General features: G+C 50.3%; 55 protein-coding genes (2 of these 55 running past the window's edge). 16 read left to right on the top strand and 39 right to left on the bottom strand.

Going from position 1 to position 57,671, the window contains the following annotated elements:
• From bamA to rpsB, 9 genes are all read right to left on the bottom strand, one after another.
• Positions 1-2,248, bottom strand: partial view of an outer membrane protein assembly factor BamA gene (gene bamA, locus BCM14_RS01890; RefSeq protein WP_106226307.1) — the 5' portion only. 110 nt of this gene lie to the left of the window's left edge; 2,248 of the gene's 2,358 nt are visible here — the first part of the coding sequence; its start codon is at positions 2,246-2,248; the stop codon falls past the left edge of the window.
• 73 nt (positions 2,249-2,321) lie between these two features.
• A complete protein-coding gene (gene rseP / locus BCM14_RS01895) occupies positions 2,322-3,653 on the bottom strand; it encodes an RIP metalloprotease RseP (RefSeq protein WP_106226308.1) in 1,332 nt (443 codons plus the stop codon).
• A gap of 58 nt (positions 3,654-3,711) precedes the next feature.
• Positions 3,712-4,923, bottom strand: a complete 1,212-nt coding sequence (gene ispC / locus BCM14_RS01900; RefSeq protein WP_106226309.1) for a 1-deoxy-D-xylulose-5-phosphate reductoisomerase — start codon at positions 4,921-4,923, stop codon at positions 3,712-3,714.
• Positions 4,920-5,756, bottom strand: coding sequence for a phosphatidate cytidylyltransferase (locus BCM14_RS01905; protein ID WP_106226310.1), 837 nt, complete (start codon positions 5,754-5,756; stop codon positions 4,920-4,922). Before BCM14_RS01905 ends, ispC begins: the two co-directional genes overlap by 4 nt.
• A 9-nt stretch (positions 5,757-5,765) precedes the next feature.
• Positions 5,766-6,524 (bottom strand): polyprenyl diphosphate synthase, encoded by a 759-nt coding sequence (uppS, locus tag BCM14_RS01910; protein WP_106226311.1) that lies wholly within the window; start codon positions 6,522-6,524, stop codon positions 5,766-5,768.
• A gap of 14 nt (positions 6,525-6,538) precedes the next feature.
• Positions 6,539-7,099 (bottom strand): ribosome recycling factor, encoded by a 561-nt coding sequence (frr, locus tag BCM14_RS01915; RefSeq protein WP_106226312.1) that lies wholly within the window; start codon positions 7,097-7,099, stop codon positions 6,539-6,541.
• Positions 7,100-7,108: 9 nt separating this feature from the next.
• Entirely contained in the window at positions 7,109-7,825 is a 717-nt protein-coding gene (gene pyrH, locus BCM14_RS01920) for a UMP kinase (protein ID WP_106226313.1), read from the bottom strand.
• An 84-nt stretch (positions 7,826-7,909) separates the two neighbouring features.
• Positions 7,910-8,788, bottom strand: a complete 879-nt coding sequence (gene tsf, locus BCM14_RS01925; RefSeq protein WP_106226314.1) for a translation elongation factor Ts — start codon at positions 8,786-8,788, stop codon at positions 7,910-7,912.
• Positions 8,789-8,885: 97 nt separating this feature from the next.
• Positions 8,886-9,632, bottom strand: a complete 747-nt coding sequence (rpsB, locus tag BCM14_RS01930; protein WP_106226315.1) for a 30S ribosomal protein S2 — start codon at positions 9,630-9,632, stop codon at positions 8,886-8,888.
• A gap of 199 nt (positions 9,633-9,831) precedes the next feature.
• On the opposite strand from rpsB, the gene map reads away from it, so the two are divergent.
• From map to BCM14_RS01945, 3 genes are read left to right on the top strand one after another with little or no spacing between them, the layout of a single operon-like run.
• Positions 9,832-10,632 carry a type I methionyl aminopeptidase gene (gene map, locus BCM14_RS01935; RefSeq protein ID WP_106226316.1) on the top strand — a complete coding sequence of 267 codons (801 nt, stop codon included), beginning with the start codon at positions 9,832-9,834 and terminating at the stop codon, positions 10,630-10,632.
• A gap of 9 nt (positions 10,633-10,641) precedes the next feature.
• Positions 10,642-13,230, top strand: a complete 2,589-nt coding sequence (locus tag BCM14_RS01940; RefSeq protein ID WP_106226317.1) for a [protein-PII] uridylyltransferase — start codon at positions 10,642-10,644, stop codon at positions 13,228-13,230.
• Positions 13,220-13,705 carry a disulfide bond formation protein B gene (locus BCM14_RS01945; RefSeq protein WP_106226318.1) on the top strand — a complete coding sequence of 162 codons (486 nt, stop codon included), beginning with the start codon at positions 13,220-13,222 and terminating at the stop codon, positions 13,703-13,705. Before BCM14_RS01940 ends, BCM14_RS01945 begins: the two co-directional genes overlap by 11 nt.
• A 5-nt stretch (positions 13,706-13,710) precedes the next feature.
• Here BCM14_RS01945 and purF read toward each other — a convergent pair whose 3' ends face one another.
• Genes purF through folC form a run of 4 tightly spaced genes read right to left on the bottom strand, consistent with a single transcriptional unit; the run spans position 13,711 to position 17,951 of the window.
• Positions 13,711-15,225, bottom strand: a complete 1,515-nt coding sequence (gene purF, locus BCM14_RS01950; protein WP_106226319.1) for an amidophosphoribosyltransferase — start codon at positions 15,223-15,225, stop codon at positions 13,711-13,713.
• Positions 15,226-15,260: 35 nt separating this feature from the next.
• Positions 15,261-15,749, bottom strand: coding sequence for a CvpA family protein (locus BCM14_RS01955; RefSeq protein ID WP_106226320.1), 489 nt, complete (start codon positions 15,747-15,749; stop codon positions 15,261-15,263).
• Positions 15,746-16,642: an SPOR domain-containing protein gene (locus tag BCM14_RS01960; protein ID WP_106226321.1), complete on the bottom strand. Its 897-nt coding sequence runs from the start codon at positions 16,640-16,642 to the stop codon at positions 15,746-15,748. The genes BCM14_RS01955 and BCM14_RS01960 overlap by 4 nt, the downstream gene beginning before the upstream one ends.
• A 4-nt stretch (positions 16,643-16,646) precedes the next feature.
• Positions 16,647-17,951 (bottom strand): bifunctional tetrahydrofolate synthase/dihydrofolate synthase, encoded by a 1,305-nt coding sequence (gene folC / locus BCM14_RS01965; protein ID WP_106226322.1) that lies wholly within the window; start codon positions 17,949-17,951, stop codon positions 16,647-16,649.
• Between the two features lie 137 nt (positions 17,952-18,088).
• On the opposite strand from folC, the gene BCM14_RS01970 reads away from it, so the two are divergent.
• From BCM14_RS01970 to BCM14_RS02015, 10 genes are all read left to right on the top strand, one after another.
• Positions 18,089-18,499 carry a cupin domain-containing protein gene (locus BCM14_RS01970; protein WP_106226323.1) on the top strand — a complete coding sequence of 137 codons (411 nt, stop codon included), beginning with the start codon at positions 18,089-18,091 and terminating at the stop codon, positions 18,497-18,499.
• A gap of 3 nt (positions 18,500-18,502) precedes the next feature.
• A complete protein-coding gene (locus BCM14_RS01975) occupies positions 18,503-19,510 on the top strand; it encodes a Bug family tripartite tricarboxylate transporter substrate binding protein (RefSeq protein ID WP_106226324.1) in 1,008 nt (335 codons plus the stop codon).
• Positions 19,510-20,334: an NRDE family protein gene (locus BCM14_RS01980; protein ID WP_106226325.1), complete on the top strand. Its 825-nt coding sequence runs from the start codon at positions 19,510-19,512 to the stop codon at positions 20,332-20,334. Before BCM14_RS01975 ends, BCM14_RS01980 begins: the two co-directional genes overlap by 1 nt.
• A gap of 66 nt (positions 20,335-20,400) precedes the next feature.
• The gene (locus tag BCM14_RS01985; RefSeq protein WP_106226326.1) at positions 20,401-20,727 is read left to right on the top strand and encodes an ArsR/SmtB family transcription factor; all 327 of its coding nucleotides are present in this window, start codon (positions 20,401-20,403) and stop codon (positions 20,725-20,727) included.
• Positions 20,724-21,389, top strand: coding sequence for an aquaporin (locus tag BCM14_RS01990; RefSeq protein WP_106226327.1), 666 nt, complete (start codon positions 20,724-20,726; stop codon positions 21,387-21,389). Before BCM14_RS01985 ends, BCM14_RS01990 begins: the two co-directional genes overlap by 4 nt.
• Before the next feature lie 5 nt (positions 21,390-21,394).
• Entirely contained in the window at positions 21,395-21,820 is a 426-nt protein-coding gene (gene arsC, locus BCM14_RS01995) for an arsenate reductase (glutaredoxin) (protein WP_106226328.1), read from the top strand.
• 105 nt (positions 21,821-21,925) lie between these two features.
• A complete protein-coding gene (gene imuA / locus BCM14_RS02000; protein WP_106226329.1) occupies positions 21,926-22,648 on the top strand; it encodes a translesion DNA synthesis-associated protein ImuA in 723 nt (240 codons plus the stop codon).
• Entirely contained in the window at positions 22,569-24,044 is a 1,476-nt protein-coding gene (locus BCM14_RS02005) for a Y-family DNA polymerase (RefSeq protein WP_259673377.1), read from the top strand. The genes imuA and BCM14_RS02005 overlap by 80 nt, the downstream gene beginning before the upstream one ends.
• A gap of 26 nt (positions 24,045-24,070) precedes the next feature.
• A complete protein-coding gene (locus tag BCM14_RS02010) occupies positions 24,071-27,196 on the top strand; it encodes an error-prone DNA polymerase (RefSeq protein ID WP_106226994.1) in 3,126 nt (1,041 codons plus the stop codon).
• A gap of 98 nt (positions 27,197-27,294) precedes the next feature.
• Positions 27,295-27,750, top strand: coding sequence for a GatB/YqeY domain-containing protein (locus BCM14_RS02015; RefSeq protein WP_106226331.1), 456 nt, complete (start codon positions 27,295-27,297; stop codon positions 27,748-27,750).
• A gap of 33 nt (positions 27,751-27,783) precedes the next feature.
• Here BCM14_RS02015 and BCM14_RS02020 read toward each other — a convergent pair whose 3' ends face one another.
• The 13 genes from BCM14_RS02020 to BCM14_RS02080 form a co-directional block, all read right to left on the bottom strand.
• Entirely contained in the window at positions 27,784-28,209 is a 426-nt protein-coding gene (locus BCM14_RS02020) for a PaaI family thioesterase (RefSeq protein ID WP_106226332.1), read from the bottom strand.
• On the bottom strand, positions 28,206-29,303 hold the full coding sequence (locus BCM14_RS02025; protein ID WP_106226333.1) for a tartrate dehydrogenase: 1,098 nt from the start codon (positions 29,301-29,303) through the stop codon (positions 28,206-28,208). Before BCM14_RS02025 ends, BCM14_RS02020 begins: the two co-directional genes overlap by 4 nt.
• 86 nt (positions 29,304-29,389) lie before the next feature.
• Positions 29,390-30,226, bottom strand: coding sequence for a pyrroline-5-carboxylate reductase (gene proC / locus BCM14_RS02030; RefSeq protein WP_106226334.1), 837 nt, complete (start codon positions 30,224-30,226; stop codon positions 29,390-29,392).
• A 6-nt stretch (positions 30,227-30,232) separates the two neighbouring features.
• On the bottom strand, positions 30,233-31,111 hold the full coding sequence (ubiA, locus tag BCM14_RS02035) for a 4-hydroxybenzoate octaprenyltransferase (protein ID WP_106226335.1): 879 nt from the start codon (positions 31,109-31,111) through the stop codon (positions 30,233-30,235).
• Between the two features lie 4 nt (positions 31,112-31,115).
• Positions 31,116-32,060: a LysR substrate-binding domain-containing protein gene (locus BCM14_RS02040; RefSeq protein WP_106226336.1), complete on the bottom strand. Its 945-nt coding sequence runs from the start codon at positions 32,058-32,060 to the stop codon at positions 31,116-31,118.
• Between the two features lie 21 nt (positions 32,061-32,081).
• On the bottom strand, positions 32,082-34,172 hold the full coding sequence (gene recG, locus BCM14_RS02045; protein WP_106226337.1) for an ATP-dependent DNA helicase RecG: 2,091 nt from the start codon (positions 34,170-34,172) through the stop codon (positions 32,082-32,084).
• 22 nt (positions 34,173-34,194) lie between these two features.
• Positions 34,195-34,581 carry a Rid family detoxifying hydrolase gene (locus tag BCM14_RS02050; protein WP_106226338.1) on the bottom strand — a complete coding sequence of 129 codons (387 nt, stop codon included), beginning with the start codon at positions 34,579-34,581 and terminating at the stop codon, positions 34,195-34,197.
• A gap of 73 nt (positions 34,582-34,654) precedes the next feature.
• Positions 34,655-36,121, bottom strand: a complete 1,467-nt coding sequence (gene ntrC, locus BCM14_RS02055) for a nitrogen regulation protein NR(I) (protein ID WP_106226339.1) — start codon at positions 36,119-36,121, stop codon at positions 34,655-34,657.
• 3 nt (positions 36,122-36,124) lie between these two features.
• The gene (glnL, locus tag BCM14_RS02060; RefSeq protein ID WP_106226340.1) at positions 36,125-37,174 is read right to left on the bottom strand and encodes a nitrogen regulation protein NR(II); all 1,050 of its coding nucleotides are present in this window, start codon (positions 37,172-37,174) and stop codon (positions 36,125-36,127) included.
• A 49-nt stretch (positions 37,175-37,223) separates the two neighbouring features.
• Positions 37,224-38,636 (bottom strand): type I glutamate--ammonia ligase, encoded by a 1,413-nt coding sequence (glnA, locus tag BCM14_RS02065; RefSeq protein WP_106226341.1) that lies wholly within the window; start codon positions 38,634-38,636, stop codon positions 37,224-37,226.
• A 194-nt stretch (positions 38,637-38,830) separates the two neighbouring features.
• A complete protein-coding gene (hemW, locus tag BCM14_RS02070) occupies positions 38,831-40,072 on the bottom strand; it encodes a radical SAM family heme chaperone HemW (protein WP_106226342.1) in 1,242 nt (413 codons plus the stop codon).
• An 8-nt stretch (positions 40,073-40,080) separates the two neighbouring features.
• Entirely contained in the window at positions 40,081-40,716 is a 636-nt protein-coding gene (gene rdgB / locus BCM14_RS02075) for an RdgB/HAM1 family non-canonical purine NTP pyrophosphatase (RefSeq protein ID WP_106226343.1), read from the bottom strand.
• Between the two features lie 9 nt (positions 40,717-40,725).
• The gene (locus tag BCM14_RS02080; protein WP_106226344.1) at positions 40,726-41,628 is read right to left on the bottom strand and encodes a LysR family transcriptional regulator; all 903 of its coding nucleotides are present in this window, start codon (positions 41,626-41,628) and stop codon (positions 40,726-40,728) included.
• A 113-nt stretch (positions 41,629-41,741) separates the two neighbouring features.
• Between BCM14_RS02080 and BCM14_RS02085 the strand changes: the two genes are divergently transcribed.
• Both BCM14_RS02085 and BCM14_RS02090 read left to right on the top strand, forming a co-directional pair.
• Positions 41,742-42,902, top strand: a complete 1,161-nt coding sequence (locus tag BCM14_RS02085) for an acyl-CoA dehydrogenase family protein (RefSeq protein WP_106226345.1) — start codon at positions 41,742-41,744, stop codon at positions 42,900-42,902.
• 28 nt (positions 42,903-42,930) lie between these two features.
• Complete coding sequence (locus BCM14_RS02090; RefSeq protein ID WP_106226346.1) at positions 42,931-44,313, top strand: MmgE/PrpD family protein; 1,383 nt, start codon at positions 42,931-42,933, stop codon at positions 44,311-44,313.
• Between the two features lie 36 nt (positions 44,314-44,349).
• Here BCM14_RS02090 and BCM14_RS02095 read toward each other — a convergent pair whose 3' ends face one another.
• The 10 genes from BCM14_RS02095 to BCM14_RS02140 form a co-directional block, all read right to left on the bottom strand.
• Positions 44,350-45,642 (bottom strand): NAD(P)/FAD-dependent oxidoreductase, encoded by a 1,293-nt coding sequence (locus tag BCM14_RS02095; protein WP_106226347.1) that lies wholly within the window; start codon positions 45,640-45,642, stop codon positions 44,350-44,352.
• Positions 45,643-45,651: 9 nt separating this feature from the next.
• Positions 45,652-45,933, bottom strand: coding sequence for a c-type cytochrome (locus tag BCM14_RS02100; protein ID WP_259673378.1), 282 nt, complete (start codon positions 45,931-45,933; stop codon positions 45,652-45,654).
• A gap of 124 nt (positions 45,934-46,057) precedes the next feature.
• Positions 46,058-46,843: a sulfur oxidation c-type cytochrome SoxA gene (gene soxA, locus BCM14_RS02105; protein ID WP_106226348.1), complete on the bottom strand. Its 786-nt coding sequence runs from the start codon at positions 46,841-46,843 to the stop codon at positions 46,058-46,060.
• Positions 46,843-47,172: a thiosulfate oxidation carrier complex protein SoxZ gene (locus BCM14_RS02110; protein ID WP_106226349.1), complete on the bottom strand. Its 330-nt coding sequence runs from the start codon at positions 47,170-47,172 to the stop codon at positions 46,843-46,845. Before BCM14_RS02110 ends, soxA begins: the two co-directional genes overlap by 1 nt.
• The gene (locus BCM14_RS02115) at positions 47,172-47,612 is read right to left on the bottom strand and encodes a SoxY-related AACIE arm protein (RefSeq protein ID WP_106226350.1); all 441 of its coding nucleotides are present in this window, start codon (positions 47,610-47,612) and stop codon (positions 47,172-47,174) included. Before BCM14_RS02115 ends, BCM14_RS02110 begins: the two co-directional genes overlap by 1 nt.
• Positions 47,609-48,055, bottom strand: coding sequence for a sulfur oxidation c-type cytochrome SoxX (soxX, locus tag BCM14_RS02120; protein WP_259673379.1), 447 nt, complete (start codon positions 48,053-48,055; stop codon positions 47,609-47,611). Before soxX ends, BCM14_RS02115 begins: the two co-directional genes overlap by 4 nt.
• A gap of 2 nt (positions 48,056-48,057) precedes the next feature.
• Positions 48,058-50,259 (bottom strand): xanthine dehydrogenase family protein molybdopterin-binding subunit, encoded by a 2,202-nt coding sequence (locus tag BCM14_RS02125; RefSeq protein WP_106226352.1) that lies wholly within the window; start codon positions 50,257-50,259, stop codon positions 48,058-48,060.
• A gap of 11 nt (positions 50,260-50,270) precedes the next feature.
• Positions 50,271-50,720: a (2Fe-2S)-binding protein gene (locus BCM14_RS02130; RefSeq protein ID WP_106226353.1), complete on the bottom strand. Its 450-nt coding sequence runs from the start codon at positions 50,718-50,720 to the stop codon at positions 50,271-50,273.
• A 40-nt stretch (positions 50,721-50,760) separates the two neighbouring features.
• Positions 50,761-52,974, bottom strand: coding sequence for a xanthine dehydrogenase family protein molybdopterin-binding subunit (locus BCM14_RS02135; RefSeq protein ID WP_106226354.1), 2,214 nt, complete (start codon positions 52,972-52,974; stop codon positions 50,761-50,763).
• Between the two features lie 13 nt (positions 52,975-52,987).
• Complete coding sequence (locus BCM14_RS02140; protein ID WP_106226355.1) at positions 52,988-53,485, bottom strand: (2Fe-2S)-binding protein; 498 nt, start codon at positions 53,483-53,485, stop codon at positions 52,988-52,990.
• Positions 53,486-53,650: 165 nt separating this feature from the next.
• Between BCM14_RS02140 and BCM14_RS02145 the strand changes: the two genes are divergently transcribed.
• A complete protein-coding gene (locus BCM14_RS02145) occupies positions 53,651-54,658 on the top strand; it encodes an NADP-dependent oxidoreductase (RefSeq protein WP_106226356.1) in 1,008 nt (335 codons plus the stop codon).
• Positions 54,659-54,721: 63 nt separating this feature from the next.
• Here the strand turns inward: BCM14_RS02145 and BCM14_RS02150 are convergent, their stop codons facing one another.
• The 3 genes from BCM14_RS02150 to rph all read right to left on the bottom strand — a co-directional run.
• Positions 54,722-55,966: a surface lipoprotein assembly modifier gene (locus BCM14_RS02150; RefSeq protein WP_259673380.1), complete on the bottom strand. Its 1,245-nt coding sequence runs from the start codon at positions 55,964-55,966 to the stop codon at positions 54,722-54,724.
• Between the two features lie 14 nt (positions 55,967-55,980).
• Positions 55,981-56,919, bottom strand: a complete 939-nt coding sequence (locus tag BCM14_RS02155; RefSeq protein WP_106226358.1) for a transferrin-binding protein-like solute binding protein — start codon at positions 56,917-56,919, stop codon at positions 55,981-55,983.
• Positions 56,920-57,038: 119 nt separating this feature from the next.
• On the bottom strand, positions 57,039-57,671 hold the 3' portion of the coding sequence (gene rph / locus BCM14_RS02160) for a ribonuclease PH (RefSeq protein ID WP_106226359.1). 114 nt of this gene lie beyond the right edge of the window; the window shows 633 of its 747 coding nt (coding positions 115-747); the start codon falls outside the window, past its right edge; it ends in the stop codon at positions 57,039-57,041.

Here is a 57,671-nt window from a genome sequence, read left to right on the forward strand (position 1 = left end):
ACAAGCCAACCCCGACTGAGTATCTTAGTTGACTTAGATCGATACCCTGATCAATCCCGTAGCCATTGTTACCATAAACTTGCCCAGCATCCGCAAAGGCATACCACCTAAGGGATCTATCTTTCTGGCTACCCGGGAACGGAAAATAGAACTGTGCATTACCGACAACGCGCTTAGAACCGCCCAAATACGTGCCTGAAACAGGGTCGATCGGACCGAGCGTGTTCGGGGAGTAACCCCGGACAGTACCAATGCCGCCTGCATAAATATCCTTAATGATTGGATAGGGATTGCTGCTATAGCTTTTGCCATAGTCAAACAAAGCGTTGAAGGCGAGCGTATAGTCGCGTCCGATCGGCATGTAATACTGCTGCTGAGCAGAAAGCATGTAGTACTGAAGATTCATCGTACCAATGTCCATCTTTAGACGCGTAAACGAGCCTTTAGTCGGTGCTACAGCGCTGTCACGTGTGTCCTTTGCCCAACCAGTATTGAGGATCACCGCGTTCGTCGATTGGCCATAGTTTGCGACGTAAGAATAATACGTCGCGGGTGAATTTTCGGACAAAGAAATCTGGCTGTTCTCAAGGTTTGCACCAACAAATATCCGGTCAAACTCGGTGATTGGCACGCCGAAACTCAACCCCGTGCCGATCGTACGAACTTGATACGTACCTGGATTGTTGGAGTAAGGGACCATATTGCGGTAATAAACAGACGTGGTCCGGCTGATCCCATCGTTGGTGAAGTAAGGATCGGTGTGAGAAAGCACAGCAGACGAGTTACCCCCAGTGGTTGTAACGTTAGCACTGGTAGACAGTTGCAAAGTCAGGTTTGTGCCGCTACCAAAAGCATTTTGTTCAGAAATACCAGCAGTTAGCAATACACCTTGCACTTGACCGTATCCGACACCTAGATTGAGCATACCAGTTGGCTTTTCGACAACATCCATGACCAGATCCACTTGATCAGGTGATCCGGGGACTGGCTCTGTCGCCACTTTGACTTCTTTGAAATAAGCTGTGCGCTCTAAGCGATCTTTTGAGAGTTTGATACTGTTTGAGTCGTACCAGGCAGCTTCAGCTTGCCTGATCTCTCGACGAACGACCGAATCCTTGGTGCGTTGATTACCAGCCACTTGCACGCGTCTGACGTAGACTCGACGGCTAGGATCCACATAAAAGGTTAAATCTGCAGTGTGTTTCTCTTTGTTGAGAATCGGGTTGGGATTAACGTTAGCAAAGGCATAACCCAAGCTCGCGAGATAATCAGTGATTGCCTTGGAAGTGGCATTAGTTTTTGCACCATTGAAAACATCATCGGCCTTGACTTGGACCAACTGCTCAATCTCTTGATCCAAGCCCATCAAGTTACCAGCCAGCTTCACCTTGGTAATTGTGTAGGGCTCGCCTTCATTTATGGTGACGGTAATAAAGATGTCGAGACGATCGGGTGAAATCGTGACTTGTGGTGGTTCAGCTTTAAATTCGAGATAGCCACGATCAAGGTAATAAGACTTCAACGCTTCAATATCTTTATCGAGTTTTTCGCGAGAGTATTGATCCGTATTGGTATACCAAGTCAGCCAACCAGGTGTCGTCAAGGTAAAAAGCTTCAACAAATCAGACTCGTCAAAAGCTTTGTTGCCGACGATCTTGATTTCGTGAATCTTGGCGACTTTACCTTCAAAAATATCAAAATTGATACCTACACGATTGCGCGGCAACGGAGTGATGGTCTCTGAGATCTCAACACCATATTTACCTTTGGATAAATATTGTTGTTTCAGCTCGAATTTAGCCTGCTCAAGCATGGCTTTATCAAACACACGCCCCTCGCCGAACCCCACTTGACGCAAGGTATCAATGATTGTTTTTGATTCGAATTCACGCATGCCGGTAAAAGCCAGTGAAGCAATGGTGGGGCGCTCTTGTACGATAATCACAGCTACCGTGCCATTGGTCTCAACGCGAACATCACTAAAAAGCCCCATCGCATACAAACGGCGAATTGATTCGGTCGCCAGCGCATCGTCGAACTTTTGACCCACTTTAAAGGGCAACTGGGAAAAAACTGTACCGGCATCAGTCCTTTGTACGCCTTCGACTCGAATGTCGCTTGCGACAAAAGGAGTAAATGCCGAGGCAAGCAGTGGCATCACGCACAGCAGTGCCAGGATCAGCTGACGACCGCGACGGGCAAGTGGGGCAAAGCAATTTGAGCTGGAACACTTACGGCGTGCGAACATCCTGGATAACCTTTGAGTGCGTGTAAAGAAAAATTTAACTAAGCGCAAATACGGATTTTAAGCTAGAAAAGTGTCAACTTAAAAGCCGCACAAAATCATTGAAAAGAGCGAGTACCATCAGGCAGGCCAACAGCCCCATCCCGGCTTTTTGAGCAAGATCAAGCCACTTCTCAGCAGGCGGTTTGCCAGTGACAATCTCGATGAGATAGTACAGCAGATATCCGCCATCAAGCATGGGGATTGGCAATAGATTAAGAACCCCCAAACTAATGCTGATCAATGCCAAAAAGCTAATGTACGCGGACAGCCCAAGCTTTACCGTTTGACCAGCATAATCTGCAATCGTCAGTGGCCCGCTTACATTGCGCCACGACACCTCGCCGACAATCATCTTGCCCATCATTTTTATAGAAAAAACCGAAGTATCCACCGTGCGCACTAAGGCCTGCCAAACGCTGTCTAGCAAATCGTACTGGACCAGCACCTGACTCGCCTCACCACTAAGCTGCACGCCTATGCGACCTAGCCGTGCGCCGTTTTCCAGGGTTTCCAGCCTCGGGCGTACGTCAATGACAATCTTTTGGTCTCCGCGCTCGACTTTCAATTGAACTAATTTTTCGGGGTTGGCCTGGATGAAATCGATAAGCTGAGCAACGTCCGGATCAGCTAGATCACCTACTGCCTGCACAACATCCCCAGATTGCAAGCCTGCGGATTCAGCAACGCCGCCCGCTACGACTTGATTGATAATGGGTCTGCCTTGGCTAAGACGCAAGCCAGCTAGCTTTAACGGATCAACGTTAGACGATGCCGTTGTGACTGGTGCATCAAAATTAATGCGCTTGGTCAAAATAAGACCTCGCCGATCAACTGTCACATCAGCACTACCGCCTTCCGTCACCTCGCGCAATAATTGATAGCGCACTTGGCCCCAGGATAACGTCGTCACATCACCCACTGAGGTAATACGATCGCCCGCTTGGAATCCAGCCAACGCTGCTGCTGTATTTTCTGGGACGGCTGAGATAACGGGTATGGGTTCTTTAACACCAACTAAATTCAAAGCCGCGTACAACACCACCGCCAACACGAGGTTAAAAACTGGGCCTGCCGCGACAATGGCAAAACGGGCCGCCACTGGCTTTGATTTAAACGAACAATGCTGTTCGTCAACCGATCCACCAGGTGTCGGCTCTTCAAGCATTTTGACGTAACCACCTAAGGGGATCAGCGAAATCGCCCACTCTGTGCCGTGCTTGTCTGTACGCTTGATTAGTACCTTACCAAATCCAATGGAAAATCTCAGGACACGCACACCGCAGGCGCGCGCGACAGAATAGTGACCAAGCTCGTGAAACGTAATAAGTACGCCAAGCGTGACGAAAAAAGCAAGGACAGTCATCATAGAGAAACCAATCGGCGCATAGCCTGAAGTGTTGTTCGCGTCATCGCTCGCAGTATTGTCATCTTACCAGTGCGCGTTTAACCAACTTCATTGCAGTTAATCTTGCTTCTCGATCCAGTGCCAGAATGTCATCCAGACTATTCAATGATGCTTCAGTATGAGATTCAAGCCAGTTTAATGACTCTGAAATGATCGTTGGGATATCGATATATCGCAGTCCTTCCTCAAGAAAAGCGGCAACGGCCACTTCGTTTGCCGCATTCAAAACGACGCACGCTGCCTGCCCTGCCTTGAGTGCTGAGAAAGCCAGTTGAAGACATTCGAACTTGCGGAAATTAGGTGCCTCGAAATCGAGTCTACCGTGGGCAACCAAATCCAAAGCGCTTACCCCGGATTGAATTCGCTCAGGAAAACCCAACCCATAGGCAATGGGTGTTCGCATATCGGGTTGACCAAGTTGGGCAATAACAGAGCCATCTTCATACTCAACCATAGAGTGAACAATACTCTGCGGATGTATCACAACATTTATTTGGTCCGCCGCCATCCCAAACAGCCAGTGCGCCTCGATCACTTCAAGACCTTTATTGGCCATCGTCGCAGAGTCGACTGATATTTTTCTGCCCATTGACCAATTGGGATGCGCGCAGGCTTGCGCTGGCGTGACGTGGGCTAACTCTTCAATCGACGACTTCCGAAATGGTCCGCCTGAAGCCGTCAAAATCAAACGCCTAACGCCGGCTGAAGCTAGGTTTGACCCCTGAGTACCGCTTCGGTGAGGAAGGCATTGAAAAATCGCATTATGCTCACTATCGATTGGCAATAGTTCGGCACCCGAGGCATGCACCGCGTTCATGAATAGGTGCCCCGCCGCAACAAGCGCTTCTTTATTGGCTAAAAGGATTCGCTTGCCAGCGTGTGCGGCAGCCAGGGCTGAAGGTAAGCCGGCAGCGCCGACAATTGCAGCCATAACGATTTGACTCTCTGCCTCGGCAGCTGTCTCTGTCAGAGCCTTGGCACCCACGCGTATCTCAGGTTTGCGGACACGGCTGGGCCAGACCTCATTGAATCTTGCTCGGGCCGCTTCATCGGGCACGATGGCTATTTTTGCACCCGTTCTTTCACATTGGATCGCCAAGGCATCAATTCGGTTGTGAGCCGACAACGCATAAACACCATACCGATCTGGATGCCTTGCAATCACATCAAGTGTGCTTTCGCCAATGGATCCGGTTGAACCCAGTACGGTGACAAGCTGTGTTGCGTTCATCGAAACTCGGTCAACATAAAAGCCAAAGGTACGACAGCAATCACGGCATCAATTCGATCCAGGACGCCACCATGTCCAGGTAATAAGTTACTTGAGTCTTTTACGGCTGCTCGCCGTTTAAGCAAGGACTCAAATAAATCACCAACAATCGACATAACCGCCAGTGCAATAGCGATAAACACCGTAGACCAAAGCCCCCAAATCCGGACAAGCTCTGCGGCAAATGTGTTAGCCCATTGGGCCGACACAAGTATCCATGTCAGCACACCGACAATCCCGAACAGAGCACCTTCAAGCGTTTTCCCAGGACTGATTCGGATCGCAAGTTTGCGTCGACCATAAGCTTTACCGCCAAAATAGGCTGCAATATCAGCAATCCAGATAACAACGAGCAAAGAAAATAAGTACAACGCCCCACGCTGTAGAAACAATAGGGTAAGACAGCACCAGGCCGTCGCCAACGTGATCACCCCAAATATGGACCAAGTAACTGATGAGGCCGGCACATCGGTGTCCCCCTTGATAACACTAGCCAGGGCCAGGGTACACCAAGCAAGCGACGTGAGTAATACGAGCGTTTTGACAGCGACCGCGGCTTCGTGAGAGGCGGTTACCCAGATATTGGATTGATAGGCACTTAAGAAAAACAGTATTGAGCCAACGAGCGCCGCCAACCATGATGGAGCCCTTGTTGTCAGTCGCAACCACTCCCAGCAGGCACAAGCACAAGTGAGCGATAAAAACAATAACAACGGCCAAGCACTCGGTGCAGCAAGCGCCCCAGCAAGTATGGCAAGTAAAACAATTGCCGTAATGACTCTTTGTCTGAGCATGGCTTGGATCTAAACCGGAGACTTCAGTTGCGCACTCGTTCGGCCGAACCGACGCTCGCGGTTACGATACCACTCAAAAGCTTGTAGGATTTCATCTTCACCGAAGTCAGGCCAATAACAATCTGTGAAGTAAAGCTCCGTGTATGCCATCTGCCAGATCATAAAGTTAGAAATACGTTGCTCGCCGCCGGTACGGATAAACAAATCAGGTTCCGGAGCCCACGATAAGGCGAGGTGTTTAGCTATCGTTGCCTCGTCTATGCGCTCGGGGTGATCCGCCAGCGACGGATCGGCCGCCAGCATTTTTTTGGTGGCGTTCAGCACGTCCCAACGACCACCGTAGTTGGCAGCAATACTCAAATGCAGGGTGTCGTTATGGGCAGTGGCGGACTCGGCCTGCGCGATCAGGTCTTGCAATCTTGGTTCGAAAGCCGATATATCGCCAATCACGTGCAGTCGGATACCCTGTTCTTCTAGTTTTTTGACCTCACGCTCGAGCGCCTGAATAAACAGACGCATCAAGATTGACACTTCATCTGCCGGCCGACGCCAGTTTTCAGAACTAAAGGCGAAAAGTGTCAGATGGCGAACCCCTAATCTGCCGCAAGCTTGTACAGTTCGAGTGACTGCTTGAACGCCTTTCGCGTGACCAACAGTTCGCGGTAGCATCCGCTGAGTGGCCCAGCGCCCATTGCCATCCATAATGATCGCCACATGCTGCGGAATCGCGGATGTAATCGGTACTTCTTGGGTTGAGCTGATCGCCATATCAATCGACAGTTTTAAACCGTCATGATCTCAGCTTCTTTTTGAGAGATTAATTTATCAATATCAACGACACAACGATCAGTCATCTTTTGCACGACGTCTTGCGACCGACGCTCATCATCTTCGGATATTTCTTTATCTTTCACGAGTTTCTTTAATGCTTCGTTGGCATCGCGACGAAGATTGCGCACAGCGATTTTGGCATCTTCACCTTCTGACTTGACGACTTTGGCCAGATCACGACGACGCTCTTCCGTCAACGCTGGCATGGGCACACGAATATTGTCGCCCATACCAATTGGATTCAAACCAAGATCTGAGTCACGAATCGCTTTTTCGACCACAGAGCCCATGTGTTTTTCCCAGACCTGAACACTCAGGGTTCTGGCGTCGAGCAAATTGACACTCGCCACTTGGCTAAGCGGTACTGGCGAACCGTAGTATTCAACTTGAATATGATCCAAAATACCTGCATGGGCACGGCCTGTGCGGATTTTGGCGAGATTGGTCCTCAGGGTGTCGATCGACTTACCCATGCGGGATTCCGCAGACTGTTGAATATCAGAGACACTCATGGGGTTCCTTTAAACGTGTACTAACGTGCCTTCATCTTCACCACTGACTGCTCGTTTGAGTGCGCCAGGCTTATTGATTGAGAACACGCGAATGGGAAGTTTTTGATCTCGGCACAAAGCAAAGGCAGTGGCATCCATAATTTCAAGGCGCTTACCAATTGCTTCATCAAATGATATTTTGTGATAACGCGTGGCTGACGGATCCTTTTTAGGATCAGCCGTGTAAATACCATCAACTTTGGTTGCTTTTAAAACGATCTCAGCACCAATCTCAGCGCCACGAAGTGCAGCTGCCGTATCAGTTGTAAAAAATGGGTTACCCGTACCGGCAGCAAAAATAACCACTTTGCCTTCTTCGAGGTAGCGCAATGCTTTGGGCCGAATATAGGGCTCGACGACCTGCTCGATATTCAAGGCAGACTGCACGCGGGCGTCGACACCGCGGTGTTTGAGTGCATCTTGCAGCGCAAGCGAGTTCATCACTGTTGCCATCATGCCCATGTAATCGGCCGTTGCTCGGTCCATGCCTTGAGCACCAGGAGCAACACCTCTAAAAATATTGCCACCACCAATAACAATGGCCAGTTGCACGCCCATTGCCACCACTTCAGCTACCTCTTCTGTCATCCGAACGATTGTGCTTCGATTGATACCAAAAGCATCATCCCCCATGAGCGCTTCACCAGACAATTTCAATAATGTTCTTTTGTGCTGCTTGCTGGTCATGGTGGCTCTCTCGCAAGAAATTTGGGTAATGAAGTTTAGACGATTGCGACCCGAATTTCGCTCACCCGGGTCGCTTCATACAGCTTAAGCTGTACCCGCAGCGGCTGCAGCCACTTCAGCAGCGAAATCGCTCGTCTTTTTCTCGATACCCTCACCGACCACAAACAAGGCAAAGCTTGCGATGGAGGCGTTTTTCTCTTTCAACATCTGTGCAATAGTCTGTTTATCATTTTTGACAAAAGGCTGCGAGGTCAAAGCAACTTCTTTCAAAAACTTCTGCACAGAACCTTCGACCATTTTTTCAACGATCTCAGCGGGCTTGCCAGACTCAGCAGCTTTTAGACGGGCCACCGAGCGCTCGGCTTCTTTATCAGCCTCTGACACCCCATGCTCGTCAACCGCACGAGGCTTGGTTGCGGCAATGTGCATCGCTAGATCTTTGCCCACTTCATCAGCGCCAGCATAGTCAACCAGCACGCCAATTTTGCCGCTATGCACATAGCTCGAAAGCTTGTTCGCTGTGGCAAAACGCTGAAAGCGACGAATTGATATGTTTTCGCCAATTTTGCCGATCAATGCTGCGCGGATAGTATCGACGGTGCCTTCAGCCATCGGTGCTCCGGACAAAGCAGCAACGTCTGCGACTTCGGTTGTGGCAACCAGTTTGGCCAACTCGTTGACGAAAGCGACGAAGTCATCATTTTTGGCGACGAAGTCTGTTTCGCAATTCACTTCGATTACCGCACCTTGTTTGGCATCGGTTGAAATGAACAAGCCGATTAGGCCTTCAGCGGTCACGCGGCTAGACGCCTTACTAGCCTTGCTGCCCAGCTTGACGCGCAGAATTTCTTCAGCTTTTGCCATGTCGCCGGCAGCTTCTGTTAGGGCTTTCTTGCACTCCATCATGGGTGCATCTGTTTTCTCGCGCAGTTCTTTAACCATTGCTGCGGTAATTTCGGCCATGTTTGCTCCTGGAATTTACAAAAAGCACCCCGAACAAATGCCGGGGTGACGGTTACTTCAAGCCGATACATGGATCGGCGAGTACGACACAAGCAGCTTAAGCTTGCTCGTCGTCTACTTCTACAAACTCTTCGTCTACTGACAGCTCTTCAACCAGCCCGTTCAGATTTTGTGCACGCCCTTCGAGCACGGCATCAGCCACGCCTTTGGCGTACAGCGCGATCGCCTTTGCCGAGTCATCGTTACCGGGGATAACAAAATCAATGCCATCTGGTGAGTGGTTGGTATCAACAACTGCGACAACTGGGATACCCAAAGTCTTCGCTTCAGCCACCGCAATCTTGTGGTAACCGACGTCGATAATGAAGATAACGTCAGGCAGGCCGTTCATATCCTTGATGCCGCCGATCGACTTGTTCAGCTTGTCGAGTTCACGTTGAAACATCAAGCCTTCTTTTTTGGTCAGGCGCTCGGTGCTACCTTCAGCGGCCATGATTTCCATGTCTTTGAGGCGTTTGATCGAGCTCTTAACCGTTTTGAAGTTGGTGAGCATGCCACCCAACCAACGGCTGTCTACGAAAGGCATACCAGCGCGTGCTGCTTCGGCAGCAATGAGCTCGCGAGCGGCGCGTTTGGTGCTGACAAACAGGACTGTGCCGCCTTTCGCAGCTGTCTGTTTGACGAATTTGATGGCGTCTTGGTAATTGGCAACCGTTTTTTCAAGGTTGATAATGTGAATCTTGTTGCGATGACCAAAAATGAAAGGAGCCATTTTTGGGTTCCAGTAGCGGGTCTGATGACCAAAGTGCACACCGGCTTCAAGCATTTCGCGCATTAACGACATAGTGATATTACTCCGAGGGTTGGGTCTGGTATTGAGTCTGCACTTGTCTAAACTAGATAAGCACCCTGGCGACCCAACACGCGATTAGGGTTTTTGAAAAACGAGTGGCACAAACCGGCAACTCAATGACCAAAAACCAATAAAAAAACTAGGTAAGCCTATAATTCTACTATCTTTCACCATTAGTGTTCAAGTGGCCATGGGTTTAGTAACAAATAACGACGATCTCGACAAAATGAGAGCAGCCTGTCGCGATGCAGCAAAAGTTCTCGATTACATCACCCCTTTCGTCAAGGCGGGGGTCACAACAGGTGAGCTTGATCAGCTTTGCCTAAAATATCTGACAGAGGTGCTTCAGGTCACTTCCGCGACGGTCGGCTATGCGCCTCCCGGCTATCCGCCGTTTCCCGGTGCAATCTGCACGTCAATCAATCACCAAGTTTGCCACGGGGTACCCGGCGACCGGGTTTTGAAAAACAGCGATGTCCTCAATATTGACGTCACGATTATCAAGGATGGCTGGTTCGGCGACACAAGTCGTATGTATTACATAGGCGAACCGTCGATTTTGGCTAGGCGGCTGACTGAAACAACCTACGAGTGTATGTGGCTGGGCATCAATCAAGTCAAACCAGGAAATACCCTGGGCGACATCGGCAATGCTATACAGAAACATGCCGAAAAAGCAGGCTTTTCGGTCGTTCGTGAGTTCTGCGGTCACGGTATCGGGAAAAAATTCCACCAAGAGCCGCAAGTCCTCCATTACGGTAAACCCGGCACGGGGACCAAACTAGAACCAGGTCTTATTTTCACCATTGAGCCAATGATTAACGCTGGCCGTCGCGAAATCCGGCAACTGGCAGATGGCTGGACGGTCGTCACCCGGGATCACAGCCTCTCGGCACAATGGGAACACACCATACTTGTCACTGAAACTGGTTTTGAAGTGATGACAGTTTCAGACGGAATGCCAGCGCTACCCTCGTTCATTCTGCAGTAAATACTGAAAATGGATCATCAGGCAATCAAAGATATCGCTCTGGTCGTTCAACAAGAAAGAGAACGCGCCATCACTGCTTACCGGGCCAAGCCGTCAGCAGATCGCCTGCTCGGTGCGCTGCGACGAACCGTTGATCAGGCTCTCGGCAGATTACTTGCCGTTTGTCCTCTCCCCAAAGGGGCAGCGATGGCCGCAGTGGGTGGTTACGGACGGGGTGAGCTCTACCCCTACTCCGACGTTGATGTGTTGATTTTGCTACCGCGAGATCCCAATCCTGCCGAGGCCGAATTATTAAGTACCGTCGTTGCTGCCATGTGGGATATTGGCATTGAGCCTGGTTATAGCGTCCGAACGATTGATCAGTGTCTGTCTGAAGCTGCTGCGGATATTACCGTTGAAACGTCAATGCTCGAATCTCGCTGGGTGGCCGGGAGTCGTTCGCTTGTCAGACAATTTTCGGCGGCCATGACCGCAAGGATCGACGCGCAGAAATTCTTTCAGGCAAAGCGTGCTGAAATGCAGCAACGACATGCTCGCTATCAGGATACCCCGTATTCGCTTGAACCAAACTGTAAAGAATCTCCTGGCGGCCTCAGAGATCTTCAAGTAATCATGTGGATGGCAAGAGCCGCTGGATTTGGCAAAAGTTGGCAAGAAATCGCGCGTGCTGGGCTTTTGACCGCTAAAGAGGGCCGCGACCTCAGAAGGGCTGAGCAAGCATTTAAGCGATTACGAATTGAATTGCACCTGTTGACCCAGCGCCGCGAAGATCGTCTGTTGTTTGATCTTCAACACGGACTGGCGCAGGCATACGGCATTGAGGCAAGTCAAACTCGCCGTGCAAGCGAGATGTTGATGCAACGATATTATTGGGCTGCGCGCCTGGTCACGCAGCTCAATATTTTATTGGTCGAGAACATTCAAGAACGCTTGTTCCCTACCCCTGAACATGACGTTCGCATCATCGACGCCTATTTTGTCAATCGCCATAATCGTATCGATATCTCTCGAGAAAGTATCTTTGAGCAAACGCCTTCGCTGCTTTTGAAAATATTTCTGGTCATGCAACAGCATCCCGAGATTGACGGATTGACTGGTCGAGCGTTGCGAGCGATTTGGCACAACCGACATCGTATAGACGCTCAGTTCAGACGCGATCCGGAAAACAAGCATCTTTTTCTCCAAATTCTTCAGCAACCACAAGGGCTGGTGCACGCCCTGCGTCGGATGACCATGTTGAATATTCTGCCGAGATATCTCCCTCCTTTCCGGCGCATCGTCGGTCAGATGCAACACGATTTATTTCATGTGTATACGGTTGATCAACATACCCTCGCAGTGATCCGTAATTTACGACGCTTCACCATGCCCGAGCATGCGCAAGAGTATCCGCTCGCCTCTCGCTTAATGGCAAGTTTTGATCGTCACTGGCTCCTTTACGTCGCAGCGCTTTTTCACGATATCGCTAAGGGACGTGGCGGTGATCATTCAGTGCTGGGCGCAACAGAAGTGACACGCTTTGCCCGATCGCACGGACTAGACAGAGCTGACACTGAGCTAGTCATTTTTCTGGTTGCACAGCATCTTCAAATGTCTCAGGTTGCGCAAAAGCGTGACTTATCTGACCCGCAAGTCATTGACACGTTTGCTCGACAAGTGAAGGATGTCAGACACTTAACAGCACTGTATTTGCTGACAGTTGCCGATATCCGCGGCACAAGCCCCAAAGTATGGAACACTTGGAAAGGCAAATTGCTTGAAAGTCTCTTTCATTCAACGCGCGCGTTGTTGGGAACTGAGCCACAAGAATCGAATACCGTTCTTAAACAGCGCACGGATGAAGCGACGCGCTTGACCAATCTCGTTGGTATTTCCGAGGAGAACCGTGAGCGTTTTTGGGCCCAGCTCGATGTGGCTTATTTTTTGCGTCACGATGCGAGCGATATTGCTTGGCACACCCGTCATCTCAACTATCAGTCGCAAGCTGAGCACGTGATCGTAAAAGCAAGACCAACTGATGGCGCGGAAGGGCTTGAGGTGATGGTTTACACCAAAGACATGCCTGATTTATTCGCCCGCATCTGTTTGTTCTTTGGCTCCAAGGCAATGAATATTCTTGATGCAAAGATTCACACCACTCGTCGCGGCTATGCCCTGGACAGTTTCGTCGTTATGCCAGCCAATGAATCACAAGAATTGCGCACGCTTGCACCCATGGTTGAATATGAGTTGGCCCTGCAATTACAAGACCCTAGCCAAGAAGCACCCAAAGCTCAAAACATCATGGATACTAGAACCTCTCGCCTATCCAGAGCTTTTCCTGTTCCTCCCCTCGTACAGATATACCCAGATGAGGGCAGCGAGAATTGGCGGCTTGAAATCACAGCAACAGACCGACGTGGTCTGCTGAGTAGTATTGCCGAAAGTTTTGTTCACTTCGGTATAACCGTTCAGACAGCGAAGGTGATGACGTTAGGGGATCGGGTGGAAGACGTTTTTGTGATTAGTGGCGATTGCTTACAGCAACCCAGAACGCAGCGACAGTTCGAAAGATCACTCCTTGAAGCACTTTCAGAGACACTAAAAAATGTTGCTTGAGAGAAAACTATTTTCTTTAATTTTTATATTTTGCTTTGCGGCACTGAGCACAGCACTGGTTTCCCAACACGTCTTCAGCCTGATGCCATGCGCCTGGTGTGTCATGCAAAGGCTGATCTATGTGTTGATTGGCTTAATCGCCGCCGGCCTCGCTTTAATACCTTGCAAAAAATGGCCTGTCACGATTGGAGGTATTGCTCTGATCGTCTTGTCTTTTTCTGGGATCGCTGCAGCCTGGTATCAAACACATTATGCTGCCAAGGCATTCTCATGCAATCTGGGTTTTGCGGATAAGTTAATGATTAACACAGGACTAGATGCCGCACTGCCGTCAGTGTTTGGTATCTTCGCTAGTTGCGCTGATGCCGTCGTCAACATTATGGGACTGGACTACTCAAGCTGGAGCTTGTTGCTTTTCGGTGTGCTCGGTTCGATCGCAACAATCATCACGGTCAGGTCTGTGAGAGCAACTTAGCGTGTTCATTCGTCCTCAGCCGCATATCCCATATTGAACAACAGACCACCAGATTCATCCTGTGAGTGCTTGCGCGACTCGCCAAGCTGTTCAAGATAGGCCGGTGTGATATCGCCCGTCACATACTCACCAGTAAAGCATGAGGTGTCAAACTGTTTTAATGCCGGATTCAGATCTGTAATCGATCTTTCCATTGCGTCGATATCTTGATACACCAGTGCATCGGCGCCGATAATCTCAGCAATCTGATCATTATCCCTACCTGTGGCGATCAACTCTTTCTGAGTTGGCATATCGATACCGTAAACATTCTGATAACGCACTGGCGGCGCAGCAGAGGCCATGTACACCTTGTTTGCACCGGCCGCACGCGCCATGTCAACGATCTCACGACTCGTCGTACCCCGGACAATCGAGTCGTCAACCAGCAGAACATTTTTGCCTTTGAACTCGAGACCGATGGTATTTAATTTTTGTCTGACTGATTTTTTGCGTACAGACTGCCCGGGCATAATAAAGGTACGGCCCACGTAGCGGTTTTTAATCAGACCTTCCCGATAGTTTAGATTTAGGCGTGCAGCTAACTGCATTGCCGCCGGGCGGGACGAGTCAGGTATTGGCATCACCACGTCGATATCACCTAGCCGTAAAGTCCGTGCCAATTTATCGGCCAAGTACTCACCCATCCGCAGACGAGCACCGTACACTGATACGCCCTCAAGCACTGAGTCGGGACGGGCAAAATAAACATATTCGAAAATACAAGGTGCGTGAATGGCACCCACCGTACACAGCTCGCTGGATACTTTTCCATCTAAAGAAATAAAAATTGCCTCGCCTGGCAAGATGTCCCGAACAAAAACAAAACCAGATCCTTCCAGAGCGACCGACTCGGACGCGACCATCCACTCAGGACCTTGTGGCGTATCAAAACGACCCAAACACAAGGGACGAATGCCATGGGGATCTCTGAAAGCGAGCAAACCATAACCGGATATCTGCGAGATCACTGCGTAAGCGCCTTTAACCCTCTGATTAACCGCCTTCACAGCTCGGAAAATAGCCCCTTCGTCAAGTGACACGCCGTTAGCCGCAGTTTGAAGCTCATGAGCTAGGACGTTGAGTAAAACCTCAGAGTCTGAATTGGTGTTGATGTGTCGTCGATCAACGTTGAACAGAGATTCACGAAGGCTACGCCAGTTAGTCAGGTTCCCGTTATGTGCGAACGTAATACCAAACGGCGCATTGACATAAAATGGTTGAGCTTCCTCAACGCTGTCACTCGAACCAGCGGTGGGATAACGAACCTGTCCGATACCACTCGTACCAGGCAACGACCGCATATTACGAGTACGAAACACGTCACGCACCAAGCCGTGAGCCTTGTACATATTGAAATGATTGCCGTTTGATGTCGCTATCCCGGCAGCATCCTGCCCCCGATGCTGCAACAGTAGCAAACTATCGTAGAGCAACTGATTGACAGGACCACGTCCGATTACTCCAACGATTCCACACATATTGATTCCGTGATGAAAGATAAATAGCGACTGGGTTAGTAAGGCAACCAACTTTGGAACGGCGCCGGCAAACGTTGTTTGATTTCTTGAACGACATGCACAATAGGACTCGAAAACATCGCATTCTTCCACCAGACCTCAGTGGGTAGCGGCGTGAAACCAGCCAACGTCACGACTAACAGAATAAAAAGCCCGCCCCGTAACAGACCAAAGACTGCACCTAAACCGTGATCTGCCGGGCTCAAGCCGGTCTTGTTGATCAAGGCGTGCAAGGTCATGTTGACCAAACCAACCAACAGCAAGACACAAGCGAAAACACCGATATAAGCGAGAGCCATCCGTACGATATTTTGACTAATCCACGCTTGCATCCAATCCGTCGCAACCGGCCCCCACCAAATTGCCGCCAGAAACGCCAGCGCGTAGGCGACCAAGGAGAGGACTTCTTTAAGTAAACCACGTATCAAGCCCAATATAGCTGATAAGCCAAGCACTGCTAGCACGACGAAGTCAAAACCAGTCACTGTGGAATGATGTAAGCGCTACCAAAACCAAGCGTACGCAATCGCGTTTGCGCTGCTTGGGCGGATTCCTTGGTCGCAAATGGGCCAGCTCTGACGCGATAGTATTGTCTGCCAGAGACTTCTACAGGGCCATCAACATAGGCATTGCTGACACCCTGGCTGACTAGTTTGTCACGCTGGATATTCGCCTCGGCTTGCATATCTAAGGATACAGCTTGAACCACAAAATTTGCTTTGGTTGGACCCCGAGACGTAACGCTTGACTTACTGGTATCCGCAGTGCTCGAAGGTGCTGTTGAAGAGGCGCTCGAACGTCCCTCAAGCAGTGCCAAGGCTTGACTGCCGTCGTCGGTACGGGTTTTGTCTTGTACATCCTTAGTATTCTTGACGTCTTTTGCCACAGTTTGGGCTGACTTGCTGTCTATGGTTTTTTTGGCGTCCGCCTTGGCAGCCGCCAACACTGCAGCAGACGAATCAGTTTGACCACTGGATGAAGCCTCCGGCACAGGCGCTGTTGCAGCGGCAGCTGCTTCAGCACTGGGCAGGGCTTGGGGATTAGTTACTGTGCCGGACGCCGCGCTAGCCGAGGCGTTTGCGGCAGGACTGGCCGCGCTGCCGGATACCATTGAGCTCGGGTCAGCTAAGTTGGGTTGAAATGGTGAATCTTGTCGGGGGATCTTGACTGTAATCTTATCAGTATCGGTATTCGGCTCGGAATCCAGCAACATGGGTAGGACTACCACGGCTGCGAGCACCAGCGCGACGGCACCAGCCAGTCTGCGTCGAGCACGCACCCTGAGTTCGGCGGCCTGTGCCTCACTTGAAACAGAGGGGCGTGGTTTTGCTGCCGGTTTACGGCTCGCTGAACCTTCTTTTCTGGAAAACAATCCCATATCTTTAATCAGTTACCTTCTCAAGCGCACCAGCAACCGTTAGAAACGATCCGAATACCACGATTCTATCATCCAGGTTGCAGTTAGCTCTGGCTTGTCCGTACGCAAGTTCCACCGTATCAAACGCTTTAATAGTGGGTTTCTCTGCAGGAGGAGCAGGCATCGTGGCAATCGTTTCTTGGACACGCTGAGCAAGTTGCTCTCCCGTCAAACCTCGTGGGCCGGGCAAGCCTGCGCAAAACCAGAAATCTATTCTGCCTGCGAGGTGCCTTACCACCGATTCGACATCCTTATCCGACAACATGCCAAAGACGGCATAGGTGTAGGGATGGAAGCCCATATTGCCGAGGTTTTTCTCAAGCACTGCTGCTGCGTGCGGGTTATGCGCGACATCCAGGATGGTTAGCGGTTGGCCTGGCAGTATTTGAAACCTGCCAGGCAAGGAGGCCTGAATCAAGCCCAGCCTGACCGCCTGTTGCGGAACTGACAGGCGATCTCTTAAGGACTCAAGAGCCGCGAGTGCTGCGGAAGCATTCAGTAATTGATTGGCGCCTCGCAACGCAGGATAGGCCATCGCATTGCGTCTCTGAGCCCGACCAGCAAACGCCCACTGTTGCCGATCGCCTGAATAATTGAAATCGCGACCGAAAAGCCATAAATCGGCACCGATTGCCGAGGCGTAGTCAAGTAAAGACTGAGGCGGTGCAGGATCGCTACAGATGGCCGGCTTGCCAGATCGGTAGATATGGGCTTTTTCGGCACCAATGGCTTCACGCGTGTCACCCAGCCACTCGACGTGATCAATATCAACGCTCGTGATGATTGAGCAGTCTGCATCGACCATATTGACAGCATCCAGACGCCCGCCCAACCCCACTTCGAGCACCATCACGTCTAATTTGGCTTTGGCAAACATCGCCAATACGGCCAAGGTGGTGAACTCGAAATAGGTCAACGACACATCTTGTCTAGCCGCTTCGATCCGATTGAATTCAGCCGTAAAGTCGGCATCGGTGACGATTTTGCCATTTATGCGTGCACGCTCATTAAACTTAATCAGATGGGGAGACGTATAGAGCCCCACCTTGTATCCTGCGGCGAGCAAAATTGCCTCGAGCATGGCGCAGGTTGAGCCCTTGCCGTTTGTCCCCCCCACCACGATCTTCAGTGCCGGCGTGTCAAGTGCCAGTCGCTCAGCGACCTGACGCACTCTGGCTAGCCCCATATCGATGGTGCTCGGATGAAGACGTTCAAGATAACTTAGCCATTCATCGAGTGACGACTGGTCAGTGGGGGTGCTGTGTTGCATGGATGTAAGTCACTCTTCCAACTAACAATACAGAATTTTAACAGCGCGGATTACTGCGCACGCCCTGTCAAGCAAGGTAACGAGGGCAACTATATGTAAAATCCAGCACCGAGAATAATTATGTTGAGGACAGCACAATGACGGTTGGCTCGATTCCCGCACCGAAGTGGTTGATAAAAGAAGCAAATGTGACTGGCTATCACCCCGCCAACCATACCGGCACCTTGAATAAACGACTGATCAGTCAAGAGACGGTGGGAGCCAAGCATGTTGAAGTGTTGCTCGGGGTGATTGAGAAAAATCAAGGTGCGCTACCCCACGCGCACCCAGGTATCGAACAGGTTTGCTATTTGTTAAGTGGCACGGCACGTGCATCAGTAAGTGGTGAAAGTGCGGATATGGTTGCTGGTGATTGTTGTTTTCTGCCACCGGATCTACCTCACTCTTTTGTAGTAACCAGCGATGAACCGGCCAGAGTGCTAGTGATCTATTCTCCTCCGTACGAGGAATCTCCTGAGCGAGTTATTCGTCATTTTCCCAAGGATTAAATTATGTCGTTTTTTGGTTCGTCTTCACGTCGTCGTTTAGTCCATGGGTTAGTCCATTCAGCCGTAGTGATCGCCGTCGCTTGCCTGAGTCCGGCATTGACTCATGCCGCCGATGCTACTTTTCCCAACCGCCCCATCACGCTGGTTGTGCCTTTCCCTGCCGGCTCAGGTACAGACGCCATTACACGAATCGTGGCAACCGAACTAATCGGCGTACTCGGTCAACCAGTGATTGTGGAGAACAAAGCTGGTGGCAATGCCACCATCGGTGCGCAGTACGTCGCCAGAGCCAAGCCGGATGGCTACACCTTGTTGGTAGCAACCAATACCCCTTTGTCCGCAGCACCGTGGTTAATGAAGTCGGTGCCTTACGACGCGATCAAAGATTTCACACCTGTGGCACGTGGAGGCAATCTGCCATTTATGTTGGTGATCAATCCAAAGTTACCCGTGCAATCGGTTCAGGATCTGGTGGCATTGGCTAAAAAAAGCCCTGGCAAAATGAATTACGCATCGGGTAACAGCACTGGGATCGTTGCTGGAGCCACACTTGGTTCACGCGCGGGTATTGACGTCGTTCACGTGCCTTACAAAGGAACCCCTCAGGCAATGACTGACGTCATTGGCGGACAAGTGGACTTTATGTTCACGGACTTTGCCTCAGGTGCACCGTTTGTTAAGAGTGGCCAAATGAGAGCGCTGTCAGTATCGTCGGCGGCACGCAGCGCCCTGGCACCTGACCTGTCCTCAATGCTTGAAGGGGGCGTAAAGGACTTCGACCTCGTGTCATGGAATGGTTACGTTGGTCCGGCCGGGATGCCTGCAGATGTTGTTGCAAAATTAAATGCAGCGTTCGTTCACGTCCTGAGCAAACCTGAAGTGAAAGCCAGACTGGCTGATCTTGGGTTTGACGCCTTCAGTGGCTCTCAGCCAGAGTTTGCAAAGTTCGTGGCCGATCAACTGGTGCTCTGGGGTGAGCTGATCAAAGGCGCTGGCATTCAGCCTGAATAATGTGCCTAGCAGTCATCGCCTACCGAATTTCAGAGAAATGGCCTTTGGTCATCGTGACCAACCGGGATGAGTTTCACGCAAGAGACGCCATCCCTGTTGGCCCCTGGACTGACCACCCTTCGATTATCGCTGGTCGCGACGTCACGGGCGGTGGAACCTGGTTGGGACTAAGCACCAAGGGCCGGATTGCCTTACTCACTAATGTTCGTGAGCCAGGTCGTCACATCCCCGACGCACCGACACGTGGCCAGTTAACTGAGCGCTTTTTGCTGGCTGACGAAGCGCCGGCAGATCATGCCCTGTCACTTCAAACTGTTATTGATCGCTATAACGGTTTCAATTTATTGATCGGTCACGTTAATGAACTTTGGTATGTATCCAATCGTTCAAGTCGCTCGCCTCACAAGCTTGATCCCGGTATTTATGGCTTATCCAACGCTGAACTGCAGACGCCCTGGCCTAAGCTCATCAAGACTCGAGATGCTGTTGCCACGCACCTTAAATCTTTATCTTCGACCAATCCCGATCCGGATCATCAGTTTTTGTTTGACATCATGAATGATCGCCAAGCTCCCCCAGATGATCAACTCCCCTTGACGGGTGTGGGGATAGAACGCGAAAGAATGCTGGGTAGCCCTTTTATTAAGAGCGAAACTTATGGCACACGTTGTACGACCGCTGTTATGTTTCGGCAAGATGGTACGGCGTGGGTGTTCGAGCGGACGTTTGATCCTGATGGGCAGGTGATCGGATCGGCTGAGTGGTGTGTTGATACCCAGACAGAACGGATAGAGTTACCTTCTGTAAATACCAATCAGTCTTGAGTGGTAAGGCTACCAACTCTTTAAAAACTCATCTTTTTATTTCAATAATTCAAATATAATTGAAATATGAAATCAAAAAATGCGATCTCTGCCCTCCTTGCACTGGCTCAAGAATCTCGTCTTGTGATTTTCCGTACCTTGGTTCAAGTCGGACCAAGCGGAATGTCGGCTGGCAAAATCGGGCAAGTAACCGAAATTGCACCTTCTTCTATCTCTTTTCACATGAAAGAACTTGTCAACGCTGAGATGGTGACAGCTCGCAAAGACGGACGTTTCATCATTTATACCGCCAACTTCGACACCATGAGCGAGCTCATCGCTTTTCTCACTGAAAATTGTTGTGGTGGTAATCCCTGTTTATCAACCAGTACACAAACTTGCGTGACCATATGATCACAACATTCAACAAACTGTTATCAGAAGCACTGGGAACCTGCTTACTATTGGCGGTGGTGATTGGCTCTGGGGTCATGGCACAACGTCTGTGCGGGGGTAATGATGGATTGGCGCTGCTGGCCAACACGCTAGCCACGGTCGGAGGACTCTATATTTTGATCGAAGTGTTCGGCCCCACAAGTGGCGCGCATTTCAATCCCGTTGTTTCTATGGTCATGGTGTACAGAGGCACTTTGCATCGCAATTTACTCTTACCTTATCTCGCAGCCCAGCTTGTTGGCGCAATGCTAGGTGCCTGGCTTGTACATGGCATGTTCGATATGAGCATTCTGCAATTTTCGACCAAGGTTCGCACCGGAACGGGACAGTGGATTGCAGAAGCAGTTGCCACGTGTGGTTTGTTACTAGTTATCCTGCGTGCGCCAAGCGCCCGTGTTGCGGCAATGGTTGCCGCCTATATTGGTGCTGCTTATTGGTTTACGGCATCCACTTCCTTTGCTAACCCTGCTGCGGTCTTCGGTCGCATGTTTAGCGACAGTTTTGCGGGGATTGCGCCAAGTAGCGCCTTGGGCTTTGTTTTTGCTGAGATTGCTGGGGCGTGCATTGCGCTGGGGTTGCATGGTGCACTGGGCAAATCATCGATGAACCTTGAGGAGTAAACACCATGAACAACATCACGATTTATCACAACCCTGCTTGCGGCACATCGAGAAACACGCTTGCTCTGATTAAGCATGCAGGGCTCGAACCAACTGTCATCGAATATCTTAAAACGCCACCTACCAAGCAAAGATTGATCGAACTCGTTGAGGCGATGAAGATACCAGTACGGGCTTTGTTGCGCGAAAAGGGCACGCCGTATGCGGAATTAAAACTTGGCGACTCATCTTGGTCGGATGATCAATTGCTGGATTTCATGATGCAGCAGCCCATTCTGATCAATCGGCCGATTGTGGTCACACCTCTAGGGGTCAGGCTTTGTCGACCGTCTGAGGCAGTATTAGCGCTGCTACCAGTGCCAAAGCTTGAGCCGTTTACTAAAGAAGATGGCGAAGTCATTATTGATACGGGTGCCAGGCAAAATAACTAAATCATTGCCACGTCACGAAACAATAGCGACCAGACAAATCTAGAGCAGGTAACAAAAAGTCACTATATACTGTATATTTATACAGTATAACTACGTTGACTTTTAATGCTGATCCAACCTGAAACTATCCACCCCGCCCTGTGGCGCGGCGCTCAAATGAGCCGCGTCGTGGGGCCATGCATCAGTACGGGTTACGCAGATCTTGACGCATCTCTGCCAGGGGGCGGTTGGCCTCAAGGCAATCTGATTGATTTGCTCCTTGCACAACCAGGCATCGGCGAAATGCGCCTGCTTCAACCCATGCTTCAGCAATTGCTAGCCAAGCAGTCTGACGCGTGTCCGGTGATTTTGCTCAATCCACCTTATGAACCTAATGCAATATGTTGGGCTAAATGGCAGTTGCCAACTGACCGCCTGCTATTGATTCGGGCGCGTAAGCCTAAAGACTCGGCGTGGATTGCCGAGCAGATTCTTCGCAGCAATCATTGCGCGGCACTCTTGTGCTGGTTAGACCCTATCCGTCAGGCTGATTTACGCAGATTGCATTTATTAGCTCAAGGCACTGAGAGCTTGTTTTTGACGTTCAGGCCCATGACGACGAAGGATCAAGCTTCACCTGCCCCGCTGCGTTTAAGTCTTCACGCCATTTTTGATGGCCTTGAAATATCTGTCTTCAAACGGCGTGGCCCTGTTCTCAAACAAATTGTGCGTCTAAATTGGTATGGCACAGATAAACCCCAAATCCCTGGTGACAGATCTCTGGATCGCTCTACGCCTCAGCGCGCCCAGTCTGAGCGTCTGGCGGCTGCACTGGCTCATCGAGCCTGAGATTGCAGCCGTCATCGACAATGGCGCAGTGTTGACGTGCACCTCAGGCGCTTATGCAGCGGGAGTGCGTATTGGCATGCGCCGTGCAAGTGCTATCGGTATCGCACAAAATTGTGTGATGCTTGATCGGGACCCGCAGGCTGAACAAGCTTTATTGGATACCCTTGCCCAGATTGCTTTGCGTTATACGCCTTGCGTGGTGCAGCACGTGAATCACACGATATTGCTTGATATCGCTGGCAGTGTGAATCTGTTTGGTGGCGTGCGCGCCTTATTCAATCGCTTGAACAAAGATATCAATGCTTCACGCTTGCGTGTGGCGACGAGTCTCGCACCGAGCGCAATGGGGGCATGGTTACTGGCACAACCCAAGCAACCATCGTTGCGTCGTTTTTTAAAAATGTCCAAGCTGCATCGTGCGCTCGATCAAATGACTTGCGCACGAATACCTGAAGCATTGCCTTATCTAGTGTGGTTGACCAACATAGGTTGTCACACACTGGGGCAACTACGTCAACTGCCTCGCGCAGGACTCAAACGTCGCTCGAGTCTCAAGTTACTCAATGAGCTCGATCAGATTTATGGGCAAGCGGTTTTCCCTTATCAACCTTATGTTGCTCCTGAGCATTTTCAACAGAAAATTGATCTCATGGATCGTGCTGAAAATACCGCCGCCATTCAAAGCGTTGTTGAAGTCATGCTGGGTAATTTGTGTATTTGGTTGGCAGCCAAGCAATCTGCAATCCTAAGGCTTAAATTCATTTTTTATCACGAGCGATATCGACAAGCGGATTCATCAAGCGAATTAATCTTATCAATAGCTGAACCGGCTTGGCTAGTGGCTCATTTGTTAAAGCTACTCAAAGAACAATTAGCCAAACATAGCTTCGATTCGCCTGCGGTGGGGATCGAATTGGTCAGTGTTGAACTGTCAGCGCTACCGGCAGGCAATGGCTTGCTTTTTGCAGATAAACGTCGTCAATCTGCTGAGTTGAGTCGTTTGCTGGATTTGATTGCCATGCGGATTGAAGCAAATAACGTCTTGAGCCCAAACTTAGTCAATGACTATCGTCCAGAGATCGCAAATCGATGGAACGCTTATCGCAGTCAAAAATCGATCAAACACGAGGCATCAAAACCGGAGACTCATACAGACACACCTTTCTGGCTTTTAGCAAAACCACTTGCGCTTTCTATTAAACAGGATCGCCCTGTTGTCGGTATGCCACTACAACTCATACAAGGACCTGAACGTATTGAATCAGGTTGGTGGGATGCGCCGTTAACTGCACGGGATTACTTTGTCGCACAAGACACACAGGGAATTCGCTACTGGCTTTATCGCGAACGGGATACAGACCCTGTGCGGTGGTTTTTGCATGGTTTGTTCGCCTGAATTACCCAGGCCAGGTGAAGCTTGTGATAACAGATCGTTTACCCGGTTATGCAGAGTTGCATTGCGCAAGTTATTTTTCTTTTTTGCGAGGTGCGTCTTCGCCAGAAAGTCTGGTGACGCAAGCAGCTGCACTAGGTTATCACGCGCTTGCAATAACCGATGAGTGTTCAATGGCAGGTATTGTACGCGCGCATACTGAAGCGAAAAAGTACGATCTGCCCTTAATCATCGGGACCGAGCTCAGGTTAAATCGTCGTGAGAATACGTCACAGGTATTTTGCAGGATTATTCTCTTGGCACAAAACCGTGAAGGCTACGGCAACTTGTGTGAATTGATTACGTTGGGCAGAAGACGGGCTGAGAAAGGCCATTACTTGCTGTATCCCGAAGATATTGAGGACCTTGCAGATTGTCTGGTGATTCTCGTCCCCTCACTTGGCCCTAATGAGCACGATCTTGAAGGATCGATGCGCTGGCTTGCTTGTCATTTCAAAAGATACGCATGGGTTGGTTTAACACGCTTACACCACGCACAAGAGCACGCATACCAAACCCGTATTCAAGAACTTGCCACACACAACGAATTAACTTGTGTCGCTGTTGGTCAAGTTGAAATGCATAAGCGTTCGCGAAAACCTTTGCATGATGTGTTAGCCGCTGTGCGTCTGCGCAAACCGGTTGCACAGTGCGGCTATGAACTGGCAATGAATGCCGAGCAACACTTGCGGCCTCGAATCCGACTAGCGAGCTTGTATTTACCGGCGTTAATGCTAGAGACAATTCGTATCGCCGAGCTGTGCAGTTTTTCTCTAGATGAGTTGCGTTATGAGTATCCAGAAGAAATTGTCCCCATTGGTCAAACTCTTGAATCCTATCTTAAAGAACAAACTTGGCTGGGGGCTACGCGTCGCTATCCAGAGGGCATCCCTGAGATCGTCGGTTCACAGCTGGTAAAAGAATTAGCGCTGATTAATGAGTTGCGCTATGAAGCTTATTTTTTGACGGTTTATGACTTGATTCTGTTTGCCCGTGAGCGCAAGATACTCTGCCAGGGGCGTGGCTCAGCTGCAAATTCAGCCGTCTGTTATTGCTTGGGGATTACTGAAGTAAATCCCGCTAATGGCAACGCCCTGTTCGAGCGATTTATCAGCCGTGAGCGCAATGAGCCACCTGACATTGATGTCGATTTTGAACACCAGCGACGAGAAGAAGTCATTCAGTATCTTTATCAGAAATATGGGCGTCACCGTGCCGCCTTGACTGCTGTCGTGACTTCGTACCGCCCGCGCAGTGCTTTGCGCGACACAGGGCGTGCGTTGAATATTGATCCCGATATTATCGATAAGGTTGCTAAATCCCACAAGTGGTGGGATGGCAAGACAGGGCTAATCGATCGCTTGGTTGAAGCGGGCTTGGATCGTGAATCTATCGTTACCTCTCAATGGGCTGAGCTTGCACAAGCCTTATTGGGATTTCCTCGGCACTTGTCGCAACATCCAGGTGGCTTTGTATTAGCAAAAGGTGCTCTGTCTCGTCTGGTGCCAATCGAAAATGCCGCCATGGCGGATCGCAGCGTTGTGCAGTGGGACAAAGATGATCTGGACGCAGTTGGGTTATTAAAAGTAGATGTGCTGGCGTTGGGTATGTTGACAGTAATCAGGCGAGCCTTGGCTTGGGTTGCCTGGCGTCGAAAGCTACCTAACTTCACGATGCAAGATATCCAGGATAACGACCCTGCCACCTTTAGTATGATTTGCCAGGCTGATACTGTCGGGGTATTCCAGATTGAGTCGCGTGCGCAAATGAGTATGTTGCCTCGACTCAAACCGGCCTGCTTCTATGATCTGGTGATTGAAGTAGCGATTGTCAGACCAGGCCCTATTCAGGGAGGCATGATCCATCCCTATCTGCGACGTCGACAAGGGCTTGAACCCGTCACGTATCCCAGCAAAGAGGTTGAGTCAGTGCTGAAGAGAACCTTGGGTGTGCCGATTTTTCAAGAACAAGTCATGAAGATCGCCATGGTTGCAGCGGGCTTTACGGCTGGTGAAGCTGATGCACTTCGTCGCTCAATGGCGGCCTGGCGACGTAAAGGTGGTGTGGATCAATTTCGGACTCGGCTCATCGATGGTTTGCTTGCGCGAGGCTACGAAAGCGTTTTTGCAGAAGCGATTTTCAGGCAGATTGAAGGCTTTGGTGAATATGGATTCCCTGAGAGTCATGCGGCCAGTTTTGCCTGGCTGGCTTATGTCAGTGCCTGGTTGAAATGCCATGAACCTGAAGCCTTTTTAGCAGCGTTACTGAATTCTCAGCCCATGGGATTTTATGCGCCTGCACAATTGATTCAAGATGCAAAGCGTCATGGGGTTGAGATTGATCCAGTCGACGTGCAATGTAGTGATTGGGATTGTCAGCTCGTTATCGGCCAACGCAAGCAAGACCAAGTGATTGTTCGACTAGGATTAAATCAAATATCAGGTTTGAAGCGAGATACAGCGCAGCGAATTGTCGAGGCACGCTCGCGCAGTAACTTTGCAGATCTGGCAGATCTGGCTAAACGTGCCGAGCTAGACGCTGCAGATTTGAAAACACTAGCACAAGCCGATGCACTGAAAAGCCTCAGTGGTCATCGTCATCAAGCATCCTGGGATGCGGCTGCTATTAAGCTTGAACAGGATTTGATGGGTAAAACTAGCATTGTCGAAACCGATGTGGTCTTATTGGAGGAACCCAGCGAAGCACAGAGTGTTGTTGCCGATTACCGCCATTTAGGCTTTACCTTAGGCCGTCACCCTGTCGCCTTGCTGCGCCCTGCTCTGCAAACGCTCAGATTCGCAACCGCTGGGATATTGGCAGACTATCCATCTGGTCGTTTGGCAAGAGCGTGCGGATTAGTAACCGTCAGGCAACGCCCGGGCACTGCTAAGGGGATTATTTTTGTCACCCTTGAGGACGAGACGGGGTGTGTCAATATTATCGTGCAGCCTGCGCTCGCCCTTCGCCAAAGACGCGAGCTTTTGCAATCGTCACTACTTGGTGTCATTGGCGTTTGGCAAAACACCCAGGGGGTCAGACACTTATTAGCAGGACGACTTGAGGATCAAACGGTGTTACTGGGACAACTCAGTACAGCAAGTCGTAACTTTCATTAATAACTAGCCACAATCCGAGCCGACCATCCATGCTAGGTCATCCACAGAGCCATTTATAATGCGAATTAAGCATAATTCTTTACATCACAAGGTCACTCATGTCAGAACTTAAAACACGTCTCGCTGATTCCGTTAAAGACGCCATGCGTGCAAAAGCCAGTGAGCGTCTCGGTACGCTTCGCTTGTTACAAGCAGCGATCAAACAGAAAGAAATCGACGAACGCAAAGATCTGACCGACGCAGAAATCACCACCATCATCGAGAAACAGATCAAACAACGTCGTGAGTCGATCGCCGCGTTTACGCAAGCAGGCAGAACTGAAACGGCTGCGCAAGAGACAGCTGAAATGGTTGTTTTGCAAGAGTTCTTACCGCAAGCTGCAACTGAGGAAGAAGTCGCAGCTGCCATTGATCAGGCTTTCGTACAGGTCCAAGCTGAGGGCGTAACAGGACCCGCTGCCATGGGAAAAGTCATGGCAATTTTGAAGCAAGCGTTGGCTGGGCGTGCCGACATGTCAGCCCTGTCTGGTCAAGTCAAGGCACGACTCGGTTAAGCCAAACTTACTTAGTAAGCTGGTTTACCGCGACTACTTGCTAACCTTGATAATTTTGAACGCACCCGACGCAGTGGCAACGACTTTGCCACTATCGTCACGTGCGACTGCTTCACAAAAGGCAATAGAACCGCCGCGACGCACACAACGCGCCTCGACCGTCATATCACCATCGCCTGGCTCAATAAAATTAGTCGACATACTGATGGTAGCCATGCCATACCCCACCGGGTCAATTGACCGTGCTGCGGCACTCAGCGTGAAATCAAACACGCTTAGAATAGCGCCGCCATGTATTTGCTGACGACTATTGTGCAGGCTCTCTTTGATTGGTAAGCGTGTGATCGCCGTATCGTTTTCACACAGTACGGGGATGACACCAAGCATCTCAAGATATGGGATATCAAACCCGAAATAAGAGACGTGGCCAGGTTTAGCTAAATTGGTTTGATTCTTCATTTTATTAGCTTGCTAATCGCTTCACCCATATCGGTCGTGTTTGATTTGCCACCTAAATCAGGGGTGTGTGGCCCTTGAATCAAGACAGTCTCAATGGCCTTAACGATCGCATTGTGCGCATCGAGATATGGCTTTTGCTCGGCTTCTGGCAAGCCTAATCCCAAATATTCAAGCATCAAGGCACCTGACCAGATCATGGCAACCGGATTTGCAATCTTCTTGCCATAGATGTCGGGGGCTGAGCCGTGAACAGGTTCAAACAACGAGGGAAATTTGCGGTCGGGATTCAGGTTGGCAGATGGCGCCAAACCGATCGTGCCGGTACAAGCTGGGCCCAGATCCGACAAGATATCGCCAAACAGATTTGAGGCAACGACCACATCAAAGCGATCAGGTTGCAAAACAAAACGAGCAGACAAGATATCAATGTGCTGCTTGTCTGTACTAATTTGTGGATACTGTTTGCCCATCTCGGCTGCACGTTCATCCCAATACGGCATGCTGATTGCGATACCGTTAGATTTGGTTGCAATCGTGACGTGTTTACGTGCGCGCCGGGTTGCCAATTCAAAAGCAAATTTCAACACACGATCAACACCGGTGCGGGTGAAGATGGATTCTTGTAAAACGATCTCGCGATCGGTACCTTCGAACATTTTGCCACCAACCGCTGAATATTCACCTTCAGTGTTTTCTCGAACAACAAAGAAATCAATATCGCCAGGCTTACGATTAGCAAGCGGGCAAGGTACGCCTTCAAACAACCTCACGGGCCGCAAGTTGATGTACTGGTCAAATTCACGTCGAAATTTAAGCAAAGAGCCATAGAGTGACACGTGATCTGGCACGATATCTGGCATACCTACCGCGCCAAAATAAATCGCATCGCAGGCCGACAGATGTGTCTTCCAGTCATCCGGCATCATTTTGCCAGTCTGGGTGTAGTAGTCGCATGATGCCCAATCAAAATGTTTGAATTCAAGATTGAGACCAAATTTAGCTGCGGCGACATCCAGGACACGCAGTCCCTCTGGCATGACTTCTTTACCAATACCATCACCAGCTAAGACTGCAATACGAAATGGGCGACTCATGGACAACTCTCCTGTGGTTTTTGTGATTATTTTCGATCTTAACCCTATCGAGCGGGTGTTATGTGGTTGTTTAGCGATTTCCAAATTCAAGACGAACCGAACTCCCGTGACAACTCCGCTGCCCGATGATCCGCTGCAGCCATTGCCTCTTGCACAATCGAAGAAAAATCACGCTTAACGAAAACATCCAGTGCCGCGGCGGTGGTACCGCCTTTGGAGGTGACACGTTCGCGTAAGGTGCCAGGATTTTCGGGTGACTCGGCAGCCAGTTTCGTAGCACCAGCTAAAGTAGCCAACGCTAAGGTTCTGGATTGATCATGACTAAGCCCTAACTTTTGGCCTCCCGCAATCAATGCCTCAATAAACAAAAACACATAGGCTGGTCCGCTACCTGACAGTGCGGTGACTGCATCAATCGACGCGTCACCGTCAACCCAGACGACCTGGCCGACTGAAGATAGCAAATGAGTGGCCGTGTTACGGTCATGCTCGCTGAGTTGCTTCGGTGCAGCCATGCCTGTAACCCCCGCAGCAACTAAAGCCGGGGTATTGGGCATGCAACGCACCACGCGGTGATGAGGGACACCTTCATTAGCCAACCAGGTTGACAGTGACGTGATTGAGATGCCCGCAGCAATGCTGATAACAAGAGTTTCCTGGCGCAGATATGCACCAGTTGTCTGAACTACTTCGCGCATTTGCTGAGGCTTGACAGCAAACATCCATACATCGAAACCAGACAATGTTGCATCGGCTGACACAAGAGTCTTTACGCCCCTCGCCTGCCATTTTTGCCTCAACGACTCGTCAATCTCAATCACCATTAAATGCGCTGGCGGACATCCTTGCGCAAGGAGACCTGAGGCCAACGCATTAGCCATATTGCCGCCACCAATCATCGCAACTTTAGGAAATGTCGACATATCTTCTCAAATGAGTTTAGGGAGTAAAACAGTTTGACCAAAGATGCCAGTAAAAACGGCAAAACCAAACCAGGTATTGTGTAAGAATGCTTTAAAACACGCCTCACGTTCTCGCTGATGAATCCAAGTCAAGTGCAAGATAGCGATACAGGCAGCTGCAAACAATCCCAGCCAGTAAGGCCATGCATAGTTCAGTAAATAACCACAATAAGCAAGCAAAACTAAGGTAATCAAATAGGATAGCGCAACCATGACGATATCCCATTGGCCAAACGTAATAGCCGAAGTCTTCAGGCCCAATCTAAGATCATCGTCGCGATCAACCATTGCATACTCAGTGTCATAGGCAATTGCCCAGAACACGTTAGCCAACAACATCAGCCATGCTACGGCTGGCACGCTGTCTGTCAGCGCCGCAAACCCCATTGGGATCCCGAACCCAAACGCGATCCCGAGATAGGCCTGAGGGATAGCAAAAAATCGCTTAAATAATGGATACGTACCCGCCACCAACACCGCCACAACGGACAGTTGAAGGGTTAATAAATTAAGTGGCAAAGTCAGTAAAAAGGCTGTGATCGCTAAGACGATCGCGACCAGCAGCGCCTCGCGTGGCTGGATCAAACCGCTCGTGAGCACCCTGCTCTCTGTCCGTTTCACGTGCTTGTCAACATCACGATCAAAATAGTCATTGATTGCGCAACCAGCTGATCTCATCAGTGCGGTACCAAGGAAAAAAATCACAAAAATGCTTAGAGGTGGCAAGCCGTCGGCACCAATAAATAATGCCCAAAGCGTTGGCCACAGCAGTAGCAAAATGCCAATAGGCTTATCCAAGCGCACTAGCTTGGCATAAAGCAACAACTTATTCGAAACCCAACTCATCAAATTAAACCTGTATTGGTAAATCGGACAGCATTTTCACGCCCTCTAGACCGCACTCAAAAATGGCTTTAACCAGCGACTCAATCGCAGCGACACGCGGAAAGCTCTTGCGCCAAACCATCACGACTCTTCTGTCGGGGACGGGCCGCTCAAAACTTACATACTTCATGAATTTACTGTTTTTATCATTGCCTAATATTGACGTGCTTGGCATCACTGTGATGCCGACGCCCGCTGCGACCATATGGCGAATGGTTTCAAGCGATGAGCCTTCAAAGGTTTTTTGTATCCCTTCACTAGCGGCCGAGAATCTGGATAACTCTGGGCATACCTCAAGCACCTGATCTCTAAAACAATGCCCATTACCAAGTAACAACATGGTTTGCTGTTTAAGATCACTTGCCGGGACCGCTCGGCGACCCGCCCATGGATGACTCGAAGGGACAGCCACCATAAATGGTTCGTCGTAAAGAGGTTGAATAGCGAGGCCGCTCTCAGGCAGGGGCAACGCCATGATGGCACAGTCGATTTCACCAAGTCTTAACAGCTCGATCAATCTGACCGTAAAGTTCTCTTGCAAGATCAAAGGCATTTGAGGGGTTTGCTCGATTTGCCTCGGTACGAGTTTAGGTAATAAATAAGGGCCAATTGTGTGAATCACACCTACTCGCAAAGCACCGGCTAAGGGATCATGGCCCAACCGGGCAATTTCTTTGAAGTTAACGCTTTCTTCAAGCACTTTTTGAGCTTGATCGACGAGCTGTTGACCAATATTGGTGACACCAATTTCGGATCCTCCTCGTTCAAAAATCGTGACCCCTAGCTCATCTTCAAGCTTTTTGATTGCAACCGAGAGTGTTGGCTGACTCACGAAGCAGGCTTCAGCGGCTCGGCCAAAATGTCTTTCACGCGCAACGGCGACAATGTACTTGAGTTCAGTTAGGGTCATGTAGCGGCCTCTTGTATTGCACTAACTTCGTAAAAAATCTTCACGACCACGCATCCAACGATGCAGATGCTGCTCGACGACTTGAGGGGAGGTCTTTCTGAGCTCTTGGGCAACGTCGCGAGCGACGCTAACCAAACCGCCATCTTCAGCTAAATCAGCAAACCTGAGTAAGGCAACACCAGACTGCCTTGCGCCCAGTAACTCACCTGGACCACGCAAATCGAGATCCCGTTGGGCAATTTCAAAGCCATCTTGACTTTCAAACATGGCGCGAAGCCTTGAACGTGCCAACTCAGATAACGGCGCCTGATAGAGCAAGACACAAACCGATTTGCTCTGCCCTCGACCTACTCGACCGCGAAGCTGATGCAATTGAGCTAAACCAAAGCGTTCGGCGTGTTCTATCACCATCAATGACGCAGTCGGTACGTCAACCCCCACTTCAATCACTGTCGTGGCAACGAGCACCTGAATCACGCCATCACGAAAATCTCTCATGACCGCGGCTTTCTCAGCAGACGACAAGCGGCCATGAACCAAGCCAACCGTAATACCAGTTAAAGCTTCTGAGAGGCTCGCCTGGGTGTCAACAGCGGTTTCAAGCTCAAGCGTCTCGCTCTCTTCGATCAAGGGGCAGACCCAGTAAGTCTGCTGACCACTTGTCGCAGCGTTAGCTATGTGCTGGATGACTTCATCACGCCTCGCGGCCGACAGCAATTTAGTCACGATAGGACTGCGACCTGGCGGCAAACCAATAATCGACGAAACCTCTAGGTCAGCGAAAAAAGTCATCGCGAGTGTTCGGGGAATAGGTGTCGCACTCATGGCAAGTTGATGAGGCACCAGATCAAGCTGATCTTTGGTCAGCCCTTCGCCTTTTCGTGACAACAGCAATCGTTGATTAACACCAAAGCGGTGCTGCTCGTCGACAATCGCCAAACCAAGATTTTCAAATTCAACCGTTTCTTGAATCAGCGCTTGCGTGCCCACAATCAGGCGCGCCTCGCCAGATTGGATTCTAAGCGTCGCCTCTCGCTTTGCCTTAGGGCTCAGACTACCTGTGAGCCAACAAATCGATACGCCCAGTGGTTCGCACCAAACTTTCATTTTTTGAAAGTGCTGCTCTGCCAAGATCTCTGTCGGCGCCATCACAGCGACCTGCACGCCGTTTTCTATAGCTTGCAAAGCAGCCATCGTGGCGACGATAGTTTTTCCGCTGCCAACGTCGCCTTGAAGCAATCGATACATTGGGTAGGTTTTACCTAAATCCTCAGAGATCTCAGCAATGACCGTATTCTGGGATTGCGTGAGTTCGAAGGGCAAGCTCTGTTTGAGTTTCTGTGTCAGTGACTGAGTCGATTCAAACAACTTGGGTAATGAGGGCGCTCGTTTACTGCGTCTGGCGTCGCGAGCCGCCGCAAGCGAAAGTTGCTGCGCCAAGAGTTCATCAAACTTCACCCTCATCCAAGCGGGATGAGTATGCTCAAGCAAAGCAGTCTCATCGTCATCTGGTTTGGGTGAATGCAGGACTGCAATCGCTTCTGCAAAGGGCATTAATTGCAAACGGGTAACTAAGTCATTGGGCAAAGTATCCGCAATATTCACTTGCGACAGTGCCTGAGTAATCGTCTTGCGTATCGTTGGTTGCGTCAAGCCTTCAGTTGAAGGATAGACAGGGGTTAAGACCGCGGGCAATGGACTACCTACGACTGTAAGACGCGGGTGAATGATCTCAAGGCCGTGATAACCGGCACGCACTTCACCCCGTATTCGCCAGCGTTTGCCTGGTTGCATTTGTTGATGCTGACTGGGATAAAACGTGAGCCAACGCAGGTTCAATGTGCCCGTGTCGTCTTCAACCACGGCAGTAAGCTGTCGGCGTGGTTTGAGCATGACATCAGAACGCACGACTGAGATCTCAATCTGAGCATTCATATTTGGGCGCAAGTCGGCAATAGACGAAATCCTCGTTTCATCCTCATACCGGAGCGGCAGGTGCAAAACAAAATCCTCGGGCGTTCTCAGTCCGAGTTTTTCAAACTTCTGTGCCGTCAGTGAGCCACCTGATACGATCGTTTTTTTCGACTTTGAGGCGGCTGTACGGGTCACCATGACAGGATTTGAGTTTAAGGATTTAGATGACAATCACCGCTTCGATTTCAAACTGTGCGCCTTTAGGCAAACTAGCAACGCCGACCGTTGAACGAGCTGGATAGGGCTGTGGCAGAGAGTCAGCCATGATCCCGTTGGCAATGCTGAACTGACCGAGATCGGTCAAAAACAAATTCAGTTTGACAATGCTAGCAAGCGATCCGCCTGCGGCTTCGATCACTGCAGCCATGTTGGCAAAGCTCTGCTTGACCTGATCTTCGAAACGATCAGAAATCATTTCACCTGTTGCTGGCACCAAGCCAATTTGGCCTGACAAATACACAGTCTTACCCGCTGGAGCAACGATCGCTTGCGAGTACGGGCCAACTGCTGCTGGTGCTGAGGCGGTGTGAACAACCGTTTTAGTCATGGCATATCCTTGTGTTAAAAAAATGACTATTGAATTTTACCTTTCAATAGCCATTTTTAAAAACACAAAATAATTATGCCCCGCTTTCAGTTGCGTCATCTACGGGATCAAGGCCCAGCTCCCTGAGCTTGCGGGTGATCGTGTTACGCCCCATACCCAAGCGCGACGCCGCTTCAACGCGGCGACCGCGACAGACCTCTAGTGAAGATTGCAGTAGCGTGCGCTCAAACTGATCCGTCAACGTGGACCAGATATCTCCCTCTGAGCGCGACAAACGCTCGGTCGCATCAATTGCCAGTAATTCCTGCCAAGTCATTGGACTGGCAGCTACCGCAACGGTGGGGCTCAGTTGATTGACAGGCAAACCGGCTGCACGGATTTCTGGTGGCAAATCTTCAGATTCAATCGTCTGGCCCGGGGCCATGACTGTTAACCAGTGGCAAAAATTCTCAAGCTGACGGACATTGCCCGGATAATCAAAGCTATACAGTGCTTTCAACGCTGCATCAGACAAACGTTTCGGAGCAACGCCTAGCGCTCTTGCGCTGACACCGAGAAAATGTTTGGCTAATTCTGGAATATCTTCAATGCGTTCACGCAGAGGTGGCAAACGCAATCTAATCACATTTAACCGATGAAACAAATCCTCACGGAACCTGCCTTGCAGCACACGCTCTTCTAGCGGTTGGTGGGTCGCCGCAACAATCCTCACGTCAACCTTAACAGGCTGTGCCCCACCGACTCGGTAAAACGTTCCGTCTGACAACACTCGCAACAAACGTGTCTGCAACTCAAAGGGCATATCCCCAATCTCGTCCAGAAACAACGTACCGCCAGCAGCCTCTTCAAATCGCCCTCGCCTCAGCGTATTCGCTCCAGTGAATGCGCCCCGCTCGTGGCCGAACAGCTCTGCTTCGAGCAGGTCGCGCGGGATAGCAGCCGTATTAATAGCAACGAACGGGCCTTTGGATCGAGCACCATGATTATGCAAAGCACGTGCGACCAGCTCTTTACCCGTGCCCGACTCTCCCGTGATTAACACTGTCACATTAGATTGGGCGAGTCTTCCAATGGCGCGAAATACTTCTTGCATCGAGACCGACGCGGATTGAGTTAGCATGCCCTTGTCGCTGACTTGACCGGACTCAACCACCTCTTGCGCGTCATCTGCCTGCTCTCTGCCCTCATTTACTGCACGACTGATGAGATTGACTGCATCGTTAATATCGAATGGCTTCGCCAGATAGTCAAATGCCCCCCCCTGAAAAGCAGCAACGGTGCTGTTTAAATCGCTAAAGGCCGTCATGATGATGACAGGTAGAGAGGGATACTTCTCTTTGATTTCCTTTAACAGCGTTAAGCCATCCATCCCTGGCATCCTGATGTCAGAGATCAGCGCCGCAGGCGTCTCTTCTTTAAGGGCATAGGACACGTCCTTGGCATTAGAAAAGCTGCGCGTCACGATACTTACTCTAGCAAGTGCTTTTTCAAGAACCCAACGAATCCCTTGATCATCATCAACTATCCAAACTGGCTTCATAAATCAAGGCTCCAAGGGTAATAACAATCGAAACTCGGTATGTCCGGGTCTAGAGTCAAATTCAATCACACCACCGTGTTGTTGCATAAAGTCTTGAGCAAGACTTAGGCCAAGTCCCGTTCCACCTTCTCGTCCAGTCACAAGTGGATGAAAAATACGATCTTGCAACTCGGCTGGAACACCCGGTCCATTGTCAATCACTGTCACGACGACGGCCAGCCGATGCTGTTTATGACGCAGCAACACCTGCCTGGCAATGCGGGTACGGATGGTGATGTGTGGTGAGCCCATTGCTGCAGTTTGCGTCAGCATCTGCGCTGCGTTTCTGACAACATTAAGTAAAGCCTGCATCAGCCGAGCGGGGTCTGCCTTGAGCTCTGGCATCGATGCGTCGTAATCTCGCTGCAACGCAATTTCTCTGAATTCAGCACGAACCAGCGCACAAACTCGTTCGCAAATCTCGTGGATATTAATACTCTGCCATTGGACAGGCATGCGTTGTGGCGCAGCGAGCCGGTCAACTAAGGCTTGCAAGCGATCGGCTTCAGAGATGATCACGCGTGTGTACTCGGTCAGAGCGGGATCAGGTAGTTCAGCTTCCAGCAACTGAGCAGCACCGCGCAAGCCTCCGAGCGGATTCTTCACCTCATGGGCCAGGTTTCTTAGCAACTCATGCTGAGTCTCGATCTCATCACCCAACCGCATGGATCGATCTACTAACAGCCTCTGCTCGACGTCCCGGATCTCAATCAATGCGGCCCAAGGTTGATTAACCAAGGCCAGTGAAGTGACTGCAACTTCGATCGTGTCAGAGCCACGCCTGACTGAAGCGAATTGACGACAATCAGGAACGAGGCCTGCACAGGCCTGACTGATGGTGTGTTCAAGAGCACTGTCTTGATCAAATAGAAAAAAAGCAGGTTGCCCGATGATGTGTCGGCGCGACCGTCCGAACATATCTTCGGAGGCGGAATTCGCTTCAACCACTTCTCCTGCCTCGTTAAGAAGCAGAACAGTGGTAGCGAGAAGTTCGAAAGCTTGTACGGAAATCATGGGAGTCGGGCCGGGCGGCCCGACCCCAAGTTTTTGTCAGCTACTCAAATTACAAGCTGTAATACATATCGAATTCCGCTGGATGCGTTGTGACACGCATACGCTGGACTTCCTGCATTTTGAGCTCAACATATGCATCCAGCATCGAATCGCTGAATACACCGCCACGAGTCAAGAACTCACGATCCTTGTTCAACTCTTCAAGTGCTTGCTCGAGTGAGCTGCAAACCGTTGGGATCTTTGCGTCCTCTTCTGGGGGCAAGTCATACAGATTTTTGTCAGCTGGATCGCCAGGGTGGATCTTGTTCTGCACACCATCCAGACCTGCCATCATCAGCGCTGAGAAGGCCAAATAGGGGTTAGCCAGTGGATCTGGGAAACGAGTTTCGATGCGACGTGCCTTAGGATTCGGCACATTAGGAATACGGATCGAAGCTGAACGGTTGCGGAACGAGTAGGCCAGTTTCACTGGAGCCTCAAAGTGAGGAACCAGACGCTTATAGGAATTCGTACCTGGGTTGGTGATTGCATTCAAAGCACGAGCATGTTTGATAATGCCGCCGATGTAGTACAGGGCAAAATCTGAGAGGCCAGCGTACTTGTCGCCAGCGAACAGGTTTTGACCGTCTTTCCAGATGGACTGGTGAACGTGCATACCCGAACCGTTGTCACCGACGATTGGCTTAGGCATGAAAGTTGCAGTTTTGCCGTAAGCGTGGGCAACGTTATGAACAACATATTTCAGGGTTTGGTTCCAGTCGGCACGTTTAACCAGCGTGTTGAACTTGGTACCGATTTCCATCTGACCCGCGCCAGCAACTTCGTGGTGATGAACTTCGACAGGAATGCCAAGTTCTTCGAGAACCATGGACATTTCAGAACGCATATCCTGGAACGAATCAACAGGAGGAACCGGAAAGTAACCGCCTTTGACTCGGGGACGATGCGCCAAGTTACCGCCTTCGTACTCAATCCCAGTTGACCATGCAGCTTCTTCAGATTTGATTTTGACAAAACAACCAGACATATTCACGTCCCAGGTCACGCCGTCAAACACGAAAAACTCTGGTTCTGGGCCGAAATAAGCCGTATCACCCAAACCGCTGGCTTTTAAATAAGCCTCAGCGCGCTTAGCCAAAGAGCGTGGATCACGGTCATAACCCTTACCATCCGAAGGCTCAATCACATCGCATGTCAGAATAATGGTTGACTCTTCACGAAAAGGATCCAGCTTCGCACTGTCCATGTCGGGCATGAGCATCATGTCTGAAGCCTCAATGCCTTTCCAGCCCATAATTGAGGAACCGTCAAATGCCTGACCTTCGCTCAGTTTTCCTTCGTCGATCTGGCTGACTGGGACAGAAATGTGCTGTTCTTTGCCAAGGGTGTCCGTAAAACGGAAGTCAACAAACTTGACCTCGTTTTCGGCAATCATTTTCATAACGTCTTGGGGGGTGCTCATGGTTGAGTGAACTCCGGAGTTAAAGAGATTTAAGTAATTGTCAGCTATCCAAAGCTGCCATGGATTTGGACATCTTCAGTTGAATATCAAGCAAATTTTGTGCCAGATCCCCCAACCTAGTCTGCCCCAATAGTGGACAACATCAAGCAACATTTTAGTGCACAGAAAATATTTTTCGCCCCATAAAAGGGCGTTTACAAAAATAAAGATTGAAGATCATTCAAAAATCGCCAACCAAGTGGTGTTGCCTGCAAACGACCCGGGTTTAAACTCAATAAACCTTTGTCCATTGCGTGCAACAATTTACCGCGAATGCTATCCAAATGCTGTCCGGTACGCTCAGTGTACAGCGCGACATCAACACCCTCTCTGAGTCGTAAAGCATTTAGCATAAATTCAAACGGAAGCTCTTCCGGACTGAGTTTTCGATGTTCAGCCAAGTGACTGTTGTCTCGCAGCTTAGCCTGCTTAATCCACGATTCTGGTTGTCGCAACTTGGCGAAACGTTCGATCCGGTCAGCAAAGGATAATTTGCCATGCGCACCCGGACCGATGCCAAGGTAATCGCCAAACTCCCAATAATTGACGTTATGACGAGCCAGAGCACCTGTTTTAGCAAAGGCGGATACTTCATAGCGTCCGAGTCCCGCATCGCTCGCTAGCTGCTCCAGCGTAAGCTCCATATCGATCACTATGTCGTCGTCTGGCGTGATCGGCGGGTATTTGGCAAAGACGGTATTTGGCTCTATTGTTAACTGGTACATCGACAAATGCTCTGTGCCGAAAGCCAAAGCCTGACGCGCATCATCTGCCGCTTCAGTGATGGTCTGACCCGGCAAGCCAAACATCAAATCCAGGTTTACTCGCTTGAAGTTTTTTAAGGCTAACTCAATGGCGTGATTGGCCTCACTAGCATCGTGTACTCGGCCCAAGCTTTTCAAATGCTTGTCATGAAACGACTGAATTCCCAAGGACACGCGATTGATTCCGCTTGCCGCGTAACTTTTAAAACGATTCGCTTCAACTGCCCCGGGATTGGCTTCAAGCGTAATCTCGGCATCAGGCCACAAGCTGAGATAGCTGCGAACCATCGCTAACAAACGATCAATCGCCTCGCCTGAAAGCAGGCTCGGCGTCCCCCCGCCAATAAAGATAGTATGGATCTGCCGTCCCCAAATCAGCGGCAAAGTCTGCTCAAGATCCGCGGCAAGCGCTTCGAGATAATCGGCCTCAGGAATCTCGCCTATTTGTTGATGCGAGTTGAAATCACAATAGGGGCACTTGCGCACGCACCACGGGACGTGAATATAGAGCGACAGAGGCGGCAAAGCGTCAAGCAAAGCGCCTCGCTTGGGTCTGTCCTCAAACGGTCGTCGCCTGGGGGATTCTTGTGCAATTGGGATAATGCGCAACGCCGGCCTCTCGGTTGTGCTCATGCGATCAATCAACTGAACTCAGGTGACGACAACTTGCGGATCAGCTCCCGGAAGGCTTGTCCGCGGTGACTGAGATGATTCTTTAAGTCTGGCGGCAATTGCGCGACAGTCATTTGTTGCTCAGCCAACCAGAAATGCGGGTCGTATCCAAAACCATGCTCGCCTTGCGGTTGCTCAACAATTAAACCCGACCAATTCGCTTCTGCTATTAAAGGCTGCGGATCGTCTGCATGCCGAACTAGCACCAACACTGCTACATAATGGGCACTACGATCGACCAATCCGTCGGCCTGAGCAAGTAACGACAAAGCTGAAATGACTTTTTGATTATTTTGCTGGTCTGAACGGTTGCCGTGCTCATCCTCTGCATAGCGAGCGGAATGGACCCCTGGTTCACCGTTTAATGCATGGACACAAATCCCTGAATCATCCGCCAAGGCAGGCAGGCCGGAAGCGCTGCTAGCATGCCGAGCTTTAGCCAAAGCATTTTCAACAAAGGTCGGGTATGGCTCGGCAGCCTCGCTGATTCCCAGTTGGCTCTGCGGAATAAGTTCAATCCCTAAAGGTTCGAATAAGCTTGAAAATTCTTTCAGTTTGCCCGCGTTATTGGATGCAAGGACGATTTTTTTTAGCTTAACCATCATGGTTCATCATCAATTTGTTTTCGCGTCTTCAATCAACATGGTCACAAAATCCCGGGTAAAACCAGGAAGCTCTTTCATGTTGCGCACACAGACATGCAGGTTTCTGAGCGCCCATTCATCCGACAACTGAACAATTTGGATATTCAGATTTTTAACGTAACGACGGGCCACGCGATCTGGCACAACCCCGATTCCGACACCCGCTTCAATCATGCGACAAACCGTCTCAAAATTACTGACTTCAACCCTAAATCGAAATAAATGACCTAGCCTGTCGGCGTTTTGAATAAGAAAAGCGTGGATGGCACTCCATTCGGATAAGCCTACGTAGTCGTAGCTGAGCGTGTCAGCAAAGGCCACGCTATTAGGTCCGGCCAAAGGATGGGCTGTCGGGGTAACAAGAACCAGCTTGTCTTCACGATAGGGAATGAATTCCAGCTCAAAGCCGGCAGGTTGACCGGCGACAAGGCCAATATCGGCGGCGCCTTCAGCCACGGCTTTAACGATCATGTAACTCAGTCGCTCACGCAACTCAACTGTTACGTCGGGGTGAGCGGCCAAATACCGGCTCAAGACAGCTGGCATCGATTCAGTCATCGCCGTGGTGTTGGCCAGCATGCGGATTTGGCCTTTAATACCGCGCGAGTACTCGTGAATATCACCTCTAAGATGCTCGATCTGTCTTAGCACCAGTTTAGCGTGGCGCAAAAATGCTTCGCCCGAGGGGGTGAGCGTGACCCCTTGACTGTTGCGGTGAAAGAGCCGGGTACCAAAGTGTTCTTCAAGATTTTTGACTCGATTGCTTGCAGCTGGCAGAGACAAATGGGATTTTTCAGCGCCACGAGTCAAGCTACTTGCATCCCCAATGTTGACGATAAGCTGGAGGTCGGTCAGATCGAAATGATTAGCCATGAATATAAATTGTTTCTTTGTTAACTGAAAACCCGGGGTTAATTAATCGTCAATTGGCAACTGCTGGCTGATCAGGCACATTACACACATCGAAAACCCCATCATAAGCGACCATGAGTTCTCACGCAGAGCAGTTCACCGAAATCCGCGACGCCATTCGGGATTTGTGCAAACAGTTTCCCGACGAATACTTCCGCAAAATCGACGAGGCACGGGTTTATCCAGAAGCCTTTGTTAACGCCCTGACTGAGGCGGGCTGGATGGCTGCGCTAATCCCCCAGGAATATGGCGGTTCGGGTTTGAGCCTGACAGAAGCATCAGTCATCATGGAAGAAATCAATCGTTGTGGTGGCAATTCTGGCGCTTGCCACGGCCAGATGTACAACATGGGCACCCTGTTGCGTCACGGTTCAAAAGAGCAAAAAGATCTCTATCTGCCTAAAATCGCGTCAGGCGAGCTGCGTTTGCAATCGATGGGAGTGACTGAGCCCACCACAGGCACGGATACCACCAAAATTAAAACAACTGCGGTTAAAAACGGCGATCGCTATGTCATCAACGGTCAAAAGGTTTGGATTTCGCGAATTCAGCATTCAGATTTGATGATTTTGTTAGCTAGAACTACACCTTTGGACCAAGTCACCAAAAAATCGGAAGGCATGTCGATTTTTATCGTCAATCTGCATGATGCAATCGGTCACGGCCTGACGGTGAAACCGATCTTGAACATGGTTAATCATGAAACCAATGAATTGTTCTTTGATAATCTGGAAATCCCTGCTGAAAATTTGATCGGTGAGGAAGGCAAAGGCTTTAAGTACATCCTTGATGGTCTGAACGCTGAACGTGCGCTGATCGCTGCCGAGTGTATCGGTGACGGCTACTGGTTTATCGATCGGGTATCCCAGTACGTCAAGGACCGTATCGTCTTTGGTCGTCCCATTGGTCAGAACCAGGGAGTGCAATTTCCCATTGCGCGTGCTCACATCAACGTTGAAGCCGCTAGCTTGATGCGTTACGAAGCCTGCCGCTTATTTGATGCGAAGCTACCTTGCGGCACTGAAGCCAATATGGCGAAATTGCTCGCCGCAGATGCCTCATGGGAAGCCGCCAATGCTTGCCTGCAGTTTCACGGCGGCTTCGGTTTTGCCTGCGAATATGACGTCGAACGCAAATTTCGTGAGACACGCCTCTATCAAGTGGCTCCTATTTCCACTAACCTCATTTTGTCTTACGTGGCTGAACACGTTCTCGGTTTGCCACGTTCGTTCTAATCATTTTGCTCGTTTGTAAAGGATTGTCATGACAGCCATTCGCTCAACTCAAGCCGCCATCGTGTTGCACCCCAGTGCCGAACTAGCCCGTTTCGTTTCAGCATTGCAGTTCAAGGATATCCCCGAGCACGTGGTGCGGCGTTGTGAGGATCTGTTTCTCGACACCATGGCATCCATCCTAGCCGGGTCAACCGCTCGTGCGGTGAAGTCAATGGGTAAATTTGGTTTACTGATGGGACCTCAGAATGGCAGCTCAGAAGACTTCGTCAATCGTCGACTGACATCTCCCCTCTTTGCTGCGATGTCCAATGCAGCGTCAGCCCATGTCGTTGAGCAAGATGATGTTCATAATGGCTCGGTATTTCATCCAGCGGCTGTTGTGTTTCCGCCGGCCTTAGCGGTGGCTCAGGCGATAGGCGCATCAGGCGAAGAATTTATCACTGCATCGGTTGCTGGTTATGAAGCGGGCATTCGAATTGGCGAATTTTTGGGACGGTCACACTATAAGATTTTTCATACCACCGGAACAGCCGGCACCGTCGCTGCGGCTGTGGCAGTAGGTCGCCTACTGAAGTTGAATACTGAGCAGATGTTGCACGCGATTGGTTCAGCAGGTACACAAGCAGCTGGTTTGTGGGAGTTTCTGCGTGATGCGGCTGATTCAAAACAGCTGCACACTGCCCACGCAGCAGCGAGTGGGTTGACCTCAGCATACCTGGCTCAGGACGGATTTACAGGTGCGCGCCGAATTCTCGAAGGTCTGCAAGGCATGGCAGCTGGTATGTCCACTGACGCAGATCCCAGCAAAATCGTTGACCGGCTGGGTCAACGCTGGGCTTTAGCTGAAACCTCATTCAAGTTTCACGCATCGTGTCGCCACACCCATCCTGCCGCAGACGCCTTGCAACACGCCATTCGCACCCATGGCTTGAAGGCAACCGAGATCAGTAAAGTTGTGACCCATGTTCATCAAGGCGCAATCGATGTGCTGGGTCCCGTGACTGACCCACAGACTGTCCATCAATCGAAGTTTTCAATGGGTACAGTCCTTGCCTTGATCGCCCTGCGCAATTCAGCCGATCTGGCTAACTTTGACAGTGGATTGAAAGACAAGGCCGTCGCCGAGTTTCGTGATCGTGTCGTGATGGAGCTCGACGAAGAAGTCGACTCTGCCTACCCCGCCCGCTGGATAGGCAAAGTGACTGTGACGACAACTGATGGCCGTGTCGTAACGGGTCGAGTTGACGAGCCTAAGGGTGATCCAGGCAACACTTTATCGCGAGCGGAGATCGAACAAAAGGCTTTACGCTTGGGTACCTATCTGGGCGCCTCAACAGAGGCTGAGGTAAAGGCTTTGATTGCTAAAGTCTGGGCCATTGCGAGTGAGCCTGCATTGGGGCGCTTGCTGTAAGCGCGAGAGGCAACGCTTTAATCAAGCGGCATTTTGTCAGGCAAGCATATCCGACCAGATATTTCTCGCCCACGACCAGGCGTAAGTGCCTTCCAGAGCCGTGGGCTCGGGCGATAAGCCCCCTGAACCTGGTACGACCTTAAAGGTTTTATCCTTTGCGTCGTAGGCGTGCACGCTTGCTACATGCACCACTCTTTTGGCATCAACAAAGCTATAACAAGTATTGGTCAACAAAGGCGCCGGTGCCACTGGCCAGTCATTGAGCTCAGCAACAATCGCCGCAGCGGCAACCTTGGCATGCTGATTGGCCATATGACCAGACTTTGGCATCAATTGAGCATTTTGTGTCGCGTCGCCAATGACATGAATATTTTTGGCAGCTGTGGACTCAAACGTTAAAAAGTCTACATAGACCCAGCGCTTGCTCGCGTTGGCAAGCCCTGTCTGCGAGGCAATGTCACCGGCACGCATGCTCGGCAAAACGTTTAACACATCGGCTTTGACATCATCCTGAATATCGAATTTCAATGTCTTTGTTTTTGAATCAACCGCAACCACATTATGCGAAGGCATGTACTCAATCATACCGGGGTAGAGCTCAGCCCAAGCTTTCTTGAACAAAGCGCCTTTTGAAACGATATCCTGATTAGCATCGAGCACAACAATTTTGGATTTGGGTTTGTGCTGTTTGAGATATGACGCCACCTGACAGACACGCTCATAGGGGCCGGGCGGGCAACGATATGGCGCTTCGGGGATACTCAGCGCGAATACACCACCGTCGCGCATTGCTGCTATCTGCTTATGCAGCCTGTCTGTTTCAGGACCTGCTTTCCAAGCTTGTAGCGTAGCACCCGAGGCGTTGGCTTGCGTTAAGCCTTGAATGCTATCCCACATCATCGACACACCAGGTGACAACACTAGCTTGTCGTATCGAAGCGTGTTGCCAGACTTAAGTTTGATCGTTTTTTTGACTGGATCGATTGCAGACGCATAGTCTTTGATCAGTTTGATGCCATGCTGTTTAGTCAGATCGTTATACGATCTGGTCAAATCCCCAAGCGATTGCGAACCACCAATCACGAGATTCGATAATGGACACGAAACAAATTTATCGTCAGGCTCGATCAACGTCACACGAGCTTGATGGTTTGAGAATAAGCTAAGGTATTTGGCAGCTGTCGCGCCACCGTAGCCTCCACCAATCACGACGATCTCTGCACGCGCGATGCCAGTAGCCCGGGCCGTGCGAGTCATCCCCAGCGAAGCGAAAGAAGTAATTAAGCCAAGCGATGCTGCCGAAGTGCCTAAAAAATCACGTCTTTGCATGTGAATCCCCTACTTCTTTCCGAGATATTGAGCGATTGCCTTCAATTGCTCTTCGCTGTAGCCCTTAGCTATCTGAGGCATGATCGTGCCGGCTTGTGTGCCGTTGCGATAGGCAAGCAACTGCGCTAACAAGTCCTCAGGTTTTTGTTCGCTTAGCGCGGGCATCACTGCTGGACTAGCCGGCTTCCCATCGGTACCGTGGCAATTTGCGCAACTGGCAGCAAGCAGGCTTTGATTGAGATGATCGGCAGAGGTTTGCGCAAAGCTCGTTGACAGCAAAATTGTTGTCATGGTCACAAAGCACAATCCAGGCATAGCGACCTTAATAAGCGCAGCGCTGACGGACGTCGTTTTAAAAACTGGGGCGTTTGTTCGTATCACTGTTCACCTCATTCGAGTTAAGCCGCTCAAACAACTAGGGTCGCACACCCGGTGTTTCGATCAAAAGGCCACGAGCTCGCCACATCAAAAACGCCTCAAGCTGTTTGATCTCGGTTGAATCAAAGGGAAAAGGCTCTGCCCTTACCCCAATCATACAGTTACGCAAACGTCGTTCAAGGGACCCAACTGACTGCCACTCAAGACGATAAATTGGATAACCAGTGGGATGAGCTTGAGGGATAGCGCTTCCCCCTAACTTCAAACCCGCTCTCTGGTCATGGCACTGAGCACACGACAAGTTCAGTTGTCCCATCCGTTGATTAAAAAGCGCACGACCCGCCTCTACCTGTTTCATTGCAGCCGGCGCATGATCAACCTGAATGGCTAAGCCCTTGGACTGAGCGGCAACGTAGGTGGTTAGTGCCAGCGAGGTTTTACTTTCGTGAGCAACCGAAGGCAAATCGAGACGCCTGGTTCGACATTGATTGATTTGTTCTTCCAGTGAGGTCAGACGCCCCTGTCGCAATTTGGGAAACGAAGCCGCAACACCTCTCATCGTCTTGCTTGCATCGCCATGGCAGGCGGCACAGGATTTTTGTTGAGAACCGTGTTGCTCTGACCAGAGCGCTTGACCATCAAGTAACCAGAATGCTGCAGGATTAGAGTCTGGATTATCCTGCATCGCTTTGTTTTCAGCACTCATCAATTCGTAGGACGATTGACGAGGATCTTTTGCTTGTTGCGCACAAGCTGCTCTGGGTATCAAGAGTGCGAGCCCAAGCAAACACAGATACCACTGCGAGCGGATCGCCAGAGACATTAGGTCACCGTCAGTTGACTGGTTGTTTTAGCCAAATAATCGTTATCACCTGCCCATGTAAACTCAAGCGTGCCGCTCTCAGTTGCAATGGTCGAGAACACGATCATGGGATTCGCACCCGTGCCAGGATGCAAATCAGCTCGAAAAATCTCAGTGCCGTTGTACGTGCATAAAAAGCTTCTGAGGATGTCGCGAGGGATGATGCCACCTTGTTCGTCACGACGAAAGCCACTTTCCATGTCATGTTGCACAATCACTTTGATATCAATAATGTCACCTTTTTTTGCCTGATTGGGCATGGTGACCAGTGATCGGGATGTCCTGCTCATCAGACCTCCGTACACGCTGAAAGCGTGACCAGCGTGTTAGCAGAACCTTGATGAAACGAGCCGTCACTCATTTCTGCGATCGCTAATACTCGTTGGGAATTCGACAAACGGACACGGCTCTGAACCATGGCACGGCCTGATCGTGCGCTTAAATAAAAACTAATAATATTTGGCAAAGGATTGCCCTCAGCGATGATGTGAATCGCTTTAACGTAATCATTAGCAGTCATGGGGCTATCGACTACAACCGTCATCGGGACGAGATTGCCATTTTCAACTAAAGGCGGGATATCGAGTTTGACTCGGCTAGTTTTAACAAAAGCCTTTCCAACGATATTTTCTAGCGCCTTTTGAGCCTCTTCTTCAGACGCGTTCGCTTTGGCGAAGGTTAATAACCCCACCGACAAAGAGAGACCGATAAAACGACGACGAATATTCATGGTTTAAGCGTCAATAAAAAAGCAACGATATCTTCTATATCTTGCGCGACCAAAATAGCCTTGCCCTGATACTGAGGAGAGACCCTGATTAAACCATCAGAGCTAAGATAGCTGGGCATAATCGTTGTAGGGTTAAACCATTGAGGTGCGACCAGATGCGCTCTCAACTGCCCAGCAGTCAAACGCGAAGCACTCTGGCTTAATTCTGGGGCAAGATTGCCTTGAAAATGCTCTTCTGGGAAAGGCCCGTTGTGGCACAGGATACACAAGCCACTCTGACGGCCTAATACAAGTAAGCGCCCTTTACTTGCGTCACCAGCTTGGTCAGTCAGCGGTTGCTCGATCGAACCACTGACTGAGTCAAACTGCACTGAGTCAGCTAGCAAAGGTGTTGCCCATCCCAGCAGCGAACTGACTGCCAAGATCAAGCAATACCTTTTCACCGTCATATCATCGTGATGCCGCTATTTTTAAGCGGCACGGTACGGATACGCTTGCCAGTCGCCGCGTAGTAAGCATTCAACACCGCCGGGGCTGCCACGCATATGGTCGGTTCACCGACACCGCCCCACTCTTTGCCGCCACCCTGAAGAATGATTGCTTCAACTTTTGGCATTTGAGCAATGCGCATTGAGCCATAGGTATCAAAATTCTTCTGCTCAATCGCACCGTTCTTGACTGTACATTCTTGCAAGAATAAAGCTGATAGACCGTAAACAAAAGAACCTGCGACTTGACGCTCAATCTGTGCTGGATTGACTGCATAGCCACAATCCGTCGCAGCAACAATACGATGCACTTTGATCTTCGTACCGTCTACAACCGAAATCTCACAGGCTGCCGCGACCATGCTGCCGTAAGCCGTCATCTGCGCCACACCTCGAAAGATCCCTTTTGGCGCAGGCTTTGACCATTCAATCCGCTCCGCCACCGCATTCAATGCGGCCAAATTGCGCGGGAAATCGGCCATGTGTTTACGTCTGAACTCAACAGGATCCATCCCCGCCGTCTCAGCCATCTCATCCATGAAGCATTCCATGAAAATAGCATTTTGATTGACGTTCACACCGCGCCAGAACCCAGGAGGGACGTGCGGATTACGCATCGCGTGATCCACCAACAAATTGGGGAAGGTATAACTAAAACCGTGCTCGCCACCATCAAAGACACCTTGGAAAGCAATTGGATCACGGCCTTTTTGTTGTTCAACCACAGCTGGACGCAAGGAGGCAAGAATTGACTGGCCAGACAAGCGCATATGCATACCTGTCATATTATTCTTGTCATCAAAACTGGCTGTAAGTTTGGACATCATGATCGGATGGTAGCGGCCCTGTGTCATGTCCTCTTCACGTGTCCAGATAAGTTTGACGTGAATACCGGGCATCTGTTTAGCAATCAAAACAGCTTGGGTCGCGTAATCCTGTGTCGCACCGCGTCGGCCAAAGCCACCGCCCAAATTGACTTTATGGACTTCGCATTTTTCTGCAGGCAAACCCGAAGCAGCAATGACTACCGCCATGGTGGATTCGCCGTCCTGGGTAGGCACCCAGGCTTCACAACGCTCAGGCGTAAAAATTGCCGTGGCGTTTTGTGGCTCCATGGTGGCGTGATTCAAATAAGGATACGAATAAGTAGCTTCGATTTTTTTTGTAGCGCCGGCTAATGCTGCTTTGATATCACCACGTTGATTGCCGACAAAAGCCTGCTCAGCCGTCAAACCTTCTTGAAGCAGAGCCTTGATTGATTCGCTCGATACGGCGGCATTGGGACCAAAATCCCATTCAATCTGAACTTCTGCAATGGCTGATTTTGCGTGCCAGAACGTGTCGGCAACGACAGCAACAGCTGTTTCACCAACCTTGATAACTTTTTTGACGCCCTTCATGCTCAGGGCTTTCTTGTCGTCGAACGACTTCAGTTTGCCGCCAAAGACTGGGCATTCTTTAATCGTCGCAACCACCATACCGGGGAATTTTAAATCAGTACCGTAGACCTGTTTACCCGTCACTTTGTCCTGCAATGTATCGAGCCGGTTCAGCGGCTTGCCGATAATGGTCCAATCTTTGGGGTCTTTCAGAGCAACTTCTTTAGGCACTGGCAACTTTGAGGCAGCAACAGACACTTTACCGAAGGTCGTTTTACGACCCGTAGGCTTGTGAGTGATGACACCTTTTACAGCCACGCATTCAACCGCAGGGACTTTCCATTGCGCGGCGGCAGCCTCAATCAACATCATGCGAGCGGCAGCGCCGCCTTTACGGACATATTGCTCAGAGGTGCGAATACCGCGGCTACCGCCTGTGGAGAAATCACCCCAAATACGATTACGATTCAGGCTTTCACCTGGCGTTGGGAATTCAATAGAAACTTTGGACCAGTCACACTCAAGCTCTTCAGCCACTAATTGAGCCAATCCCGTTGAAGTACCCTGGCCCATTTCAGAGCGCACGATACGAACAATCACAGATTCATCAGGTTTGATAACAACCCAAGCACCGATCTCTGGGCCGGACAGCTTACTAGCTTCTGCTGCAAATGCGCTGGTAGGTAACTCGATTCCAACGGCAAGGCCCACGCCTGTCAGGGCTGAGCCGACTACAAACTTTCTACGCGACAAATTAGCGATCTTGGTTGGTGCATTCATCTTCAGACCCCTTAAGCCTTCGCAGCAGCATGGATTGCTGCGCGAACTTGTTGAAACGTGCCGCAACGACAAATGTTGGTAATCGCTTCGTCAATGTCCGCATCGGTTGGATTGGGTTTTTTATTGAGCAAATCAGTCACCGCCATCAATAATCCAGACTGGCAGTAACCGCACTGAGGGACCTGGTGCTCGACCCAGGCAGCTTGCAATTTGGTTAACTTCCCATTGGCTGCAAGACCTTCAACAGTCGTGACCTTACGCGCACCCACTGCGCTAACTGGATATGAACAAGATCTGATGGCTTCTCCGTCAATCAGCACCGTACAGGAGCCGCACTGAGCAATGCCGCAACCGTATTTGGTACCAGTCAGGCCGATCAGCTCACGAATCACCCACAATAGGGGCATATTGCTTTCTGCATCAACGCTGTGCTGTTTGCCGTTTACGTTTACTTGGATCATGTATAAGTCTCCAGTGACTCAGGGTGAATAATGAAAAAAATTAAATCAGTGTGAGACCATGCTTGCGCAGTGGTAACTCTCGTTGCGGTTTACCGGTTGCCGCAAAAATCGCATTGACGACTGCTGGCCCCACAACACAAATGGTCGGCTCACCCACGCCGCCCCAGAAGTCATACGTGGGGACCAGCACGCACTCAACTTTAGGAATGTTTTTGAGACGCGCGACCGGATAGTTTGTGAAATTTTGCTCTTTTACCTGGCCGTTTTCGATGGTGATATCCTCATTAAAGATGGAAGACAACGCCATCCCAACCGAACCTTCAATCTGAGCCTTGACGATAGAGGGGTTAACAAAATGACCTGAGTTCAGGGCAAAGAACATTCGATGCACTTTCACCTCACCAGAGGCTGAGACTGAAACCTCTGCGACCGCAGCGGAGTAGCTACCATAGCCCATAAACTGAGCCACGCCACGATGCACACCAGCTGGCAATGGACTACCCCAGCCAGACTTTTTAGCAACAGCATCGAGAACAGCAAGATGCTTGGGATGCTTGCTCATCAACGAACGACGGAACTCAACCGAATCCTTCCCAGCTGCTTTGGCGCACTCCTCGATAAAACACTCCATGTACATACCATTCTGGTTAGTGTTCACACCTCGCCAGGGGCCAACCGGCACATGCGTGTTGCGCATCACATACTCAGTCAACAAATTCGGGACGGTATAGCCGAGCTGAGCGTCACCAGCTTCTTCGTAAAAACCTTGTAGCTGTCGGGTATCTTTATTGTTTTTGATTGCTGAGGGAGCCAGGAAAGCATTGATTGACTGCCCTGAAACTCGAACCGACAAGCCGACCAGATTACCTTTTTCGTCAAGACCTGCGGACATCTTGGCTTTTGAAATGGGCCGGTAGAAGTCGTGAGTCATGTCTTCTTCGCGACTCCAGACCAGTTTGATCGGCGTGTCAGGGAAATTCTTGGCAATAGCAACAGCCTGATGCACATAATCCTGAGTTCCACCGCGCCGACCGAACCCGCCACCCAGATCCATAGTCTGAACGTCACATTGAGCAAGCGGCACGCCACTGGCCTCTGATAAAGCTGCCAGAGAAATCTCAGCATTTTGTGTCGGCACCCAAGCGAAAGCGCTTTCTTTGCCAACTTTAACAACGCAATTCATGGGTTCCATCGTGACGTGAGCAACGAAGGTGCTGGCGTAGACCGCTTCAACTTTTTTGGCAGCACCTGCAATCACCGTTGAGGCATCACCTTCTTTGCGTTGCCAGAAATCACCCTCGGCATTTAGACCTTCAGTCAGTGCGTTAGAGATCGTCGAGCTCGATACTTTAGCGTTGTCACCCAAATCCCAGTCAATCGGCAGATTCTCAAGTGCATTCTTTGCTCGCCACCACGTATCAGCCACGACGGCCACAGCGGAATCGTTAACTTTAACTACGCCTTTAACGCCGCGCATTGATTTGATTTTTGATTCATCAAATGCGACAAGCTTGCCGCCGAAAACAGGACACTGCTTGATCGCAGCGCACAGCATGTTGGGCAATTTCAAATCAATAGCGAATACTTTTTTACCATTTGTCTTATCAGCCGTATCCAGCTTGTGGACGGCATGGCCGGCGATCTTCCAGTCCTGCGGCTTTTTCAGGACGATCGACTTGGGATCAGGCGGTGTCAGCTTAGCTGCAGCCTCTGCAACTTTGCCATAAGAAATTTTCTTACCGGTTTTGGCGTGCGTGATGACGCCTTTGCTGACCGTTAATTCAGCAACTGAAACCTTGAATTGATCAGCGGCAGCCTGCAAAAGCATCATGCGCGCGGCAGCACCACCCCGTCGCACGTAATCTTGGGATTCACGGACCCCGCGACTCCCACCTGTCGACATGGCACCCCAAGCACGCTTGCGCGCGATGTTCTGACCCGCTGTCGGGGACTGAGTACTGACTTTTGCCCAATCGCACTCAAGCTCTTCAGCGACCAGCTGAGCTAAGCCAGTCCGAGTGCCCTGACCCATTTCAGAGCGAACAAAGCGGATTATGCAACTATCGTCGGGTTTGACTACCACCCAGATATCAACTTCATCTGACGTTTTCAAAGGAATCGCAGCTTGAGCGACAGCCACGCTGGGCAAGCTTAGCCCAAGAGAGAATCCAGCACCGAGTGCCGTCGAGCCAAGTACAAAGCTGCGACGTGAGGCGTCGAAACCTTTAGCTGTCTGAAGTGTGTTGTTTGTCATGGCGTTGCTCTCCTTAAACACCTGTCACGCCGGTATCGGCGTAACGCTTCAGGACATCTTCAAGCTTCTGCTGACCTGCAGCGACATGGATACCATCGCGAATTCTCTGATAAGTTCCACAGCGACAGATGTTCGACATTGCGGCGTCAATATCCGCATCGCTGGGCTTAGGAACTCGCTTGAGTAACGCCACCGCAGCCATAATCTGTCCTGACTGACAGTAACCACACTGAGGAATATCCAGCGCTAACCAAGCTTTTTGCACGGCATGGCTGGAGTCTTTTGAAATCCCTTCAATTGTGGTGATCTTTTGACCGGCAGCAACCGAAACGGGGATTGAACAGGATCGTACCAATTCGCCATTAAGTTGCACGGAGCACGCGCCGCACTGCGCGACACCGCAACCATATTTGGTGCCGGTTAGCCCAACCACCTCTCTAATTGCCCAGAGCAAGGGCATATCGGGCTCGACGTCGATCGAGTGTGCAACACCATTTACGTTCAATTCCATTGTATTGTCCTCAAAACATCACTAAGATGGTATGCGGCAAAACGGTCCACGCCAGCGCCTTGAATGTAACTGATGGCAAGGTATGTGTCACCGTCTACGCTGACTATAAAACCAGAAGACAAACACAATTTCAAGTCTAAACCTAACTTAATGCCTCCCCTCACCATGACATCAAGTATCAAAAACAAAAAATTCATCTTAGCCAGTCACCCAGAAGGTCGGGTACTACCTGAAAACTTCATGCTTGTTGAAGAAAATTTACCGCCACTGCGTGACAACGAAGTACTCATCCGACATCAATGGTTATCTTTGGATCCCTATATGCGCGGTCGCATCTCACCGGCTAAATCTTATGCACAAGGCGTCAAGATAGGAGACACAATGGTTGGAGCCACAGTTGGGGTCGTCGAGCAATCGCAATCCGACAAGTTTCAGGTCGGTGACGTTGTACTGAGCGCAACGGGATGGCAACTCTATGGCATAGCCAACGCCAGTCAGATCATGAAAGTGGACGCAAGCAAAGTGCCGTCTTCTGCTTTTGTCGGCATTTTGGGCATGCCTGGTATCACCGCCTGGACAGGTCTGATGAACATTTGCGAACCCAAATCAGGTGAAACGGTTGTGGTTGACGCCGCCTCAGGAGCCGTTGGTGCGGTAGTTGGGCAATTAGCCAAAATTGCAGGTTGCAGAGTCGTTGGGATTGCTGGGGGCGCGGCCAAGTGCGAATATGTCGTCAAAGAACTGGGTTTTGATGCTTGTGTTGATCATCGCTCCAAGACCTTTGCTCAAGACGTCACAGATGCGTTACCGGCGGGCATTGATTGCCTGTTTGAAAACGTTGGCGGTGCGATTTTCGAGCTACTGCTCTCAAAGATGAATGCGTTCTCAAGAATTGCGCTCTGTGGCACAGTATCTGAATACAACGACGATCCCTATCCTAACAAAGTGCTCAGATCTATTTTGATCAACCGCATCAAGTTTCAAGGCTTCATCGTCTCGGATAAGCTTGAAACATGGCCTGGCATTCGAGAGAAACTGACTGAGTTGGTGATCGCTGGCAAATTGAAGTTTCGCGAATCGATTGCCGAGGGGCTTGAACAAGCGCCGCAAGCCTTTGTCGGCATGCTTGCAGGTCAAAACTTCGGCAAGCAACTGGTTCGCATATCAAATTAAACGTCTACGACGAACAGAACTTTGGCTGAGCTGCGCAGGTGAGACCACCTGCGTAGCGCAGCATTAAAAGACGTTCTTTAAAAACACGCCAATTATGCCTTTGTCGTAGCTGTAGAAATCGATATTTGAATTGTTGTGTTGATAGACATAACCGACTTCTGGCCTCAGTCCAAACACATACCAATCCCTTTTTGTCAGCGTTGCAGACAGCGTCGTTAATGAATCAGTTCGATTCAAGCCCCAAATCGGATCAGCATCCCAGTAGTTACGTCTTGACAGCGAGGCTTTTAGATTGAGTTGCAACCCAGTCGAGTCTTCAGCGATTTGTGTGCCAAGGCCCGCAAACATCCCGTATGAACTGTAGGCATCTGTTTGAGCTGTTGTCCGATCGGCCCCCACTTCAGCGCTAAGCGTCCAGTTTCTAAAAACGTTGTAGGTATAGCCCAGTTGCATCTGCACCTGTGTGCCATTCAAGTAAAAATAACTGGGGAAATTCAGCACAGCGGCTTTGGCCGATACTGAAATAAAATTTTGATCTGGTTGATTAAAAATCATTCTGGACGAGACATATGGCGCGTCGTACAACAGACTGCCGCCATAAAACATGAATTCATTACCCACGCGCACTTCTTTGTAATTGGCGTCTAGCCAGCGTTTAGCAACGCTAGTGTCGCCAATTTGTCGGTTGAACGCCTGTGTAGAAAAAGTTGAGGTCACCAAACTTGCCGACGCAAACAGACCATCTGTCCCGGGTATCTCTCTCTCGATCTCTGCGGTCAAGTTGAGGGCCCATTGCGTGTTGGTCGGCAGGCTCGGCTGATAGTTAAGCGTTTGACCAAAAATATTAAAGGTTCGCTCGGACGTTATCTGACCGGGGTTGCTGTCTTGGTAAATACCGACATAAAATTTAAACGTCTGGCGTTTCTGGATTTCGCTTAAGTACCACTCAACCCTATCACGCACGACAATGGGTACAGGCTGTGTGAGCACTTGGATAAACTGCTCTTTGGCGTCGGCTAGTCGACGAGCTACAAACAGACTTCTGGCAAGTTCAAGCTGCACCCGAACGGCTTTGGTATCGGCGTAAAGCGCCTGAAAAATAAGGATCGCTTGATCGATATCCTTATCCATCATGAGGATGCCCAATTCAAAGCGCTTCTGAAGCTCTGTCTGTTGGGTCATTGGGCCGGCGGTTTGAACATACACCGAGGTGGGCGCAACGATTGGCGGGCTGATCAGGATACTGCTTTGTGAGGAAGCGAACGAGCAATAAAAAATGGCCGCCAACCCAGGCAGCCATGCACTCATACTAGGTCTTCGCATTAACGCTTGCCACCAAAGGCGCCAATCAGCGACGTCACACCAGAGCCCGAGGCAGAGAACGTACCGCCAATTTCTTGCGCATTTGGCCCGTAGAGCTGGCCTTGAGCCGTACCAGTCATCCCACCTGTCGTGGTGATGTTGCCGTTAAACAGCGTGCCAGAGCCGGAGAACACAAGCAACCCACTGTAGTTCAGCTGCGGTGCAGACGTGGTTGAAGTAATGTTTTTGGCGATGAGGGAATTCGTCAACGTCGTATTAGACGTTGAAATGACGACGGTTTGAGCACCATAATCGACTGAGGCAGACATGTTAGCCGTCGCAAACCCAGCCGAGTTGGTACCCGTGATCGCTACTGCGCTCGATAAACCTGTGAAGGTTGCAGTACCTGTTGTCGGCAGGGACGTGAGCGGATTACCGTAAGTCGCAGCACCAACCGTGCCAGCGCCCAAACCTTGGCCGGTGACCCAAACGCCGAAAGACTGATAATCCCAACCGTTTGCCGGGCCATTAGCAAATAAGCCGGAGTTAGTACCAGCCACGTTCGTGGCCTGCACGTAACTACCAACCAGAACTGACGAATTCGTCAAGGAATCGCCTACGCCCTTATCGAACGCGAGGCTGTACCCGCTAGAGGCCTTTAAGTAGATATTGTAAGTACTGCCAGCGTTATCATACTGGCTCGTATAGGTTGCATTGTTCGAGGTGGACTGGCTGGCGTTGCCCACAAGCTGATAGTTACCGCTGCTGTCAGTCACATAGGTTCTTTGCGCGCTAAAGCCAGTGGCGATGATCGTGCTGCCCCCTGTGACCGCGCTCCATTGACTGAACGCCGTTACGCTCGAACTATCGGAGCTTTTAGAGGCGCAACCGGCCACACTCAGTACCGCAATAGTCACAAGCAATAATTTCTGGCTTAACGACCTGTCGAACTTTTTCATGGAAATCCGTCTAAGTAATCGAACAAAGAGCCTTAGTATAGGGCAAGCCGCCCCCCACCGACGTCCACACTCGACCGAAAGTTACAAGTTGTTTCATTTTCGTGATCGGTAAGATCCCGTCAGTTTTTTACTGCATCGAGCTGCTTTACCGTCAGGGACCCGATACCGGATTGCGCCAAGGCAAGCAAAGCGTCAAGGTCAGCGCGATCGAAGGTCATCCCCTCGGCCGTACCTTGAATTTCCACAAATCGTCCTGCCCCCGTCATGACAACGTTCACGTCGGCGTCACAGTCCGAGTCTTCGATGTAATCCAAATCCAGCACAGCGCGGCCTCTAACCATGCCAACAGAGACAGCGGCGATTGAATCCGTCAAGGGTGATTGGGTAAGCGCGCCGCTTTGAAGTAAGCCAGTCAACGCGTCGGACAGCGCAATCCAGGCCCCGGTAATACTGGCGCATCGAGTACCACCATCGGCTTGCAATACATCACAGTCAAGCTGAATCGTCCTTTCGCCCAGCATTTTCATATCGATGACGGCTCTGAGGCTTCGGCCGATCAAGCGTTGGATCTCTTGCGTACGGCCGGATTGCTTACCTTTGGCGGCTTCCCGATCTGATCGAGTGTGTGTCGCGCGAGGCAGCATGCCGTACTCGGCGGTTACCCATCCTTGCCCCTGCCCCTTCAAAAAAGGTGGTACTTTCTCTAATACGCTTGCAGTACACAGGACTCTGGTTTCCCCCATGGAAATTAA

Source organism: Jezberella montanilacus, from assembly GCF_003003055.1.
Taxonomy (GTDB): domain Bacteria; phylum Pseudomonadota; class Gammaproteobacteria; order Burkholderiales; family Burkholderiaceae_B; genus Zwartia; species Zwartia montanilacus.

Bases quoted from the DNA above. Each gene is read 5' to 3' on its own strand.
- rseP (WP_106226308.1), bottom strand. From the start codon at position 3,653: ATGATGACTGTCCTTGCTTTTTTCGTCACGCTTGGCGTACTTATTACG.
- ispC (WP_106226309.1), bottom strand. From the start codon at position 4,923: ATGAACGCAACACAGCTTGTCACCGTACTGGGTTCAACCGGATCCATT.
- BCM14_RS01905 (WP_106226310.1), bottom strand. From the start codon at position 5,756: ATGCTCAGACAAAGAGTCATTACGGCAATTGTTTTACTTGCCATACTT.
- uppS (WP_106226311.1), bottom strand. From the start codon at position 6,524: ATGGCGATCAGCTCAACCCAAGAAGTACCGATTACATCCGCGATTCCG.
- frr (WP_106226312.1), bottom strand. From the start codon at position 7,099: ATGAGTGTCTCTGATATTCAACAGTCTGCGGAATCCCGCATGGGTAAG.
- pyrH (WP_106226313.1), bottom strand. From the start codon at position 7,825: ATGACCAGCAAGCAGCACAAAAGAACATTATTGAAATTGTCTGGTGAA.
- tsf (WP_106226314.1), bottom strand. From the start codon at position 8,788: ATGGCCGAAATTACCGCAGCAATGGTTAAAGAACTGCGCGAGAAAACA.
- rpsB (WP_106226315.1), bottom strand. From the start codon at position 9,632: ATGTCGTTAATGCGCGAAATGCTTGAAGCCGGTGTGCACTTTGGTCAT.
- map (WP_106226316.1), top strand. From the start codon at position 9,832: ATGGGTTTAGTAACAAATAACGACGATCTCGACAAAATGAGAGCAGCC.
- BCM14_RS01940 (WP_106226317.1), top strand. From the start codon at position 10,642: ATGGATCATCAGGCAATCAAAGATATCGCTCTGGTCGTTCAACAAGAA.
- BCM14_RS01945 (WP_106226318.1), top strand. From the start codon at position 13,220: ATGTTGCTTGAGAGAAAACTATTTTCTTTAATTTTTATATTTTGCTTT.
- purF (WP_106226319.1), bottom strand. From the start codon at position 15,225: ATGTGTGGAATCGTTGGAGTAATCGGACGTGGTCCTGTCAATCAGTTG.
- BCM14_RS01960 (WP_106226321.1), bottom strand. From the start codon at position 16,642: ATGGGATTGTTTTCCAGAAAAGAAGGTTCAGCGAGCCGTAAACCGGCA.
- folC (WP_106226322.1), bottom strand. From the start codon at position 17,951: ATGCAACACAGCACCCCCACTGACCAGTCGTCACTCGATGAATGGCTA.
- BCM14_RS01970 (WP_106226323.1), top strand. From the start codon at position 18,089: ATGACGGTTGGCTCGATTCCCGCACCGAAGTGGTTGATAAAAGAAGCA.
- BCM14_RS01975 (WP_106226324.1), top strand. From the start codon at position 18,503: ATGTCGTTTTTTGGTTCGTCTTCACGTCGTCGTTTAGTCCATGGGTTA.
- BCM14_RS01980 (WP_106226325.1), top strand. From the start codon at position 19,510: ATGTGCCTAGCAGTCATCGCCTACCGAATTTCAGAGAAATGGCCTTTG.
- BCM14_RS01985 (WP_106226326.1), top strand. From the start codon at position 20,401: ATGAAATCAAAAAATGCGATCTCTGCCCTCCTTGCACTGGCTCAAGAA.
- BCM14_RS01990 (WP_106226327.1), top strand. From the start codon at position 20,724: ATGATCACAACATTCAACAAACTGTTATCAGAAGCACTGGGAACCTGC.
- arsC (WP_106226328.1), top strand. From the start codon at position 21,395: ATGAACAACATCACGATTTATCACAACCCTGCTTGCGGCACATCGAGA.
- imuA (WP_106226329.1), top strand. From the start codon at position 21,926: ATGCTGATCCAACCTGAAACTATCCACCCCGCCCTGTGGCGCGGCGCT.
- BCM14_RS02015 (WP_106226331.1), top strand. From the start codon at position 27,295: ATGTCAGAACTTAAAACACGTCTCGCTGATTCCGTTAAAGACGCCATG.
- BCM14_RS02020 (WP_106226332.1), bottom strand. From the start codon at position 28,209: ATGAAGAATCAAACCAATTTAGCTAAACCTGGCCACGTCTCTTATTTC.
- BCM14_RS02025 (WP_106226333.1), bottom strand. From the start codon at position 29,303: ATGAGTCGCCCATTTCGTATTGCAGTCTTAGCTGGTGATGGTATTGGT.
- proC (WP_106226334.1), bottom strand. From the start codon at position 30,226: ATGTCGACATTTCCTAAAGTTGCGATGATTGGTGGCGGCAATATGGCT.
- ubiA (WP_106226335.1), bottom strand. From the start codon at position 31,111: ATGAGTTGGGTTTCGAATAAGTTGTTGCTTTATGCCAAGCTAGTGCGC.
- BCM14_RS02040 (WP_106226336.1), bottom strand. From the start codon at position 32,060: ATGACCCTAACTGAACTCAAGTACATTGTCGCCGTTGCGCGTGAAAGA.
- recG (WP_106226337.1), bottom strand. From the start codon at position 34,172: ATGGTGACCCGTACAGCCGCCTCAAAGTCGAAAAAAACGATCGTATCA.
- BCM14_RS02050 (WP_106226338.1), bottom strand. From the start codon at position 34,581: ATGACTAAAACGGTTGTTCACACCGCCTCAGCACCAGCAGCAGTTGGC.
- ntrC (WP_106226339.1), bottom strand. From the start codon at position 36,121: ATGAAGCCAGTTTGGATAGTTGATGATGATCAAGGGATTCGTTGGGTT.
- glnL (WP_106226340.1), bottom strand. From the start codon at position 37,174: ATGATTTCCGTACAAGCTTTCGAACTTCTCGCTACCACTGTTCTGCTT.
- glnA (WP_106226341.1), bottom strand. From the start codon at position 38,636: ATGAGCACCCCCCAAGACGTTATGAAAATGATTGCCGAAAACGAGGTC.
- hemW (WP_106226342.1), bottom strand. From the start codon at position 40,072: ATGAGCACAACCGAGAGGCCGGCGTTGCGCATTATCCCAATTGCACAA.
- rdgB (WP_106226343.1), bottom strand. From the start codon at position 40,716: ATGATGGTTAAGCTAAAAAAAATCGTCCTTGCATCCAATAACGCGGGC.
- BCM14_RS02080 (WP_106226344.1), bottom strand. From the start codon at position 41,628: ATGGCTAATCATTTCGATCTGACCGACCTCCAGCTTATCGTCAACATT.
- BCM14_RS02085 (WP_106226345.1), top strand. From the start codon at position 41,742: ATGAGTTCTCACGCAGAGCAGTTCACCGAAATCCGCGACGCCATTCGG.
- BCM14_RS02090 (WP_106226346.1), top strand. From the start codon at position 42,931: ATGACAGCCATTCGCTCAACTCAAGCCGCCATCGTGTTGCACCCCAGT.
- BCM14_RS02095 (WP_106226347.1), bottom strand. From the start codon at position 45,642: ATGCAAAGACGTGATTTTTTAGGCACTTCGGCAGCATCGCTTGGCTTA.
- BCM14_RS02100 (WP_259673378.1), bottom strand. From the start codon at position 45,933: ATGACAACAATTTTGCTGTCAACGAGCTTTGCGCAAACCTCTGCCGAT.
- soxA (WP_106226348.1), bottom strand. From the start codon at position 46,843: ATGTCTCTGGCGATCCGCTCGCAGTGGTATCTGTGTTTGCTTGGGCTC.
- BCM14_RS02110 (WP_106226349.1), bottom strand. From the start codon at position 47,172: ATGAGCAGGACATCCCGATCACTGGTCACCATGCCCAATCAGGCAAAA.
- BCM14_RS02115 (WP_106226350.1), bottom strand. From the start codon at position 47,612: ATGAATATTCGTCGTCGTTTTATCGGTCTCTCTTTGTCGGTGGGGTTA.
- BCM14_RS02125 (WP_106226352.1), bottom strand. From the start codon at position 50,259: ATGAATGCACCAACCAAGATCGCTAATTTGTCGCGTAGAAAGTTTGTA.
- BCM14_RS02130 (WP_106226353.1), bottom strand. From the start codon at position 50,720: ATGATCCAAGTAAACGTAAACGGCAAACAGCACAGCGTTGATGCAGAA.
- BCM14_RS02135 (WP_106226354.1), bottom strand. From the start codon at position 52,974: ATGACAAACAACACACTTCAGACAGCTAAAGGTTTCGACGCCTCACGT.
- BCM14_RS02140 (WP_106226355.1), bottom strand. From the start codon at position 53,485: ATGGAATTGAACGTAAATGGTGTTGCACACTCGATCGACGTCGAGCCC.
- BCM14_RS02145 (WP_106226356.1), top strand. From the start codon at position 53,651: ATGACATCAAGTATCAAAAACAAAAAATTCATCTTAGCCAGTCACCCA.
- BCM14_RS02150 (WP_259673380.1), bottom strand. From the start codon at position 55,966: ATGAGTGCATGGCTGCCTGGGTTGGCGGCCATTTTTTATTGCTCGTTC.
- BCM14_RS02155 (WP_106226358.1), bottom strand. From the start codon at position 56,919: ATGAAAAAGTTCGACAGGTCGTTAAGCCAGAAATTATTGCTTGTGACT.